At 41.8% G+C, this 50401-nt stretch carries 50 protein-coding genes, 4 tRNA genes, 1 rRNA gene and 1 pseudogene (1 of these 56 running past the window's edge); 20 read left to right on the top strand and 36 right to left on the bottom strand.

Annotation, left to right across the window (positions count from 1 at the left end; translation table 11 throughout):
- From ACU0NF_RS02390 to ACU0NF_RS02375, 4 genes are all read right to left on the bottom strand, one after another.
- Positions 1-102 (bottom strand): 16S ribosomal RNA (locus ACU0NF_RS02390); the annotation flags it as partial.
- Positions 103-540: 438 nt separating this feature from the next.
- Positions 541-1614: a DUF6670 family protein gene (locus tag ACU0NF_RS02385; RefSeq protein WP_131386458.1), complete on the bottom strand. Its 1074-nt coding sequence runs from the start codon at positions 1612-1614 to the stop codon at positions 541-543.
- A gap of 39 nt (positions 1615-1653) precedes the next feature.
- On the bottom strand, positions 1654-2481 hold the full coding sequence (gene pssA / locus ACU0NF_RS02380; RefSeq protein WP_131268990.1) for a CDP-diacylglycerol--serine O-phosphatidyltransferase: 828 nt from the start codon (positions 2479-2481) through the stop codon (positions 1654-1656).
- A 45-nt stretch (positions 2482-2526) separates the two neighbouring features.
- Positions 2527-3384: a 23S rRNA (adenine(2030)-N(6))-methyltransferase RlmJ gene (locus ACU0NF_RS02375; protein ID WP_131386460.1), complete on the bottom strand. Its 858-nt coding sequence runs from the start codon at positions 3382-3384 to the stop codon at positions 2527-2529.
- A 116-nt stretch (positions 3385-3500) separates the two neighbouring features.
- Here ACU0NF_RS02375 and ACU0NF_RS02370 point away from each other — a divergent pair, with 116 nt between their 5' ends.
- Positions 3501-4103: a 2OG-Fe(II) oxygenase gene (locus ACU0NF_RS02370; RefSeq protein ID WP_131320189.1), complete on the top strand. Its 603-nt coding sequence runs from the start codon at positions 3501-3503 to the stop codon at positions 4101-4103.
- Between the two features lie 91 nt (positions 4104-4194).
- Positions 4195-4722: a hypothetical protein gene (locus ACU0NF_RS02365; protein ID WP_131386462.1), complete on the top strand. Its 528-nt coding sequence runs from the start codon at positions 4195-4197 to the stop codon at positions 4720-4722.
- 70 nt (positions 4723-4792) lie between these two features.
- Here ACU0NF_RS02365 and ACU0NF_RS02360 read toward each other — a convergent pair whose 3' ends face one another.
- The 7 genes from ACU0NF_RS02360 to ACU0NF_RS02330 all read right to left on the bottom strand — a co-directional run bounded on the left by ACU0NF_RS02360 (position 4793) and on the right by ACU0NF_RS02330 (position 10121).
- The gene (locus tag ACU0NF_RS02360) at positions 4793-5074 is read right to left on the bottom strand and encodes a DUF2789 family protein (RefSeq protein WP_445660003.1); all 282 of its coding nucleotides are present in this window, start codon (positions 5072-5074) and stop codon (positions 4793-4795) included.
- A 108-nt stretch (positions 5075-5182) separates the two neighbouring features.
- Positions 5183-5443 (bottom strand): DUF2789 family protein, encoded by a 261-nt coding sequence (locus tag ACU0NF_RS02355; RefSeq protein ID WP_445660002.1) that lies wholly within the window; start codon positions 5441-5443, stop codon positions 5183-5185.
- Positions 5444-5587: 144 nt separating this feature from the next.
- Entirely contained in the window at positions 5588-5845 is a 258-nt protein-coding gene (locus tag ACU0NF_RS02350; RefSeq protein WP_445660001.1) for a DUF2789 family protein, read from the bottom strand.
- A 52-nt stretch (positions 5846-5897) separates the two neighbouring features.
- Positions 5898-6176: a DUF2789 family protein gene (locus tag ACU0NF_RS02345; protein ID WP_445660000.1), complete on the bottom strand. Its 279-nt coding sequence runs from the start codon at positions 6174-6176 to the stop codon at positions 5898-5900.
- A 178-nt stretch (positions 6177-6354) separates the two neighbouring features.
- Positions 6355-7341: a malate dehydrogenase gene (locus ACU0NF_RS02340; protein ID WP_131214309.1), complete on the bottom strand. Its 987-nt coding sequence runs from the start codon at positions 7339-7341 to the stop codon at positions 6355-6357.
- A 169-nt stretch (positions 7342-7510) separates the two neighbouring features.
- Positions 7511-8167: a ribonuclease T2 family protein gene (locus ACU0NF_RS02335; protein ID WP_445659999.1), complete on the bottom strand. Its 657-nt coding sequence runs from the start codon at positions 8165-8167 to the stop codon at positions 7511-7513.
- Between the two features lie 34 nt (positions 8168-8201).
- Complete coding sequence (locus ACU0NF_RS02330; protein ID WP_445660010.1) at positions 8202-10121, bottom strand: transglycosylase SLT domain-containing protein; 1920 nt, start codon at positions 10119-10121, stop codon at positions 8202-8204.
- A gap of 408 nt (positions 10122-10529) precedes the next feature.
- On the opposite strand from ACU0NF_RS02330, the gene miaB reads away from it, so the two are divergent.
- From miaB to ACU0NF_RS02310, 4 genes are all read left to right on the top strand, one after another.
- Entirely contained in the window at positions 10530-11987 is a 1458-nt protein-coding gene (gene miaB / locus ACU0NF_RS02325) for a tRNA (N6-isopentenyl adenosine(37)-C2)-methylthiotransferase MiaB (RefSeq protein WP_445659998.1), read from the top strand.
- A gap of 39 nt (positions 11988-12026) precedes the next feature.
- The gene (locus tag ACU0NF_RS02320; protein ID WP_445659997.1) at positions 12027-13100 is read left to right on the top strand and encodes a PhoH family protein; all 1074 of its coding nucleotides are present in this window, start codon (positions 12027-12029) and stop codon (positions 13098-13100) included.
- Between the two features lie 19 nt (positions 13101-13119).
- Positions 13120-13602 carry an rRNA maturation RNase YbeY gene (gene ybeY / locus ACU0NF_RS02315; RefSeq protein ID WP_131386477.1) on the top strand — a complete coding sequence of 161 codons (483 nt, stop codon included), beginning with the start codon at positions 13120-13122 and terminating at the stop codon, positions 13600-13602.
- Between the two features lie 271 nt (positions 13603-13873).
- Positions 13874-14173, top strand: a complete 300-nt coding sequence (locus ACU0NF_RS02310) for an antibiotic biosynthesis monooxygenase family protein (RefSeq protein WP_445659996.1) — start codon at positions 13874-13876, stop codon at positions 14171-14173.
- A gap of 288 nt (positions 14174-14461) precedes the next feature.
- Here the strand turns inward: ACU0NF_RS02310 and ACU0NF_RS02305 are convergent, their stop codons facing one another.
- Positions 14462-15340 carry a TonB family protein gene (locus ACU0NF_RS02305; RefSeq protein WP_445659995.1) on the bottom strand — a complete coding sequence of 293 codons (879 nt, stop codon included), beginning with the start codon at positions 15338-15340 and terminating at the stop codon, positions 14462-14464.
- 245 nt (positions 15341-15585) lie between these two features.
- On the opposite strand from ACU0NF_RS02305, the gene ACU0NF_RS02300 reads away from it, so the two are divergent.
- The 3 genes from ACU0NF_RS02300 (at position 15586) to ACU0NF_RS02290 (ending at position 17809) form a co-directional block, all read left to right on the top strand.
- The gene (locus ACU0NF_RS02300) at positions 15586-16263 is read left to right on the top strand and encodes a hypothetical protein (protein ID WP_131269563.1); all 678 of its coding nucleotides are present in this window, start codon (positions 15586-15588) and stop codon (positions 16261-16263) included.
- A gap of 165 nt (positions 16264-16428) precedes the next feature.
- Positions 16429-17142 (top strand): DUF3108 domain-containing protein, encoded by a 714-nt coding sequence (locus tag ACU0NF_RS02295; protein WP_445659994.1) that lies wholly within the window; start codon positions 16429-16431, stop codon positions 17140-17142.
- 91 nt (positions 17143-17233) lie between these two features.
- A complete protein-coding gene (locus ACU0NF_RS02290) occupies positions 17234-17809 on the top strand; it encodes a xanthine phosphoribosyltransferase (protein WP_131269565.1) in 576 nt (191 codons plus the stop codon).
- Positions 17810-18237: 428 nt separating this feature from the next.
- Here ACU0NF_RS02290 and ACU0NF_RS02285 read toward each other — a convergent pair whose 3' ends face one another.
- The 3 genes from ACU0NF_RS02285 to ACU0NF_RS02275 all read right to left on the bottom strand — a co-directional run bounded on the left by ACU0NF_RS02285 (position 18238) and on the right by ACU0NF_RS02275 (position 20567).
- Positions 18238-18900 (bottom strand): hypothetical protein, encoded by a 663-nt coding sequence (locus ACU0NF_RS02285; protein ID WP_445659993.1) that lies wholly within the window; start codon positions 18898-18900, stop codon positions 18238-18240.
- An 84-nt stretch (positions 18901-18984) separates the two neighbouring features.
- A complete protein-coding gene (locus ACU0NF_RS02280) occupies positions 18985-20190 on the bottom strand; it encodes a CsgG/HfaB family protein (RefSeq protein ID WP_445659992.1) in 1206 nt (401 codons plus the stop codon).
- Positions 20184-20567 (bottom strand): hypothetical protein, encoded by a 384-nt coding sequence (locus tag ACU0NF_RS02275; protein WP_131386486.1) that lies wholly within the window; start codon positions 20565-20567, stop codon positions 20184-20186. The genes ACU0NF_RS02280 and ACU0NF_RS02275 overlap by 7 nt, the downstream gene beginning before the upstream one ends.
- Positions 20568-21678: 1111 nt before the next feature.
- Between ACU0NF_RS02275 and ACU0NF_RS02270 the strand changes: the two genes are divergently transcribed.
- Positions 21679-22791 (top strand): KGG domain-containing protein, encoded by a 1113-nt coding sequence (locus tag ACU0NF_RS02270; RefSeq protein ID WP_445659991.1) that lies wholly within the window; start codon positions 21679-21681, stop codon positions 22789-22791.
- A gap of 498 nt (positions 22792-23289) precedes the next feature.
- Positions 23290-23649 (top strand): hypothetical protein, encoded by a 360-nt coding sequence (locus ACU0NF_RS02265; RefSeq protein WP_171538067.1) that lies wholly within the window; start codon positions 23290-23292, stop codon positions 23647-23649.
- Positions 23650-23778: 129 nt separating this feature from the next.
- On the opposite strand, the gene wrbA is transcribed toward ACU0NF_RS02265, so the two are convergent.
- Entirely contained in the window at positions 23779-24387 is a 609-nt protein-coding gene (wrbA, locus tag ACU0NF_RS02260; RefSeq protein WP_445660009.1) for an NAD(P)H:quinone oxidoreductase, read from the bottom strand.
- 106 nt (positions 24388-24493) lie between these two features.
- Between wrbA and ACU0NF_RS02255 the strand changes: the two genes are divergently transcribed.
- Positions 24494-25741 carry a YhjD/YihY/BrkB family envelope integrity protein gene (locus ACU0NF_RS02255; protein ID WP_131269151.1) on the top strand — a complete coding sequence of 416 codons (1248 nt, stop codon included), beginning with the start codon at positions 24494-24496 and terminating at the stop codon, positions 25739-25741.
- 97 nt (positions 25742-25838) lie between these two features.
- Here ACU0NF_RS02255 and yddG read toward each other — a convergent pair whose 3' ends face one another.
- Both yddG and ACU0NF_RS02245 read right to left on the bottom strand, forming a co-directional pair.
- The gene (gene yddG / locus ACU0NF_RS02250) at positions 25839-26723 is read right to left on the bottom strand and encodes an aromatic amino acid DMT transporter YddG (RefSeq protein WP_445659990.1); all 885 of its coding nucleotides are present in this window, start codon (positions 26721-26723) and stop codon (positions 25839-25841) included.
- Positions 26716-27636 carry a DMT family transporter gene (locus tag ACU0NF_RS02245; RefSeq protein WP_445659989.1) on the bottom strand — a complete coding sequence of 307 codons (921 nt, stop codon included), beginning with the start codon at positions 27634-27636 and terminating at the stop codon, positions 26716-26718. The genes yddG and ACU0NF_RS02245 overlap by 8 nt, the downstream gene beginning before the upstream one ends.
- A 106-nt stretch (positions 27637-27742) precedes the next feature.
- On the opposite strand from ACU0NF_RS02245, the gene ACU0NF_RS02240 reads away from it, so the two are divergent.
- On the top strand, positions 27743-28549 hold the full coding sequence (locus tag ACU0NF_RS02240; protein WP_445659988.1) for an AraC family transcriptional regulator: 807 nt from the start codon (positions 27743-27745) through the stop codon (positions 28547-28549).
- A 118-nt stretch (positions 28550-28667) separates the two neighbouring features.
- Here ACU0NF_RS02240 and ACU0NF_RS02235 read toward each other — a convergent pair whose 3' ends face one another.
- Together ACU0NF_RS02235 and ACU0NF_RS02230 are read right to left on the bottom strand one after the other, a co-directional pair.
- Positions 28668-29309 carry a fumarylacetoacetate hydrolase family protein gene (locus tag ACU0NF_RS02235; protein ID WP_445659987.1) on the bottom strand — a complete coding sequence of 214 codons (642 nt, stop codon included), beginning with the start codon at positions 29307-29309 and terminating at the stop codon, positions 28668-28670.
- 54 nt (positions 29310-29363) lie between these two features.
- Positions 29364-29861, bottom strand: a complete 498-nt coding sequence (locus tag ACU0NF_RS02230; protein ID WP_445659986.1) for a YcxB family protein — start codon at positions 29859-29861, stop codon at positions 29364-29366.
- A 165-nt stretch (positions 29862-30026) separates the two neighbouring features.
- Here ACU0NF_RS02230 and ACU0NF_RS02225 point away from each other — a divergent pair, with 165 nt between their 5' ends.
- Positions 30027-31331, top strand: coding sequence for an SRPBCC family protein (locus ACU0NF_RS02225; protein ID WP_445659985.1), 1305 nt, complete (start codon positions 30027-30029; stop codon positions 31329-31331).
- Between the two features lie 102 nt (positions 31332-31433).
- On the opposite strand, the gene ACU0NF_RS02220 is transcribed toward ACU0NF_RS02225, so the two are convergent.
- The 5 genes and pseudogenes from ACU0NF_RS02220 to ACU0NF_RS02200 form a co-directional block, all read right to left on the bottom strand.
- Positions 31434-31510 (bottom strand) — tRNA-Arg (locus ACU0NF_RS02220).
- A gap of 190 nt (positions 31511-31700) precedes the next feature.
- Positions 31701-32306, bottom strand: a pseudogene (locus tag ACU0NF_RS02215) (dihydrofolate reductase family protein).
- 183 nt (positions 32307-32489) lie between these two features.
- Positions 32490-32566: transfer RNA gene (locus ACU0NF_RS02210), tRNA-Arg, on the bottom strand.
- Between the two features lie 48 nt (positions 32567-32614).
- Positions 32615-32691: transfer RNA gene (locus tag ACU0NF_RS02205), tRNA-Arg, on the bottom strand.
- Between the two features lie 15 nt (positions 32692-32706).
- Positions 32707-32798 (bottom strand) — tRNA-Ser (locus ACU0NF_RS02200).
- Positions 32799-33066: 268 nt separating this feature from the next.
- On the opposite strand from ACU0NF_RS02200, the gene rnr reads away from it, so the two are divergent.
- From rnr to ACU0NF_RS02175, 5 genes are all read left to right on the top strand, one after another.
- On the top strand, positions 33067-35493 hold the full coding sequence (gene rnr / locus ACU0NF_RS02195) for a ribonuclease R (protein ID WP_445659984.1): 2427 nt from the start codon (positions 33067-33069) through the stop codon (positions 35491-35493).
- Positions 35494-35631: 138 nt separating this feature from the next.
- The gene (locus tag ACU0NF_RS02190; protein ID WP_445660008.1) at positions 35632-37686 is read left to right on the top strand and encodes a M3 family metallopeptidase; all 2055 of its coding nucleotides are present in this window, start codon (positions 35632-35634) and stop codon (positions 37684-37686) included.
- A gap of 41 nt (positions 37687-37727) precedes the next feature.
- Positions 37728-37937 (top strand): YheV family putative zinc ribbon protein, encoded by a 210-nt coding sequence (locus ACU0NF_RS02185; RefSeq protein ID WP_171458602.1) that lies wholly within the window; start codon positions 37728-37730, stop codon positions 37935-37937.
- Between the two features lie 15 nt (positions 37938-37952).
- Positions 37953-38384 carry a hypothetical protein gene (locus tag ACU0NF_RS02180; RefSeq protein WP_445659983.1) on the top strand — a complete coding sequence of 144 codons (432 nt, stop codon included), beginning with the start codon at positions 37953-37955 and terminating at the stop codon, positions 38382-38384.
- Between the two features lie 56 nt (positions 38385-38440).
- Complete coding sequence (locus ACU0NF_RS02175; protein ID WP_445659982.1) at positions 38441-39316, top strand: DMT family transporter; 876 nt, start codon at positions 38441-38443, stop codon at positions 39314-39316.
- A 60-nt stretch (positions 39317-39376) separates the two neighbouring features.
- Here ACU0NF_RS02175 and ACU0NF_RS02170 read toward each other — a convergent pair whose 3' ends face one another.
- The 5 genes from ACU0NF_RS02170 to ACU0NF_RS02150 form a co-directional block, all read right to left on the bottom strand.
- Positions 39377-41659 carry a TRAP transporter large permease subunit gene (locus tag ACU0NF_RS02170; protein WP_445659981.1) on the bottom strand — a complete coding sequence of 761 codons (2283 nt, stop codon included), beginning with the start codon at positions 41657-41659 and terminating at the stop codon, positions 39377-39379.
- 179 nt (positions 41660-41838) lie between these two features.
- A complete protein-coding gene (rrtA, locus tag ACU0NF_RS02165) occupies positions 41839-42414 on the bottom strand; it encodes a rhombosortase (protein ID WP_445659980.1) in 576 nt (191 codons plus the stop codon).
- Positions 42415-42502: 88 nt separating this feature from the next.
- The gene (locus tag ACU0NF_RS02160) at positions 42503-43555 is read right to left on the bottom strand and encodes a hypothetical protein (RefSeq protein ID WP_445659979.1); all 1053 of its coding nucleotides are present in this window, start codon (positions 43553-43555) and stop codon (positions 42503-42505) included.
- 516 nt (positions 43556-44071) lie between these two features.
- On the bottom strand, positions 44072-44458 hold the full coding sequence (locus tag ACU0NF_RS02155; protein ID WP_445659978.1) for a hypothetical protein: 387 nt from the start codon (positions 44456-44458) through the stop codon (positions 44072-44074).
- Complete coding sequence (locus ACU0NF_RS02150) at positions 44451-44708, bottom strand: FAD assembly factor SdhE (RefSeq protein ID WP_445659977.1); 258 nt, start codon at positions 44706-44708, stop codon at positions 44451-44453. Before ACU0NF_RS02150 ends, ACU0NF_RS02155 begins: the two co-directional genes overlap by 8 nt.
- A 186-nt stretch (positions 44709-44894) precedes the next feature.
- On the opposite strand from ACU0NF_RS02150, the gene ACU0NF_RS02145 reads away from it, so the two are divergent.
- Positions 44895-46067: an acyl-CoA dehydrogenase family protein gene (locus ACU0NF_RS02145; protein ID WP_445659976.1), complete on the top strand. Its 1173-nt coding sequence runs from the start codon at positions 44895-44897 to the stop codon at positions 46065-46067.
- A 61-nt stretch (positions 46068-46128) separates the two neighbouring features.
- Here ACU0NF_RS02145 and ACU0NF_RS02140 read toward each other — a convergent pair whose 3' ends face one another.
- From ACU0NF_RS02140 to rpsM, 6 genes are all read right to left on the bottom strand, one after another.
- Positions 46129-47619 (bottom strand): flavin-containing monooxygenase, encoded by a 1491-nt coding sequence (locus ACU0NF_RS02140; protein ID WP_445659975.1) that lies wholly within the window; start codon positions 47617-47619, stop codon positions 46129-46131.
- Between the two features lie 203 nt (positions 47620-47822).
- A complete protein-coding gene (rplQ, locus tag ACU0NF_RS02135; protein ID WP_067726622.1) occupies positions 47823-48188 on the bottom strand; it encodes a 50S ribosomal protein L17 in 366 nt (121 codons plus the stop codon).
- Between the two features lie 18 nt (positions 48189-48206).
- On the bottom strand, positions 48207-49214 hold the full coding sequence (locus tag ACU0NF_RS02130) for a DNA-directed RNA polymerase subunit alpha (protein WP_004650465.1): 1008 nt from the start codon (positions 49212-49214) through the stop codon (positions 48207-48209).
- Positions 49215-49232: 18 nt separating this feature from the next.
- Positions 49233-49859: a 30S ribosomal protein S4 gene (gene rpsD, locus ACU0NF_RS02125; RefSeq protein WP_131269171.1), complete on the bottom strand. Its 627-nt coding sequence runs from the start codon at positions 49857-49859 to the stop codon at positions 49233-49235.
- A 12-nt stretch (positions 49860-49871) separates the two neighbouring features.
- A complete protein-coding gene (gene rpsK / locus ACU0NF_RS02120) occupies positions 49872-50258 on the bottom strand; it encodes a 30S ribosomal protein S11 (RefSeq protein WP_001040166.1) in 387 nt (128 codons plus the stop codon).
- Between the two features lie 19 nt (positions 50259-50277).
- A protein-coding gene (gene rpsM, locus ACU0NF_RS02115; RefSeq protein ID WP_053579520.1) for a 30S ribosomal protein S13 crosses the window boundary here: on the bottom strand, positions 50278-50401 show its 3' end. The gene runs 233 nt beyond the window's last position; only the last 124 of its 357 coding nucleotides appear in the window; the start codon falls outside the window, past its right edge; it ends in the stop codon at positions 50278-50280.

The raw sequence follows: 50401 nt of genomic DNA, 5'->3' as shown, positions 1-50401 counted from the left end.
CCGCCGCTAGGTCATGTAGCAAGCTACAATTCCCCGCTCGACTTGCATGTGTTAAGCCTGCCGCCAGCGTTCAATCTGAGCCATGATCAAACTCTTCAGTTAAAAATCATTAGTAGCTTATGGCTACAAATCTTGGCTCATCAATTTTCTGACAAATATTTCTCAAATAAACTTCGAGTAATTCTTACCATCAATCAATGAAAATAATTTCGATCGATCAACCAGTAAAAATCCACACAAGTTGTTCTTCATAATCTCTTAATGATCTTCTTGCTGATTCGTCACCAGCAAGCTAGGTCGGCTATACTACTCTCTTTCCAAGAATAGTCAACAGGTTTTGTTCATTAATTTTTAACTTCTTCAAGACTTCCAGATTTTACCCTTTAGGCTAAATCCTTGTTTCTCAACAAGTTTTAATCAACATCACCGCCGATGGATGTGCATTCTACAGCATTCCAGATCAGGCGCAACCCCTTTTCCGCATTATTTTACCAATAATCTTTCGACTGTTTATTTATTCTGCAAAATCGAGAGATTTCCTTATTTTTTGCACGCAAAAGGTACTGTATTGACTAATTTATCACGCATTTTTTCTTCTTTATCTTTTTCCTGCCAGTTCAAGGAACGACAATCGATATATTCACAGTAGCCACTTTCGCCCATTTCTTCATGATGATTGATTTTGATTTGATATTTAAAGCTACCTACATAACCTGCAGCCAAACCAAATTTAAAATCACCCCGACTCTGTGCTTGAACCGAAATACAGGTGCCATCTTTTCCTTCATAGCCCCATTCAAATTCGCGCGGTAAATACATGTATTGTCCATTTGGGGTTTTCACCTTCGGGTAAACCCGATGAACTTTAAAACGGACATTAGCGTCAAACATTTGTGCCACGCCCGTCTTGGCATCCCGTAAATACAAACGCGACTGTACAATGCTATTAAAAGGGTCACGAATTTGTGCTAACAGAAGCTGACGATTATTTTCTAGATTAATAATTTGATAAGTAAAAAATGCTAAGGGTAAATAGGAAAAATTAACGGCGCGCGCATATTCGAAACAGCCCATTTGCTGAATTTCAAATTGCTGATCTTTATAAATAATCTGCCCTTCACATTGACACAATATAGACCAATGATCTGCCAAGCCCATACGCAACTTGGTAAAATAGGAAATGATATTGCTGGTGGTCACCGATAAATCGAAACTCAGTTCTTTATCTTCGCGTTGAATCCGAAAATGCGGAAAATGTCCAGAAATCAGTTCCCGATCGGCAAATTTGAAATATTCTTTTTTAAACTGACATTCTTTTTCCACAGAATAGGAATTTAATTGCCCCCGCATATGAGGACTGACACTGGCAATAATGGTTGCTGTATCTAAAGCAGTGGAATGAATCGCACTTTCATTGCGAAGCATGGGCGCATTGGGCTGGCCAATCACGCTCAGAAAATTTAAATAATGTAAGGGTGCAGGTAGATTCGGAATCATCAAGCCTTGATGAATAATTTTATAGCGTCCTTTTTGGGCATGATAAGCCAACTGCACCTGAGAGGGAGCCTGATTGAGTTGTTTAGACTGGTCAAATAAATCTTGAAACAACTGCATATCCTGCTCCTTTTTATTTTCGCTATAGAGGTCTCATTTTTATATAGGGGTATTTTTTCGGGCCATGAATGTGGTTACGAAACCAGAAAGTGCGTAGATAATAGAAATCACTAAAATTCCTACTGGAATATTATAAGTAATCGCTGCAAAGATGAATACGGCAATGGGTAACACCGCAAAAGGCACACGTTTACGATCAAATGTTTTAAATGAATAATATTTAATGTTAGAGATCATCAACAGCCCCACTGCCACAATGAGCACGGCATTGATGATTTGAATACCCACTTCACGCAAATCAAAAATTGTAGGAAAATCACGTCCGACCCAAACCAAGGTGATGATCAAAATGGCAGCCAACGGACTTGCCACGCCAATAAAGTAGCGTTTATCGACCACACCAATTTGTACATTGAAACGGGCTAAGCGGAATGCTGCACAGGCAGTATAAACAAAACAACATGCCAGACCAATACGACCTAAATCATGCAAGCTCCAGCTATACATTAGAATTGCCGGTGCTACACCAAACGCTAACAAGTCAGATAAAGAGTCATATTGTTCGCCAAAAGCACTTTGTGCGCCAATCGCACGAGCAACTCGACCATCTAAACCATCTAACAACGCTGCAAGAAAAATAGCGTAAATCGCTTGGGTAAAATCACCATTCATACTGGCAATAATAGAGTAAAACCCCGACAGCAAGGCTGCTGTCGTGATCAGATTCGGCCACAGATAGATGCCACGACGTTTCACCTTTTGTCCCTCATGGGTCTGCTCTTCTTCTTCCACTTCAAAAGTGATGCCATCGAAACCATGCTCATCACGGGTAGAAGATTCACTTTCAGGTTTATTTATACTTGTCATTCTTGTCGTTCCTAACTGTAGCCGTATCTCTCTTAAAGGTATAACTTATTCACCAACCAACCAGCGCACAGCGGCATGTCCGCCATTTTCACTCATACGTAAATGCGGGAATAACCACTGTAGTGCTTCATCTGCATCCTGTGAGAATTTCCAAGGCGGATTAATTACTAACAAACCGCAACCATTTAAACCCACCGGAGTGTCATCTGGCCATACACAAATTTCACACACCAATTGACGGCGAATACCGGTTTTCATCATTTTCTTTTCAAAACGATCAATCATGGCGCGGTCTTTAATTGGATACCAAACGGCAAAACAACCTGTAGGCCATTTTTTATGCGCAGTCGCCAACAATTCTACCAATTGAGGGAAATCTTTACGTTCTAATTCGTAAGGAGGATCGATCATCACCAAACCGCGTTTTTCTTTCGGCGGAATAACCCCCAACAAACCTTCATAGGCATCACGTTCATGCAGACCTGCACGGCGGTCACGAATATTGAAATACAATTCTTGAAAAACTTCTTTTTGCATTTCAAAGATGGTGGCTTTATCAATATCGCGCATCCCTTCTAATGCAAACCAAGGTGAACCTGGATAAGCACCTTTGCCTGAAGCGGCACGCATCTCTTCAACCACTTTAAGATATTGCTTCACACCTTCCGGGGCATTGCGAATAATTGAATCATCAAGCTTTACCAAACGGTGAATGCCGTTTAAAAATTCACCTGATTTTTGTGCAGCAGAGGTAGATAAATCGTATTTACCTGCACCACCATGCGTATCGATATAGCGATATGGTTTATCTTTGGCATTTAAACGTGCTAAAAGTTGAAGCAATAACACATGCTTCATAACATCGGCAAAGTTGCCTGCATGGAAATGGTGACGGTAATTCATGTTTCTTTAATTCCTATAATCAACGGACATTTTAGCATGAAAAAATGTTTCATTCCGAAGGATATCTTGCTCTAGAATACGCCACCTTTCTCCAGATTGTATTTGAGTATATGTGTATGGATGCAATTCACCTCCCAAAGTCATGGAATGTTGATCAAATTGTTGAAGATTTAGATCAACATGGTTTTACTCTTATTGACAATGCCTACCCTCAAGACTATGTACATGCTTTAGTTGAAGAATGTACTTCTAATTCAAACCGTTTTCGCGATGCAGCCATTCAAAGCGGCGTGGTCAATAACATTCGCAGTGACCATATTTTATGGATTAGTGACGAATTTGAAATTGCAAAACATCACATTGAAACCCTTAAAGAAATTTCTGAATTATTAAACCGTAATTTTTATTTAGGCATAAAAGAAGTCGAAGCACATTTTGCCTGCTATAACGCGGGAGAATATTACGCTTTGCATCGTGACAATCCACAGGGGAAAAATGGCCGTATTATTTCTACGGTTTATTATTTACATGAAGATTGGCAAGATGACTGGGGTGGAGAACTGCATTTACAGGACAAAAACGGGCAATGGCATACCATTCAGCCTAAACCAAATCGTATCGCAATGTTCCAAAGCGATTTATTACATGAAGTGATTAAAGCCAAGCATCAACGTTTATCAATTACAGCATGGTTACGTAGTGCTAATGTCTTGTTCTAATTGTTTATTATAAGATCAGCAAGCTGCATTTAACTTTAAATCTCGGGTTTTGCCCCTATATACTGATTATTCATCAATGAGGTATTGGCTAATGTTGGAAAATACAAAAAAAATTATCGAGCGTATCGGTGAGACGGATCAATTGTATTTGGAAAACAATACGCCTGATCTCGCTTTAGAACGTGCTGATTTACGCTTACAACTGGTGGTGATTAGCCATTCACGTCAAGAACAGATTCATTTTCTGCAAGAAGCCGTGGTCCTGTTAGAGCAGGCCCGGATTGAATATGAAGAAATGCCAATGCGTTTGTATTTGAATCTGTCTTTACATCTGGCTAAGGCCTATATGCTGTATTTCGAAATTACCAAAGAACAGCGTTTTGCTTTAATTACCCAACAGATTTTAAAACCGCTGTCTCAACATGAACACAGTGACATCTATTTTTTCCTTGCCTATGCCTCTGTGTCTAAAAATCAAGTCGCCCTAACTCGACACTGGTTAACTAAATACAGTAAATCCGCTGACTTCGATTTAGAACTGTTACAAAAACATCCTTCGTTTAGACCTGTACGTGAAGAACTCTGGTTTTTAAAACTGCTGCAAAGCAAAATGCACTAATCGCAGAAAATAAAAAACTCTCCAAAATGGAGAGTTTTTTGTATCCCCATATTTTTCAAGAATATTTATTCTAACTGTAAGCCATTTTTGATTTATTGGCATTCATATTTGATTTATTGGCGTTCATATGCAATTGCTGATTAAGCTCATCAATCCAGATCACCCATTCATCGGCATCTTCAACCAAGTAACGGATCAGAAACTCACGCTGCGACTTATTCCAAAAAGGCGCATCATGCAAATTTTGATTTGCGGGTAATTGATGGGTACGTATAAAGAGCTCAATGGCTGCAGGGCTATTGGCCAATCCCAATTGCGAAAACAATAATTCTAAGGATCGTTTATTACTCATCATTGCAAACTCCTTATTCGTAAAATTGTCATTTATTATTCAATTAACTTATAAGATATTGATAAAAAAACCTAGCAATAAAACTAGGTTTGTTGTTTCAATTTGTGTTTACGAATCAAGCGATGCTGAAACTCGATGTTGAGTATGCAATTGCTCATTTAAGATATCCACCACCATTGCCCAGTCATCGTCTTTTTTCCAGTGACTGATCAGGAAATCATGTTGTGCATGTGTCCAGAATGGCGCGTGATGCAAAGGAATATCCATGGTCAATTGATGGGTTTCTATAAACTGATCGATTGCTTCCTGGCTTGCGTCAAGACCCAATTGTTCAAACAAGAGTTCCAATGTGGGTTGCTGATCAAACATGCTGTTCTCCTCGATAACTTTTATCATTATTAAGCTATCAAGTTATAAGAATAGCTGCACAAATCACAGCTTTCACCTCGTGCTTGTTGTATTTTTTTGTAGCAAAAAATTAGACCCTATTGGAGGGCCTAATCCATTTAAAACTTATTGTGCAGCAAGTTTGTCGCTCTCCACATGCAACAGCTGATTGAGCTTGTCAATAATGACAATCCATTCATCATCTTGATGCCAGTGCTCACGTAAAAAGGCACTTTGACCCTCACTCCAAAAACCGGCATCTGGCAAAATCACTTCAGCTGGTAACTGGTGGGCTTTAACAAACTGATCAATCGCAGCTTCATCTGCAGGCAAACCCAATTGTTCAAATAATAGTTCTAAAGTTAACTGTTGTTCCATAAGCATAAGTGGGCTCCATCGTAGCGTTAAATTATGAGTGCGTTGAAATCAAAATTTTTTAAGTTGATTGATGACCAGGCATGTCGCAAGAACCCGAGCCCTCTGCTTCAATGTGCAATTGTTCATTTAGCACATCGACAAAAATGGCCCAGTCATCATCTTCCTTCCAATGACCGATCAGAAAGTCATGTTGTGATTTGCTCCAGAACGGTGCTTTATGTAGAGGCACATCCATACCAATTTGATGGGTGCGAATAAACTCATCAATGGCTTCCGGGCTTGAATCCAGACCCAATTGTTCAAAGAAAAGTTCGAAAGTGGGGCGTTGCTCTAACATCGGACTGACCTCCATCTCTTTATCTATAATTTAATCTTGTTTCTACCTTAGATGGCTCATAATCAAAACTCAGTTGTCTCTCCTTCACAGCATGTTATTTTTTGTTCAATTAAAGTGATAGATATAAAAAAAGCACCCCAAATGGAGTGCTTTTTCAACTTAATCTTTTCAGATCAAATTATTTAAGCATGTCAGCAATTGCTGCGCGCTCTTCTTCAAGTTCATTCAACGTAACGTTGATACGTTCACGGCTGAATTCGTCGATTTCAAGACCTTGAACGATTTTGTATTCACCGTTTTCAGTGGTTACAGGGAAACCGAACATTACGCCTTCAGGAATACCATAAGAACCGTCAGAAGGAATACCCATCGTTACCCATTCGCCATTTGTGCCAAGAGCCCAATCGCGCATATGGTCGATTGCAGCATTTGCAGCAGAAGCAGCAGAAGACAAACCACGTGCTTCGATGATCGCAGCACCGCGTTTACCAACGGTAGGAAGGAATGTGTTTGCATTCCATTCTTGGTCGTTGATCATGTCTTTAACGCTTTCACCGTTGATTGTTGCAAAACGGTAGTCAGCATACATTGTTGGAGAGTGGTTACCCCAAACTGTAAGATTTTTGATGTCTTTAACCGCTTTACCAGTTTTAGCAGCAATTTGAGATGCTGCACGGTTGTGGTCAAGACGTAACATTGCAGTGAAGTTTTTCGCTGGAAGATCTGGAGCAGAGTTCATTGCGATGTAAGCATTCGTGTTTGCAGGGTTACCTACAACAAGTACTTTAACGTCACGGCTAGCAACTTCGTTTAGTGCTTGACCTTGACCGATGAAGATCTCACCGTTCACTTTCAACAAGTCAGCACGTTCCATACCAGGACCACGTGGACGTGAACCAACCAATAACGCGTAATCAGCATCTTTGAATGCTACTTTTGGATCATCAGTACCAATCATGTCTTCTAAAAGAGGAAATGCGCAGTCTTGAAGTTCCATCATCACGCCTTTAAGCGCTTGTTGAGCTTTCTCAAAAGGAACTTCTAACAATTGTAAAATAACCGGTTGATCTTTACCTAGCATCTCGCCGCTTGCGATACGGAATAGTAAGCTATAACCAATTTGACCTGCAGCACCAGTAACGGCAACACGAACGGCTTGCTTCATCTAATTATCTCCAATTGAGGATAGTCAATGCGATTAAATAGTTAGTCCATTTAATCTAATAATCATAAACGCCAAAGATTGTACTCCAATCATTGGCCCGATGCATGCAAAAGAGATAGAACTTCAACAAAAGTCTGATAGGAAATATAAATAAAATATGCCAAAAAGCTTAGTAAGAACCTTTTATGGTAAATGAATTTGGACAATTGGTTTCAACGGCTGTTGAACACTGTTTGTACTGCCCATTCGGTTTATAGCAAAGTTTGACCTCTGTCAGAATGGGTGTTCCCTTCACAGCCGCACAATTAAACTTAATCGCACCCGCAGGTATAGCCGGATTTAAACGCAAGAACTGCAAGCGAAGATTGGTCAGGTGCATGGCCCGGTTTTCAGGACTGGTCAATTCAGTCGGTACTTTTAGACGTTCTGCATAATTAATGACAGTACGAAAATATTGACTTGCATTCATAGGTACACAACCGCCAATTGCATTCCAGAGCTGAATTCGCGCATTTTCATCCGGCATGACGCGTGCCACCACTTTCGCTTGTAAAGGTGATAAGACTGCCGAAGCTGTGGTTTTGCACTCTGGTTCGGCCGTTTCAGGCAATAAACCTGAAATATTAAGCGCATAGCCTTCTAAACATTTCCGTTTTTTTGATTTTTGATTATCCAGCATACACACCGCAGGCGTCATTTGTACCACCATCACATAACCTTGCACTGGTGCTGCAAAAACATGAGATGAACACAGCCCTAGCCCTGCACCACTCACGACGAACAATGCCAACCTGGTTAAAACTGGTGTGTAGTCAAAAACAATCATTAATAACTCAAACCCCATCAACAAAAATTAAAATTTAAGGATTTATTCTCAATGGAATGATATTCATTCTTTTTTCAATAGACTGCGCACCTTGTCCAAGCAACACCCCATAATGCGTTGCGTTGGTCATCACATGTTTCACATAATCACGGGTTTCAGTCAATGGAATGCTTTCGGTATATTGATCCGCAGCAATAGATTGAGAGTCCGGTTGCCAGCGACGTGCCCGGTTTGGACCTGCGTTATAACCTGCTGTGGCCAGAACGGGACTACTGCTTAGCTGACTTTGAATCATGGATAAATAGAACGTGCCATAACGAATATTGGTATTCATGTCTGTTAATGCCGCCGGGTTATAGGTTTCACCCATCTGACGTGCCACCAGTTTTGCGGTATCCGGCATAATTTGCATCAGACCGCCTGCGCCCACATGTGAACGTGCACCTGTATTAAAACGGCTTTCCTGACGCATCAGTCCATAGGCCCAAGCAGGATCGATTCCTGCATTACGACTATGGCTCACCACATAGTTTTGATGCGGCATGGCATAACGATATGAATAATTATGTTTATTTTCAGTGCGATCGGCCGCATAGATTGCTCGGTCATACCAGCCCATATCTGTGGCACGTTTTGCTGCAGCAAGCAGCAAGCCATCATCATGCTTTAAATAGGCCTGACGCACCGCCCAGTTCCATTCGCGATTAATATAATTATCCGGTGCATTGACACGGCGTAAGGCAAAAGCACGGCTAAAATGAATATCCTGGCTTAAGCGCTGCACATCGCTATTGGAGGGTTGAACATTATTTGGAATATTGTTGTAGCTCTGCCCCAGTTTATCTTTGGCCAATAAATTATGGTAATCATCCCCTTGCGCCAATTTTTTAAAGATTTCCTGTGCAGTACGTTTCGAGCTGGCATCTCCACGCTTTTCTGATGCGCGTGCCAGCCAATATTGCCAGCGGTCTTCCTGTTTTTGCGTCACGCTCATGGCATCAATGGCACGAATCAAACTTTCCCAGCTACTAAAACGAATAGCCTGGCGCGCATAAATTTCCGCTTCTTCCGAGCTGAATGGCAGTCCATAACTGGCATCTAAATAATTCAGCACTTCACGGTTAAAGTTGTTTTTCATCACCGTGGTACCACCAATATAGCCCACAGCCCGATATAACGCTTTCTGTACTTGCAGCGGTGTGCCTTCAGCGGCGCGTTTTACTGCAGACATGGCGGAATTTAAGTCACTATCCGCTAGACGTCCCATTGCAAAAACTAAATAGGCATGATCAGCAGTCGATGCCTTAGGCGCAGACCATAAGTAATTTAGAGGATTAGCTTGAATTTGATTGAGCTGCGCGAGTGATAAACTCATACCCAAGGTCTGTGCTGTAGCCAAAGCCTGACCGGACTGACCTGCGCGCAGCTGTCCCCATAGACGTTGCTGCCTATCCTGCTCGGTCATGAGTGGGCTGGAAAGCATCATATGTCCCAAACCGGTACAGGATTCAGGCTGTGAATTGGTAGTCAGCCAAACATCCTTATATTCAGCAAAGACCAGCGGATCGCCTGACTTTGCTCGAACCTGTGCCACTGCACAGCTTTCGGCCTGATCGGCATTAGTGACATACTGCAAAACCGGTTGTGCAGTTGTAAAATCGGCTTGTTTTACTTTTTCTTCAACATAGTCCGCCGCCAATTTTTCAGCCATGGCAGATTGTGGATAGCGCTGTGCGAAATTAACAATATTACTGGAAGGTTGTGCAGATAAATTTGCGTTCAATGACCAATATTCAGGGTAATAGCCGAGCACATCATTTTGCATTGAGGCTTGGTATTGCTGTAATAATCCAATATTTCCAGCATTCGCCGCTTGTAAGGCGGCATTAAATTGCTCATCTGCCGCATGCGTAATAGAAACGAAACCCGTTGATGCCAAACCTAAAGCAAGCATTTTATAATATTTTTTATTGATTACCCGATTAAACATATGCTTACCTTCCGTCATTTAGTATTGCCCTGGTCGCACCTAATCATTTTTAAGTAGTTTAATTATTATTAAACTACTCTACTGTTGTGTTATGTAACCTTCTGATTAGACAATATTAATTTTCAATCATTTTTATTCCATAAATCAATCTTCTTGTCAGTTTATTTATATCTACAAGTTTCTCCCCAATTCCTGCTAAAATATGCGCCTTTCTTCTATTCAAATCTCAATTTTTAAAAGATTAAGTCAGCATGATCTTCTTGAATAAGTTTCAATTAACGATTGAAATGGAAAAAGAAAAACTGCTGGCCCGCCCCACAGCACGGAAAATCTTATATTGTGATTTCTTCGATTTATCCTTTAGGAGCCTACATGACGGTTCAAACCTTCATTCCAAATAGTGCCCAAGCTGCTTCAGAAAACACTGTTACCCAGCCACAGCACACCCCAGCCGACGATGCTTCAGTTAAAAAACTGTATATCGAAACGCAAGGGTGTCAGATGAATGAGTATGACAGTCATCGTATGGCAGACCTTTTAGGCGACTCACACGGTTATGTGTTAACGACTGATCCAAAACAAGCCGATATTCTGCTGATGAATACCTGTTCGATTCGTGAAAAGGCTCAAGAAAAAGTATTCTCTGAACTGGGTCGCTGGCGCAAGCTGAAAGAAAAAAATCCGGATCTGGTGATTGGCGTGGGTGGTTGTGTGGCTTCGCAAGAAGGTGACAACATTCAAAAACGTGCACCGTATGTCGACATGGTTTTTGGTCCGCAAACCTTGCACCGTTTGCCGCAAATGCTGGATCAGCATAGCGACCAAATTGAGAAACCCAAAAAAGATAAAATCAAGCTGGTGGATATTTCTTTCCCTGACATCGAAAAATTCGACTTTTTGCCTGAACCGCGTGTTGAAGGTCACAAAGCTTTTGTTTCGATTATGGAAGGCTGTTCAAAATACTGTTCTTTCTGCGTGGTGCCTTATACCCGTGGTGAGGAAGTTTCGCGTCCTTTAGATGACGTGCTGGCTGAAATTGCAGGGTTGGCTGAAAAAGGTGTACGTGAAATTTCACTACTGGGTCAAAACGTGAATGGCTACCGTGGTGAAACTTTCGAAGGCAATATCTGTACCTTTGCGAATTTACTGCGTTTAGTCGCTGAAATCCCGGGCATTGGTCGTTTGCGTTATACCACTTCACATCCGCTTGAATTTAATGATGACCTGATTCAATGCTACCGTGACTTGCCGCAAATGGTTTCACATCTGCATTTGCCAGTGCAAAGTGGTTCCAACGATGTATTGAAAGCCATGAAGCGCAACCACACCATCGACGTCTATATCGAGAAGATTAAAAAGTTACGTGCAGTCCGCCCTGATATGCATTTATCAAGTGACTTTATTATTGGTTTCCCGGGTGAAACGGATGAACACTTCGAAGAGACGTATCAATTCATTCAAGATCTGGATTTTGACCATTCATATAGTTTTATCTATTCCAAACGTCCAGGTACGCCAGCATCTGAATTACCAGACAGCACGCCGGAAGGTGTGAAAAAAGAACGTCTTGGCAAAGTCCAAAAATGGATCAAGCGCTCAAGCATTGATAAAACAGATGCCATGTTGGGAACCATTCAACGCGTCTTGATTGAAAACATTTCTGACAAGGATCCAAACCTGCTGGTGGGTACTGCCGATAACACCCGTTATGTGTCTTTTATTGGCGATCCCGCTTGGGTTGGGCGTTTTGCAGAAATTGAGATTACTGAAATTAAAACTTTAAATTTTGTTTACGGTGAACTCTTGAATCTTGAGCCTGACGTGGCGTAATGTAAGGTGATCAGTTAGACCATTTTATAAGGAATTCTCTTGACTGCAGCGATTCGACGTACAGTAAATTTTCCTGGTGTTTCAATGGAGCGTTTAAAAGGCATGCTGGGTGCTTATAACGGTCACTTGAAACAAATCGAACAACGTTTAGATGTCAAAATTTCCCATCGAGGTGATGCCTTTTACATCGATGGGGATATCGATGCAGTAGAGAGAGCCGAAAGCCTCTTGATGCGTCTGCATGAAGAAACTGAAATTTCCCAGCAAATTAGTGCTGACACTTTACATCTGATGATTCAAGGTAGTCAGACGGATCGTGAATTACAGATTGATCCAGATCAGGAACATACAGGTTTGGATGATGTCTGGCTACAAACCCGTAAAGGTCGGATTAACCCGCGTGGCGCGAACCAAAAACGCTATGTACAACGTATTTTGCAAAGCGATATTTCATTTGGTATTGGTCCTGCAGGTACAGGTAAAACGTACCTTGCTGTGGCAGCCGCAGTCGATATGCTGGAACGCAATGAAATCCAGCGTATTCTGCTGGTTCGTCCTGCGGTTGAAGCCGGTGAAAAACTGGGTTTCCTGCCGGGTGATTTAAGCCAGAAAATTGATCCGTATTTGCGTCCGCTTTACGATGCCTTGTATGAAATGCTCGGCTTTGAAAAAGTCGCCAAACTGATTGAACGTCAGGTGATTGAAGTTGCGCCCCTCGCCTATATGCGTGGCCGTACCCTCAATCATTCTTTCGTGATTTTAGATGAAGCGCAAAACACCACGCCTGAACAGATGAAAATGTTCCTGACCCGTTTAGGTTTTGGTTCACGTGCGGTGATTACCGGTGACATTACCCAGGTCGATCTGCCGCGTGGCCACCAATCTGGCCTGGCGCATTGTTTACGTGTGCTTGAACCAATTGCTGAAATTCATATCACCCGTTTCCATTCCCGTGACGTGGTTCGTCATCAGTTGGTACAAAAAATTGTCGAAGCCTATGAGGGATGGGACAGTGAACAACACCGTCTTAGTGCTGAAGCACGTGCAGAACGCAAAGCGCGTCAGGAAGCCATGATTGCTGAAAATGATGCAGCTGCCGATGCCCAGGACTAAGATTATTTAAGGATTCATTTTGAAACTTAGTCTCTCGCTCCAACAAGACTTTCAAGCTCCCGAGCTTGTGCTGAAACGTGCTTATATCAAGAAAGTGATTGAAACAGCACTTCGTTATATCGATGTCAATCAAGACTGCGAAATCGGGATTGCCTGTGTCGATAATGATGAAAGTCATAAATTGAATCTGGAATATCGCCAAAAAGACAAACCGACCAATGTATTGTCTTTCCCAAGTGATATTCCAGAAGAAGTTTTACCTATGCTTGATGCATGGCCGATGGGTGATTTGGTGATTTGTATTCCTGTGGTTTTGCAAGAAGCGATTGATCAAAGCAAAACCCCGATTGAGCATTTCACCCATATGCTGGTTCATGGTGTATTGCACTTAATGGGCTATGACCATGAAACTTCCGAAGCCGACGCTGAAGAAATGGAAGCTTTGGAAATTAAAATTTTGGCGAAGTTGGGATTTGAAAACCCTTATACCGAGCAAGACTGAAATTCATGCAATAAAAAAGCGGGCTTAGGCTCGCTTTTTTTATTTCCTTAAAATGTTTTCTCCCTTTGGGATGAGGAATATATTCCACAAGAGGATGAGGGTGAATCTCATAAATTTTTCATCCTTCTTACCCCAATACCCTTCTAAAAACATAGAAAAATTTTCTTTTTTATTCATACCTTTTTAAACCATATTCACTGTTCTTTGCTTGCAAAAGAAACATCCTATCCCTTATAAAAGAACAGACTCAATAAAATAAAAACTATTCAAAATGAAATACATTGTTATTTTTAAAGCAAAAATAAATATCCTTGATGATGAATACTCCAAAACAGCCCAAATATTACGTGAAAAAGCACTGACACAATTCAATTGCCAAAAATTTGAAGCGATCACTGAAAATGACTTTGAGATTGCAATGTCATATTGGAATACTTTAGAAGATATTCAAACCTGGCATAAAGATGCAGAACATCAAGCTGCTCAGCGTTTAGGCAAACAGAAATGGTATAAAAACTTTAGTGTTGAAATTTGTGAAATTCATAGAAGTTATATGGATATTAATAGTTAGTTCTTTCTCGAGAGATAAAAGGATTTTCTATATAGCTTTCCTCGCTGAGAAGGAGAAATATTGTTCCACAAAAGCGAATTTTATTCTCTTTCCCTCTTGCGTAGCCGTGCTACTCATCTCCCATAGGGAAAGGGTGTATTCTTTGTGAAATTAAAACCATTACTCTCTTCCCTATAGGATGAGGGCAAATCCAATAAAATTGAATGAGGGGGCTAGTTGACGAAACTCGAATTTATTTATATTGAATCATAATTTTCCTCTCTTTAAAAAAGGGAGGTGAGAAGGAATTTAACGCACCTCAAACTCTGCTTCAGCCGGGTCAAAACGCCAGGTACGTACAATACGAAGCTCAGAAATATCTTTCATGCTTTGGTCAAAGCCGCCAAATGGAGCAGCTTTACGCACTGAAGTTTTCGCGGCTTCATCCAATAAGGCATGACCCGAACTTTCAATCAGGCGAATGGCGCGAATCCCGCCATTTTTATTCAGAATCACCATTAAACGGACTTCCCCAGCCAAGTGTTGAACTTTTGCAGCATCGGGATAATAACGGTTGCCGTAAAATTCAACTTTTTGACGGAATTTTTCCAAATAGGCTGCTGAAATATCCTGCTTGGCTTGGATGCCATCTACCGTTTTAATTTTCTGCTGACGGCTAAAGTTTTGCTGACGTTGTAAATATTGTGCTTCTAGACTTGCCACCATCGCGGCTTTGGCTTGGAACTGGCTATTCAGCGCTTCCATGGCTTTTTTACGCTGATTCTGTTCGGCTTCCTTTTTCCAGCTTAAGGTCGTCATTAAGACTTTTTCTTCAAAGCTCAGTTCACGCTTTTGCTGTAACCGCTCTAAACTTTCTTGCTGTTGCTCTCCTGCACTCTGCTCAAGCATCGGTGCGGGCATGTCACTTGACATGCGATGTGCTTCACGAAAGGTTCCTGAACCTTGCTGATCTGCCTGTGCAAGGAAATCGGTATTTTCAACTTTGTCTTTGCTCGGGCGTAAAGTCACCGCAATTTCTTTCACTGCAGCATCACTTTCCGCCGGCATTGCAAATTGCAGGGTCAAAATCATTAAATGTAGAACGGCAGCTAAAATAACTGCACTTGTGAAAATAGGATCTTTCCACCATGCATGCATAAAAGGTGCAAAACTGATTTTCTTAAGCATCACATTAAACCGACAAAATGCCTGGTCCCCAAACTGCATAAAACAGTATAAAATAAACACAGTCTTCACTTTTGAATAAAAAACGAGAATTCAATCAACAAGCGAACTGTAGACAATTAAAATCATGAAAATGGTGCAATTAATTTTGCTAAACTGCAAGATTGAATAGTTGTATTTTTAATACTTTTCGACAAAATCGATCATCTCTCGAAGCCTAAGAAGATTCACTTGCTAGGATGCCCCATATGCAAACGCTAATATCCAATATCTCGAAACGTATACGTCAAGTGTACCAAAAAGCCGAGGGATTTATTGAAGATGAGCGTGAATTTCCATTATCTCAAGTTTTTCTGAATGCAACCTTTCAGCGTTTTGTTACTGACAATGTCTCCATGTTGAAAGATTTGCATGCCGACCTGCATGATGACTGGCTACGATTATATGCCACGCTGGATGTGAAGGGTCTGTACATTACCCTGTCAGTCGACTTGAAACTGGTACAGATGGAACTGAATAAAGACATCCAGCTGATTGTGTTTGAACAGATTAGCGATACCCAAGTCATTGAAGCAAAATTCAAGAATATCTTCCAAAAACTTGCGGTAAAATTTGCTTTATTTTTCTACCAAAAAGTTTTAAATCAAGATCCTTTGGGCATGATTCTGGAAAAGCTCAATGTTATTAAGGTCAAAGATGATTTATTGCATTTAGACCTCAACCGCTGGCTGGGTAAAAAGCGTTCCATCATCGACACTTTAGCTAAAGTCCATGTTAATCATGCAGTTTTACGTGAAGCTGAATTGGTGGTGATCGGCAATGTGAACTTGACCGCGCTGTTTAGAAAAATGGCAGAAGAACCGGTGGATGACTGGGATATAGCAGATATTTCTGAAACACAAGTCAGCCCGCTTAAGCAAAAATAAGTTGAATTGTTTTTCATGATTAATATCTGTATTTTTAGCTAAAAAAACTACACAAAGATACAGATTGGATAAAATTTCGAATTTTATCTTCATAATCAAAGCGCATAATAGCAACCAAGCAAAAAATAATGCACTTTATTCAAACTTCATAGGAACACTTTACTTATGGCTCACAATGTATTGAAAACAATCGCGTTAGCATCGGGTGTAAGCACTACACTGTTGTTTGCTGGTTTCTCAAGCCAAGCATTTGCCATGAGTCCATTCCAGGCAAGTTATCAATTTAGCTATAACGGCAAGAATATGGGCTCGGCAACACGTACTTTAAGCAAGTCGGGGAATAACTGGACCTATGTTTTTGCTGCCAAAGCCGGCGCTATGGCATCTGCCACCGAAACCAGCCGTTTCAGTTTAAATGGCAGCCAAATCATGTCGAACAGCTTTAGCCGTAACAGCAAAATTTTGGTGCACAACAACACCATGAGCATCAACTTTAATCCGGGTGCCAAAACCATTCATACCAAGAAAGATGACAAAGCACGTTCTTTTGCCTGGAAATCGGGTGTTCTGGATGAGCTCAATGCTGAACTGCAACTTCGTGAAGACTTAAAAGCTTCGGGCTTAAAATCAAGTTATGCCATTGCCGATGCCAAAGAAGTTGAATCACGTCGCTTTGTCAAACAGGGTTCAGAGAAAGTTAAAACCTCTTATGGCACCTTTGACACCATTAAAGTGGTGATGAAACATGACAAACCAAACCGTGACACGATTTTCTGGTTAGCGCCTAAACTCGACTATGCTCCGGTGAAAGTTTCTCACCAAGACGGCAAAACATCGTACGGTTTGCTGTTAACAGGCTATAAAGGTTCAACGAATTAATCGATTTGATCAATTTCGCTTGCATTTTTTGAGAGCCTTTTTAAAATACGCTTTTGCTTGAAAAAGCATCTGCCCTTAGAGGAATTCTCCCGTGCACGCACTAGAACAGAAAATCTTAAGTGAAGGTATCGTTCTATCTGATCAAGTTCTGAAAGTTGATGCTTTCTTGAATCATCAAATTGACCCTGTATTGATGCAGCAAATTGGTAAAGAATTTGCTGCCCGTTTTAAAGATGCAGGGATCACCAAGATTATCACCATCGAAGCTTCTGGTATTGCTCCAGCAGTAATGGCAGGTTTAGAACTTGGCGTGCCTGTAATCTTTGCACGTAAATATCAATCTTTAACTTTAAAAGATGATTTATATCGCTCTAAAGTTTTCTCTTTCACTAAACAGATTGAAAGTACCATTGCCATTTCAAACAAGCACATTAGCTCTAGCGATAAAGCCCTAGTAATTGATGACTTCTTGGCAAATGGTCAAGCTGCTTTAGGTCTTGCTGATTTAATTCATCAGGCAAACGCTGAAGTTGTGGGTATTGGTATTGTGATTGAAAAATCTTTCCAGCCCGGCCGCCAATTGTTACTTGATAAAGGTTACCGTGTTGAATCTTTAGCACGAGTAAAATCTTTGGAAAATGGCACTGTTGAATTTGTTCGTGACTGAGTGTCAAATTGATTTTTAAGAAGAGCGCTTAGGCGCTCTTTTTTTATTTAATTATCGCTTATCCCTTTGTTCACCGCTTTCTATCATGTACCAACAGATAACTCTATAGCGTATAAATTTAAGCAAAAACTATTTTTTGAGGTGTTAAAGTTAAATCATCTTTGAGTGATGAAGTGCATTCTTGCGGACGTATTGATAAGTCAAATCTAAAATTGCTGTACTCTTTTTTGTACCATCATCCACATAAAATTTACTTAATAGCGTAGTTTCATATCTGGGATACATCGAACAGTTTAAACCACATTATAAATTTAGTTGATTCGTCTGTTTAGTCATACTCAGCCAATAGTTTTATGCTATTTTATTTTAAAATAAAGGGGTCTAACTATCTGCCAATAGTTAGACCTGAGTTCACCTCGAACACAACTTTATTTAACAGTCACAGTGATGCTACCGCTATTCACAGCACCGATAGCGGTAGTTGTGATGCTGTTGTTAATAGTAGCTTCTGTTCCTTCTGCAATAGCACTGACAGATGCATCAATAGCACCAGCATTATAGGCAATATTCGCTACACTATAATTGCTTAAAGTTTCATTGATTTCCTCACTGAAACTGGTATCAAGTGCTGTACTCAGAGTATCTGAGATATCTGCACTCTCCTCGTACTCTGATACATCTTCTCCACTGGTCACATTATCAGTCAGACTAGTAAGTTCAGTATATTCAGAATCAAGCGTGTCATTTAAGGTGTCCAATGTTACCGTACTCAAGCTACCTTGCTCTATACTAATGCTGCCTGTGTTTGCAGCACCAATAGCTGTAGTTTCAATGGTACCTTCAAGTGAGCTGATTGCCTCAGTTGCGTCTGTTGTTACATCTGCAAGTGCTTCTAAATCGACGCTTGCATCAACATCAGCGGTATTGACTGCAAGATTCAGGGCAGAACCATTTGCAACCTGTTGAGAGATCGAATCCAGGGTAGCTTGTAAACCGGTGTCTACCTCCACATCCGTTTCTTGAGCATATGCCACACCTGTCCCAGACAAGAAGGCGACAGATAAAGCGATTGTTTTGATAGTATTTTTCATAGTTCTTCTTCCTACTCTTGTTTTGAAGTACCTCTCGCTAAGTACTTCTTCTGATCATGGGAGCGAGCCCACTTTCAAATATTTTTAATCACGTTGAGTACTTGACCAGTAATTTTCCACAACCTCTGGATTGACATCCCACAACATTGAACTCTCTTCATCTTCTTTTTCTTTACTGTCTTTTTCTTGAGTATCTTTTTCTTGATTCATCTTTTTTGAAGAAGATGGACGCTGTTTCTTGCTGATATATTTAATCAGCTCCTGTTTGCTCATTTCCGGCTCTGCTTCAGGATTTTGAATCACCTCAGATTCTTTATTCTTAGGTGGCTTGGTATCTTTACTGGGAGAGTTGGTCGACTTATTTTTCTGGTTGGATGAATCTGTTTCATTGGAAACTGATGCCTGAACAGCACGACCTGAATCTGTGCCATTCTGCTTCTGGCTTTTTTTGTATTTATACAGGGCAACAGAACTCCGGGTTAAATTTAAACGGCCAAATTCAGGTGGTATTTCCGTACGGCAACTTTCAAATACTGCGGGTGGAACGACCTGGCTGAGCAATTCAAAGGTGGCCAGATTCAACATTTGGCGCAAGGCAAAATTGGTCGCCTCCCGCTCTCCTTTACCAATCTGAATGTTTAACAGCGTACGGCCGGCAAATCTGCCGGCACTAAGTCCATAATCCTGTGCAGCAATCTGCTTCTGTAGTGATACGTTGCCAACAACTTTACTGCTGCGTGTATCGGTGAGAGATAAATCTAGGCCGACCATAATTCGGGTTTGACTGTAATTCGGGCCGACACCGGCAATCTGCATGTCAAAACCGCCACCCGGAATAAAATCCAGACTATTAATGCTGCCTGTCACATAATAATCAGATGCTTGGATCTGTCTGGGGTCACGGATCCCCCACTTGGCTTCGCTTTCGATAATACGCGGATCACGCCGGTTCATTAGGCTAACCCCTGCCTGAAACAGGGCAGACTGCACCATGTCTCCCGCACCTTGGGTTACCATTTTCCCGCTACCGCCATTGGTGACTACGTCTTTGCCCGTTTGATCCAGAATCGCACCAACAGAAAAACTGACATCACTACGCAATTGCCCTTTTAAGCAGGACAAAGCCATATCAAAAGGAGTAAAAATATCGGTAATCGGTGGTCCCTGCACCAAATTGACCGGCTTCTTGTTTGAAGGTGCTAAGCCTGTACATCCCGTCAGAAAATAGCTAAACAGGACGCCCATACTCACACAAGACAGGCTTCTTCTGGTTAAGGAGAAATTCAGCATAGCGACTCTCCAGACTGAGTGCTGAGATTAGGACATCGCGGAGTATTTTGATTGGTATTGGAATTTACAGGTGCTTCATTCAGTAATTCACTGGAAATGTCTACACCATTATTTGAACCGTCAATATTGATATTATTGGTCGGGGTATTCACCGTACCGATAGAACTGGTCGAGGTGCTATAATAAGTGGTTTTATTTTTTCCCAACCCGGAATAGTAATCAGACTCCCTGAGTTCGATCAGATTTGCTTGGACTAAATTTTCATTAGAACGGTTACTTGATGCTTTCCAGCGCTGACTCCACTCATCAGATGTCGCATAAGCCTGGCTCAGAAAACATAAACAAAATAAACCAACATGAATCGCTGATATTTTCATAATCTTCAATATCCTTTGATCTAGGATGTTTATTGTTTAACTTATCTAATAAATATTAAATCACATAAAAAAAATAAAATGCGAAACATATCACTATTTTCTAATTTTTCATTTACGGTAAGAAAAACATGTCATTGTTTTAAAGATTAATTTTTTATTTATTTTTTATTTTTTAATTGTAAGAAATCATTATATAAAAAAATTTAAATTTTAAAATTCACATTAATTATTTAATTAAATTAATATATTTTTTATATCAAAAATAATGAAAATTTGGGTAAAGAAAAATTAGACTTATCTGAGCGCTACAGTTTTATAAAGCTGTTAACTCTGACTTTATTCAAACTGTTTTTTAAATACGACTCACGTCCCACTTTATTAAAAATACAATTAACCAATCATAATCGAGATTAATTCTCAAGAAATTTCACCCCAAATGTAGTTTTTTGGAGCCTTACAACGATTTCTAATCAACATATCAACTCTAGGGATATAGCTTTAGTGCTTGATGGCTTGATTGGCAAAGGGTTAAGCAGCCACTTTAGTGGTTACTGATTTAATGCATCGTATAAAAGCTAAAGTCGCAGGTATGCGGATTAGAACTGAAAATCTTTCCAGTCAGATCGCCGCTTGTGACTTGATCAAGATTAGGAGATGTAATCTTTAGCGCAAGCAACCTCTTTAAAAAAAACTGTACGGTTGCCTTTTTGTTCATGACTGAATTTGAACAAGAACCCTTAGATATTTTTTTATTTAAATATTTGATAATTTTTTTATTTTTATTTAAACATCTTAGTTATTTTAAATAATTTATTAGAGATATTTTAATCACCAATAAATCAAGAGGATTAAAAAGTTAATTTGAATTTTTAACTCATTAACTACCACAAAGTTTCTTCTAGTAAAATTAAGTAGCACAATGTTAATAGAGTTAAACCAGAATAAAATTTTAATTATTAGATTACATACTTCTATAAATAAGCTTTAATATTATTTTTACATTAATAAAAGTAGAAACACATAATTCATTCCTTTTTAAATTTACTCCTTCTATCTTGATCAGGTGGTTTATTCAACACGCTTAGCTAAATAAAAATAGGAAGATATCACTATGGCTACTCAAGATAATGAAAATGATACTTCAAATCGTGGATTTGCAAGTATGGATCCAGATAAGCAACGTGAAATAGCGAGTAGAGGGGGACATGCCGCGCATGAAAGTGGTCATGCCCATGAGTTTTCATCAGAAGAAGCACGTGCAGCGGGTCAAGCTGCTCATAGAAGTGGAAACGCACATGAATTTACTTCAGAAGAAGCGCGTAGAGCTGGTGCACGTAGCCATATAAATGATAATTCAGGTGGTCGCAGCCGTTATGATGACGATGATGACCGCGGCCGTTCAAGTAGTCGGGGCCGTAGCAGTCGTGATGACGACGATGATCGTGGCCGTTCAGGTGGTCGAGGCCGTGGCCGTGATGATGACGATGACCGGGGCCACAGTCGCAGCCGTTATGATGACAATGATGACCGCGGCCGTTCAAGTAGTCGGGGCCGTAGCAGTCGTGATGATGATGACGATGATCGTGGCCGTTCAGGTGGTCGAGGCCGGGGCCGTGATGATGACGATGACCGGGGCCGTTCAGGTGGTCGAGGCCGTAGCCGTGATGACGATGATGACCGTGGCCGTAGTCGCAGCCGTTATGATGATGACGATGATCATGGCCGTTCAGGCGGTCGAGGCCGTAGCCGTGATGATGACGATCGTGGCCGTAGTCGCAGCCGTTATGATGACGATGATGACCGTGGCCGCAGTCGCAGCCGTTATGATGACGATGATGACCGGGGCCGTTCAGGTGGCCGAGGCCGTAGCCGTGATGACGACGATGATCGTGGCCGCAGTCGCAGCCGTTATGATGACGATGATGACCGGGGCCGTTCAGGTGGCCGAGGCCGTAGCCGTGATGACGACGACGATCGTGGCCGCAGTCGCAGCCGTTATGATGACGATGATGACCGGGGCCGTTCAGGTGGTCGAGGCCGTAGCCGTGATGACGACGATGATCGTGGCCGTAGTCGCAGCCGTTATGATGACGATGATGACCGTGGCCGTTCAGGTGGTCGAGGCCGGAGCCGTGATGACGACGACGATCGTGGCCGTTCAGGTGGTCGAGGTAATAACAATGACAGAAAAAGAGATGAATATGGCCGCTTTGTTTCAGGATAAGTATTCTTTAGCTTATTAATAACCCCTTACTTTTATTTGAATTAAAATTTCCTTCACCGATTATTTTGATTTGAATGAGAGTAAGGATTTATTTTTAAGTTATTTATATTTAAAAGCACCTTAACCAAGCAAGATAAATATTATTCTTATAAATAAATTTTATTGATAAATACATCAGGTCATTTTATTTATTTTAAGAATATTAATATAAGCGCACTTTAAAACCTGCACTTTTTATTGACTTTTTTATTTTAAAAATATATTAACCATATTAATGGTGGAATTTTATTTTTTATTCCCTTACTCAAACATTGAAATGGTTTGTTTACAACTCAGATAAACTTCTATGACTTTCATTCAGATAGAATCAAGTTGGTACGAAATGTTCCTGACATGGTGTGTTAGAACATACATACTATTATTGTAAATTATAACGACCCATTATCTTTTTAAAGTCATAATCGACTTTTTTCAAGATAACTAAAAGATAAATAGTTGATGGAAAAATCTATGCAATGTCCTAAATGCGGATCTTCGGAAGTTGAAAAACGAGATCACGAGAAAAACATCAAGACAATAAGCGGAATTCTTCTTACTTCCGCGGGTGCAACAGCAGGAACAGTGGGAGGGGCCGCAACTGGCGCATCAACTGGGGCGGCCATTGGTGCAGTTGCCGGACCATTAGGCGTGATTTTCGGTGGAACTGTAGGAACTTTTGTGGGAGCCATTGCCGTTGGCGTCACGGGCGGTATTTTGGGTAATATCTTTGGCAAAAAAGCGGGTGTAATTATCGATAAAAATGTATTCTTGGATTACAAATGTCTAAAGTGCAATCATCGATTTAAAGAAAAAGTATAACCCTTCAACTGTTAAATTTTTGCTGTAATTAAAAGACCACTCTAAAATGAATGGTCTTTTTTTGTATGTATAGAGATTCACAAATCTGCTCTGGATGAGTGAACTGTTTTCACTTACATCGCTTAAAAATTATGAATTCGTCTGTAATTTTTTAACCACATCACCCAGGCGTTTGCCCTGCTCTTCACACAAAACTTTTTCATCTTGGCTTAAGCCCAAATCATGCCGTGGACCACTAACATGGCTTGCACCATACGGCGTACCACCCGATTTGGTATTGGATAATGCTGGATTGGCATTCGGTAAACCCATAATCATCATGCCATGATGGAACAAGGGCGGCAGCATGGTCAGCAAGGTACTTTCCTGCCCGCCATGCATGGAACCCGATGAAGTAAAGACACAGGCCGGTTTGTGGTGCAAAGCACCATTTAACCAAAGACTGGTGGTCTGATCCCAAAAATACTTCATCTCAGATGCCATATTGCCAAAACGGGTTGGAGAACCTAAAGCCAAGCCTGCACAATTCGCCAAATCATCCAGAGTACAATAAATATCCCCTTCGGCAGGAATACTCGGTTCTGCTTGCTTAACCACTGTTGATAAATTTGGAACAGTGCGAATTTTTACCGCCATACCCGTAGATTCAATCCCGTTGGCAATTAGATAGGCCATTTCTTTGGTTGAACCATATTTGCTGTAATATAAAACAAGGACATAAGGCTGCATAATTTTTATTAACAAAGCTAAAAAAGAAAACTATACGGTATTTTTCCCATTTTTTGGTTAAGCTTGGTGATGAAAATTCATAAAGATGATTAAAAAAAATTGAGACTTTATAGCTATGTTAGAAAAGTATTTAAAAAAGCTGCCTTTTTATAATGAGACTTGGTTTCAATTTGTTTTATTTGTCATAAGACGTTTTGAAGCCGATCGTTGCCGGGAACAGGCAGGCTCATTGACCTATACCACGCTCTTTGCAGTGGTTCCCATGCTGACCGTTTTCCTGGTCATCATTTCTTCCATTAAAGCGCTTGAGCCGGCAAGGCAACAATTACAGCAACTGATTTATAGTAATTTCTTACCCCGCACCACGATTGCTTTTGATAAAGCCCTGAATGCCTTTACCGATAAATCCAGCAACCTGACCATCATCGGGATTATATTTTTATTCATCACCACAGTAATGATGCTGACCAGTATCGAAACTGTATTTAACCGGATTTGGCGAGTCCGGGAAACGCGTGGTGGCATTATTGGATTCATGCGTTATTGGACCATTATTTCCCTCGGTCCAATTGTATTGGGTAGTGCCTTTGTTATTTCATCCGCTGTGGCCTCTTTAAATGTGCTAAGCAATAATTTCGCTGGCTATGAATTGGATGGCGAATTTATTTTTTGGTGTATTTCCTTTGCCCTGACCATTCTGGGTTTTTTCATTTTAAATTGGACCATTCCCAACCGTAGTGTTCCTATCAAGGCGGCGTTGATCGCTGGTACATTTAGTGCGGTGGTCTTTGAATTATTAAAGAATCTGTTTGGCGTCATCATGTCCAATTTCACCAGTTATGAAATTGTCTATGGTGCTTTTGCCGCCGTGCCAATTTTCCTGTTATGGATTTTCTTGTCCTGGAACATTGTCTTATTAGGGGTTGAAATCAGTTATGCGCTGACGGCTTTTTATTCAGGCAAAGACCACAAGCGTCATCCTGTGATTATGCTGCTGGATTTATTGGAACTGTTTTATAGAAAACAGCAGAAAGGCGAAACTGTCTCTGATGAAGAAGCTTTGGGCGTGTTGGGACGTGAAGAAATTGGGCGCTGGCCTTCTTATGTACTGATGCTCGAAAAACAGAACTTGGTTAAACGTACCGACAATGACGAGTTCGTTCTCGCACGTAATTTGGCTCAAGTCGATTTCTGGAGTTTCTATACCCAGTTACCCTACCCACTTCCACGGCGTCAGGATATGGGCAATGTTCACCCTGACGATGAATGGATGCAAAAACTGGGGCCTGCATTGATTGACGCAGATGACTATCTTTCAGCGAAATTGGCGATTCCCTTATCCAAAATTCTGGAAGAGAAATAAAACTTTATTTCTTTTATTCCGCCAATTCTTGAAAAAGTACACCAAGATAAACATATCGTTCCTTCCTCCCCACAAGAGGAAGGAACATGAATCAGACTTAAATTTCCGCAGTACTTTTCCAGCAAATCATCGCCCCAAAAGTGACCAAGCATGTTCCAATCCAAAAGCTGAGACTGGGGGTGGCATCCAAAATCAGCATGGACATAAAGGAAGATAAAACAGGCATAAAATAGGTAGCGAGAATCAGCAGCTTGATATTGCCAAACTGCAAACTCTGATTCCAGTTGCTGTAGGCAATCCCTACCAGACCACCTGTCACGGCAATCAATAACCACATATTCAGCTGCGGAAAAATAAAGGCCTCATCCATCATAAAATGAATGCACCATAAGCCGACCGCCGTCACCACGAAAAATAACGGCACCGCATTTTGCCCTTGAGCATATTTCTTGGTCAGTACGCTGTAACACGGCCAAAGCAAAGCTCCTAAAAATGCAAAAAAATAGGCACTCGGATTTTGTTGCAGTATGTGCAGAAATTGACGCAGATTCAAAATGTCCGGATTCACCACCAGCAATAATCCCAAGACGGAAACAATAAATCCTAAGACAATCGGCCAACGGTAATTCAGCTGCCTGGCCAGTATTGAAAATACGATGGTTAAGGGCGGCCACAAATAATTGATCATCGCAATAATTAGTACCTGATCATGATTTTGTGACAAGGCTATTGAAACCAGAAATAGAATTTCATATGCCACAAATAAAGCGCCACAACCCCACACATAAGCTTTGGACATGTGCTGAAAACGTGGCAGCCCATTCAACACCAAAATACTCATCGCACTAAAACTATAAATCAGGGCAATGGCTGAAATAGGCGTTAAGGATTCAGTAATCAGTTTAACCACGGCAACCAGACTTGCCCAAATCAAGATGGAGGATAAACCGATACATGTAGCTGAATTGACGGAATTAAACATGCTGTAATTTTCTTTTAATCCAGTCCTGCATACTGACCACTGCTACTCCAAGCATCACAAGCATTGTTCCAACAATAAAATTGAGTTCAATGGTTTCATTTAAAAATAAAATTCCAAACAGCATGCCAAACAACGGCGTTAAAAATGAAAATACCCCTAAGTGACTGGCTAAATAATTGCGTAACAACCAGAACCAGAGCATTAAGCTCATAAATGACATGATCAGGGTATGAAAAACCAGACTGCCAATTGCAATATAAGTCCAATGAATTTGCGCTTGCCCGAGTATAAAAGCCAAAGGAAATAAAAAGATAAACCCACCCACTAACTGGTAAAACAGGGTTTGGGTGGGATGGGCTTCATTCAATTTACTTAAGCGCAATGAAATGGTGGTCATTGCCCACATGAGGCCAGCCAATAATGCCAGAAAGTCACCCCACAAAACTTGACTCAAACCTTGATCAAGCTGCTTTTCTCGCCCCATAAAAGTCATCACAATTCCAGCAAAAGCAATTATTATTCCAGACCATTGAAGTCGCGACAATCTTTCAGAAGGCAATTTCCAGTGCAGGCCCAATGCCACAAAAATAGGCGCCGTATACAGTAAAACCACGGTATGTGAAGCTGAAGTAAACTCTAGCGCCTGTGCAATGAATACAAATTCAGCCGAAAATAAAAAAGCCAGCCAAATCCCCGGCACTAAATAAGCTTTTGAATAAAGATGAGTATTGGGTTGCAGCTGCAGCAGAGGAAGTACCAATAATGCTGACAGTCCGCAACGAATTGCAATTTGCATAATCGGAGCAATATCAGCCGCAGCCAGTTTAAGTACGACCTGTTGCAATCCCCAAACAATGCACAAAATCACCATCAAACCCGATGCACGTGCATCTAATCCTTTCCTCTCGCCCACAATCCTGACTCGTCTGAAAAACTCGGCTCACTATAGACCTGTCGTATTTAAAATATATACTTCAAAACAGACAAAAGATCTTCTTATTCAGGCATTCCAAGCGCGTATGAAAAAAAGGCCACTGCATGAACAGTCCTTAGCAACACTCATCAGCAATGACGAGATTACGGCGCCATTATGGATTCAGTTTCGCCATGCGCCAGCACAATCCATTTATCCTGCACACGGGCATGCTTGGGGTGAATTTATTTATGCCTTTAATGGGGTCATGGAAATTAATATTGATCAGATTGATTATATTACTCCTCCCCCTTATGGCATCTGGTTGCCGCCACACTTAAAACATAGTGGTTTGAATCGCACTGATGTTTCACACGGTACGCTTTATATTCATGAAAGTTTATGTGAGCAATTGCCCAAACAGGCCGGGATTCTCCTGAACTCTCCTTTGGTCTGTGCCTTAATGCAGCATCTCAAGCAATACCCACAAGATAAGGACCACCCTGAGCACTTGCGTTTGCTGCATGTTTTGCTGGATCAGTTGCATCATGCCCCGCTGGTCGGCAGTTATCTACCGCATTCCGAGCATCCAGCCTTAAAGCAAATTCTGGATTATTTACATCAGCACCCTTCGGATCACAGTACTTTGCAACAACTCGCGCAAGGCATGAACATGACCGAGCGAACTTTAGCGCGTTATAGCCAAAAAGAATTAGGAATGTCGTTAAACGAATGGCGACAACGCTTAAAAGTGATGAAAGCCATGTCCATGTTAGAACAAGGAAAAACGGTTGAAAGTATTGCCCTGGATTTAGGTTATGCCAATGCCTCAGCATTTATTAATATGTTTAAGCGCTGGATGCACTCTACCCCGGATCAATTCCGCAAACTTTACAACTCGGTATCTGAATAAATAAAAAACCTAAACCATTGAAAATATTATTTTATTTAACACATCAGAAGCTATCACAAGAACTAGGTGCCAAGAGTGAAAAAAGACCGCCTAAGCAGTCTTTTTCTTGATTCGAGGCTTAAGCCTGAACAAAGGTTTTCCAGACAAAGTCCTGGCTTTGACCTTGTAATGTCATGGTCAGTTGATCCCCTGCTTTTAATGCAGCTACCCCTGCAGGTGTACCGGTCATCACCACATCACCCGGTTCTAAAGTAAACACTTGGCTGATGTCAGCAAGTAAAGTCGCAATATCAAAAATCAGTAAAGCGGTATCGCCTTTTTGACGCAGCTCATCATTAATATGCAAAGTGTAATGCACATCTTTCCAGTCTTTAACTTCTGAAAGCTCGACCCAGTCTGCCAACACACACGAACCATCATAGGCTTTGGCACGTTCCCAAGGCTGACCTTTCTTTTTCAAGTCATCTTGTAAATCTCGCAGGGTCAAGTCCAGACCTAAAGTCACCGCGCCCACCGCTTTTAAAGCCTTGGCTGGGTCAGTTTCTGCCTTTAAAGTATGGTCTATACGCAAGCTGAGTTCACATTCATAGTGGCAATTGCCCCACGCCGGATTCCATGAAATGCCTTGTTCCAAACTCGCCAGACTGCTTGGCGGCTTAATGAATAAAACTGGACGATCAGGAATGGCATTTCCCAATTCTTTGGCATGGTCTGCATAGCTACGACCGACACAGACAATTTTAGATGGACGTGTACTCATGATCTTCCCTTTTTATTTCACTTTACGGTATTTCACTTTTACTGTATTCAAGGCTTACTTTCTGAATGTATTTTCAAATACGGTTTGATCCGCAGACTGCTCAAAAGCGCGTTTCGGTACAATAATGACGGTACGATTTTTCAATTCAATCATATAAGTCAGCTTGCCTACAGCAAAGTTTTGCACTTCGTTATAGTTAAAAATCTGCTTACGGCCATTGGCATAAATTTCTGCATAATCTTGAAATAATTCGATGCCCTGTTCACTTTTGCCAAACTGGTATTTCACAAATTGACGTTTAAACATCATCGGTAAAAACCAGTAACGCATAACCAATTGCAAGATTAAAAAGAAAGCTCCAAGCGCAACATAATAGCGGCCTACGCCATTAAAGCCGAGGTAAAAACCCCAGACAATAATCCCGATACTCACCAGTGGGGTAATAAAGCGGGTTAATTGTTTTTTACCAAAAGTCGCAAGGGCAAAACCATCTTGTGATTCTTCCAGGTTTAAGGAATAACGTAGCGCTAGCGCCGGCTTGGTCTCTGACATGATTGATCATCAAATTATTACAACAATTGCGCTAGATATTACACCAGATTCGCGCTTTTCCTTATTGTTTTTGCCGGCCTAAATTACATAAGTTCGCTTCACAATTGCTGAAAAATTGATTAAAACTTCAATACACCCTCATAAAAAGCATAAACAGGATGTGATATGCAAAACAATAACCACAGATACAGCCTCTTGATTCTGTGCTGCCTGATTGGCACGCAAGTTTCGGCGAAAATCATTCCATGGAAAGAACAGATTCCCAGCAGCTTAAGTGTATTTCAAGGCAAAGCTCAACCATTGGCAGATTTGACCGCAAACCGTATTTTAATTTATGCCCATCCTGTGCAATCCATTACTTTACCAACCTTTAAAAATCCGCAAAGTATGACAGGCAAGTTTTATACCGGTGCCGTAGTTGTACCGAGCAACAGCCAAAATGTGGCGCGGCTTTTAAGTAACTATAGCGGCTACAATGGACTATTTCCTGTGTTGAAATCTGCAAAGGTCTTGGAGCAACAAGGCGCGATTACCCAGATGAAATATCAGGTCCATATTCCCACGCCTATTCCCATCTTAAACTTTAAAGAAAATGTGGTGATGCAGCATCATTTAACGGCCAATAGCATTTCCACCATTGTGCTGGATGCACCCATTCCTTACGGCGCGGGCAAAATTGAGTGGTTTGATTTAGGCAGCAATAAAACCTTAATTACCCTTACCCAATGGGGCGATTTGAACCACCCCAAAGGCTTTTTATTTAGTACCATTTTAAATGCCATTCCAGAGGCCAAACTCGGCATTCCTTCTGGTACCAACGCTTTTTTATTAGAAGCCTTGCAACAACACTTTAAAACAGCGACCTATCAAACCTTAAAAGCCGGAGCGTTACCTGAAACCCACTTAAGCTTAAGCCAGGTTCAAAAAATTGCAGCGCTGAGCCAACAATCCCAAGAACCGGTTTCTTTTATTTTGCCATCCAATAAAGTACCGTATCGGCATGGTTTGGAAAGCTTGCGTTTTAGTAGTAGCTATCAGTATTTTGCCAAAAGCCCGCAACAGTTACAGCATTGGCTCAGTGCTCCTGCTTATCAGGAACTTTTTCCACGCCAGATTAAAGGCATCGAAATTAAAAAAATTGATCCCAATACTTTCGATGCCGACTATAAAGTTTCAGTTGGATTGGGCGTGATCAATATTCCATTTGATTTTAAGCTGCGTTTTGACTATCCCAACAGTCTGGAAAATCAGTTTGATGCTGTCGGTGGTGACTTGCAATTTGTGAAAGGCGGAATGCAGCTGATTCCTCAAGGCACCGGCACGCTCTTAAATGTCACCAGTGCCATGAAAATTCACGACAAAGCGCCATTTCTGCTGCGGGCAATGCGCAGCATGCCTTATCACGACATGTTGCCGGCCTTGGGTGGCAATACCGTATTGGCATTAAAGATTAAGCAGAAGATGAAATAATGTTTTAATATTTTTAATTATTTCAATTCTATAAAGTTCAGGCACAAAAAAACCGCAATTAAGCGGTTTCTTCCATTTTTACATCTGTCGATGTGATCAAGTTGGTGCGCTCAGAGAGATTCGAACTCCCGACCCCTTAGTTCGTAGCCAAGTGCTCTATCCAGCTGAGCTATGAGCGCGACGTCTTGATGTGGTGCATTATACGCGTTTTTAACTGTCTGTTAAGTGCTTTTTAACAAATCCACAATCAAGTGGACAGTTATTGGGCGATATTTGATTTTTCATCTATTTTTTAAGCGAAAAGGTTAATTTAATCCTGCGGTACTGCGTCTACATACTTTAATGCTCATACTGACAGAAAGAATTGAATCATTTATATTCGCCCACCCTACCGGCTTCCATTTCTCCTACCCGCTGGTAATGAGTGAATACCACACCACTTGATGTAACCAAGTGATCCATCAATTCAAAAGCAATGGCCGTTGAACCCTCCGCGAATAAACGCTTACCTGCACCCAGAATAATAGGAAAAGTCATCAGGCAAAGTTCGTCAACCAGATCATGCTGAAAAAATATTTATGCCAAATGGGCGCTGCCATGAACCTTGATCTCACCCCCTTCTGACGGCTTGAGCTTCCTCACCTCATCCACATGGTTCAAAAAGACGGAGTTTTGCCAGTCCGAGTGATTCAAGCTCATGGACAGAACATACTTGGGGACATCATTAATCCCCGTCCACATCTCAACATGCTTTGGCCAGTAACTTCCCAAATCTGAAATGTGTTTTTTCCCAGAAGAATATCGCTGGACTGCATCCATTTTTGCATGATGGTAGCGAGCACCTTATCTGCACCAGCCAAATAAGGGATAACCCAACCACTATTTAAAGTCACCTGATCGATCTTTCTTGGGTGCGCCCGGTGCTTGAATAACCCCATCCAAAGCCATAAATGCCTGAACAATGATTCTTCTTATCTTGTTTTTCTCATCTTATTCTTCTCATCTTACTTTTCTCGGATCTGCCCTTCATTTTGTTTGTTTTATAGCCCAGTATTTATTCTTATTCCTCAGCTTATTTAAATTTTATAAAGTCCAGGCACAAAAAAACCGCAACATGTGCGGTTTCTTCCATTTTTACATCTGTCGATGTGTTCAAGTTGGTGCGCTCAGAGAGATTCGAACTCCCGACCCCTTAGTTCGTAGCCAAGTGCTCTATCCAGCTGAGCTATGAGCGCGTACTTGAGTTGCTTTTCAGCATTCGTTACATTTACGTTTAACTTGATTGGTGCGCTCAGAGAGATTCGAACTCCCGACCCCTTAGTTCGTAGCCAAGTGCTCTATCCAGCTGAGCTATGAGCGCATTTCAAGTTATTCGTGGCGGTGAGAGAGGGATTCGAACCCTCGGTGGGCTTTAAGACCCACGCTCCCTTAGCAGGGGAGTACCTTCAGCCACTCGGCCACCTCACCGTAACGAGCCGCCATAATACAAACTAAACTCTACTTCTTCAAGTCACATTTCAAAAAATTCCGATATTTTTAATCAATCATCTATTTTTTAAACGATTTCCGGCTTTATTGCGCCCCTTTGCCCGCTTTTTTCGACAGTTGCTCGTGTGAAATGTGCGGCTTCCCTGTAAAATTGGAATTGAAAACACAATATTGCAATCATTTTCGTGCAGTATCCTGCTGCATGACTTATGCTAATCCTATCTTCTGACATGAAGCCAAAGACATTATGAAAAATTGGGTCGATCCTGAAGCCAAGGCTGAAGCCGAACGTTATGACAATCCTATTCCAAGCCGTATTCTCATTTCAGAAACGATTGAAAAATTACAAGCACCACAATCTCATGCAGATTTAGTGGAATACTTTAATATTGCAGATGAAAGAAGTATAGAAGCACTCAGCCATCGTTTAAGTGCCATGGTACGTGATGGCCAGCTGATGAAAGATGGATTCAAGTTCCTGCTTGCCACCAGCCAGCCGACTCATGAAGCAACGGTATACATCAACTCGAAAGGTTTAGGCACTGCCAACATTTCCGGTCATGATGATATTTTATTGCCTGAACGTGAACTGCGTCTGGTCTTTAATGGTGACCGCGTTAAAGTGCGTCAGACTTCGGTTGACCGTAAAGGTAAACCTTGGGGTTTTATTACTGAAGTTGTACAGCATCGTGTAAAACAGATTATTGGTAAAGTTGCGGTTTATGACAACGAATACTTTATTCAACCTGCCAATCCAAATGCACATCAGCCAATTACCCTAGAAAAAGAACTGATTGAGCATGCCCAAGTCAAAGTTGGTGATTCGGTTCGTGTTGCCATTGATGACTACCCGACCCGTGAAGAGTTGCCTACAGGACACATCGTGCAGTCGATGGCGGACAAGGCCGACACTGAAATCATTATTCCGCAAACCATTTTAGAATTTGGCTTGCCATATGAGTTTCCTGAAGAAGTGGTTCGTGAAGCAGAAAGCTTTAAGGAACCGAACGAACAGGATATTCAGGGCCGTGTCGATTTACGTGATTTAGCCTTGGTGACCATTGATGGTGAAGATGCGCGCGACTTTGACGATGCTGTGTATGCAGAAAAACGTCCAGGTGGCGGTTACCGTGTGGTGGTAGCCATTGCCGACGTCAGTCATTACGTGCGTAATGACCATCCTCTGGATGAGGAAGCACAAGAACGTGGCACTTCGGTGTATTTCCCGCACTTTGTTTTGCCGATGTTGCCTGAAGCACTTTCCAATGGTCTGTGCTCGCTCAATCCACACGTAGACCGTCTATGTATGGTGTGTGATTTGACCTTGTCCCGTGCGGGTAAGGTCACCGGCTTCCAGTTCTATCCATCGGTAATGCATTCAAAAGCACGCTTAACCTATACTCAGGTTGCGCAATATTTTGATGGCGAAAGCGATGCGATTCCTGACGACCGCAGTGTGCATAAGTCATTGAATACCCTGTTCCAGCTTTATCAGATTCTCAAAGGTTTACGCTCGCAGCGTCATGCGATGGAATTCGAAACCGTCGAAACCTATATGACTTTTGATGAATTAGGCGGGATTAATGAAATTCTGCCGCGTTCACGCAATGAAGCGCATAAACTGATTGAAGAATGTATGTTGCTGGCCAATGTGGCAGCAGCAGAATATGCCTTAGAAAATGACATTCCAATGTTGTACCGTGTGCATGAGCCACCTGAATTTTCACGTATCCAGAAAGTTCGTGAATATGTGAAATTGCTGGGCTTGCCATTCCCGGAACAGCCGACCCAAAAAGATTACCAGGCGGTGATTGATGCGACCAAAGACCGTATTGATGCGCCAAGTATTCATGCGGTGTTGTTACGTTCAATGATGCAGGCCTATTACGGCGCAAACAACGCCGGGCATTTTGGTTTGGCTTATGATGCCTATACGCACTTCACTTCACCAATTCGTCGTTACCCTGACTTGTTGTTGCACCGTGCCATCAAAGCGCATTTAAAACAAAAGCCTTTTGCGCTTTCAGGTGCCGCTTTAGATGATGCCGGTGAGCATTTCTCTCAAACTGAACGACGTGCGGATGAAGCATCTCGCTCTGTGACCACTTGGTTGAAATGTCACTATATGCAGCAGCATTTAGGTGAAGAATTCGTGGGCATCATCAGTGCAGTTGCTGAATTTGGTTTATTCGTCACCCTCAAAGACCTCTATGTCGATGGCATGATTCACGTCAGCCAATTGGGCGATGACTTCTTTGTTTATGATCAAGCCAGCCAAAGCCTGGTCGGCCAAAGTCGTGGTCAAACCTTTAGTCTGGGCGATGAAGTCAAAATTAAAGTGGCAGCCGTGAATCTGGAAGATCGCAAGATTGACTTTGAACTGTTGCAACAAATGACCCATGCCGGTCGTGTGATTCGTAGCCGAGCACCGCGTGTTGCCAAAACGACAGCGCAAGAAGAGGTGTATAAGCCTCGCGCTAAAGCTGTGGTCAGTGACGATGGTGAACAGCCGATTCGCAAGAAGAAGCCAAAAACCAAGTCAGATTCTTTTGCTAAAAAGTCAGACAAAAAGCCTGCGGCTAAATCTGACCTAAAAGCCAAAGAGAAAGATAAATTGAAGAAAAAGTCTAAGCCGAAAAAGAAAAAGGCCAATGCGAAACCTAAAATAGAGTAGCTTTTAAAAATTAAGCCCTACTTCGGTAGGGCTTTTTTATTGATTAGTGACATTCATAGCTATTTGCTGACTTAAAATAAAGCTAGACCTTGATTTCCTTATGCCTAAGCCCTACATCTACTATTAAGTTTATAAATGATATGGCGTATAGAAATGACTTTAGAAAAGGCGACTTTGCCTGTTCCCCAATTTGATCAAATTCAACTTGCAGATTTAAAACAACAGATTGAACAAGCCATTCAACAAGGACAAAACTTTCTAACAAATTTAACTGAAGTTCCTGACAATATTCAGGCACAACAGGCCGTATTGGATCAAGTCGATACCCTTGAAAATAATATGAGTGAATCTTGGGGGGTGCTGTCACATCTCAATGCGGTGATGAACAATGCAGAAACCCGCGAACTCTATCAATCCCTGCTGCCTGCTTTAAGCGAATACTATACCCAACTGGGTCAACACACGGTGCTGTATCAAACCTATCAACATGTACATGATGCGCCCCAGTTTAATAGCTTGCCTGCAGCACACCAAAGTGCGATTAAACTCGCACTACGTGACTTTAAACTTTCAGGGGTGGCTTTAGAAGGCGAAGCCAAAACACGTTATGCGGAAATTTCTGCACGTTTATCTCAGCTTTCATCCGACTTCTCCAATCATGTGCTTGATGCAACCCAAGCCTACTTCAAACCACTGAGTGAGGAACAACTCAAAGGCTTACCACAAAGCAGCGTCGAGCTATTAAAGCAGTATGGTCAGCAACGTGAACTTGAACAGGCGGTTGCCACTTTAGATATTCCTTCTTATCTTGCGATCATGACCTATGCAGATGACCGTGCCTTACGCGAGGAGTTGTATAAGGCCTACACCACACGTGCCTCAGATCAGTCTGAGCATACAGAATTTGATAACACCAAAGTTATCGAAGAAATTTTAAGCCTGCGTCATGAAATGGCACAATTACTTGGCTTTAAAAACTATGCGGAGCTTTCACTGGCCAGCAAAATGGCGCCTGATGTCGAAACTGTCGATAAATTCCTGGTCGACTTGGCCGAACATGCCCGTGCACCTGCAACGCAAGAAATTGCCGAACTTAAAGCCATTGCATCTCAAGACGGTGTTCAGGAGTTACAACCTTGGGATACAGGCTACTATTCTGAAAAGCTCAAAGTTCAGCAATTCAATTTATCGCAAGAATCATTAAAACCCTACTTCCCTGCACCAAAAATTCTGCAAGGCCTGTTCAGTATTGTGAACCGTCTTTACGGCATCAACATTGTGGAACGTGATGCTCCAGTTTGGCATCCCGATGCACGCTATTTTGAACTGGAAGATCAAGGCAAGGTGGTGGGCGGTTTTTACTTTGACCTGTACGCCCGCAGCGGCAAACGTGGTGGCGCCTGGATGAGCGGCTTCCGTTCACGCATGCAAACCAAAGATGGCTTGCAAAAACCGATTTGCTACATGGTGTGTAACTTCACTCCTGCAGTCGGTGATCAACCTGCCCTGCTGACTCATGATGAAGTAAATACCTTATTCCATGAATTTGGCCATGGCTTGCATCATATGTTGACCGAAGTCGACCATATTGCAGTAGCAGGAACGCACGGCGTCGATTGGGATGCGGTCGAGCTGCCAAGTCAGTTTATGGAATTCTGGACTTGGGATACTGACAGTCTGGATCTGCTCAGTGAACACATCGAAAGTAAACAACATCTTCCTCAAGACTTGCTCAAATCTTTACTTGATGCCCGTTTCTTCCAGTCGGGTATGCAGACCTTGCGTCAAATTGAATTTGCCTTGTTTGACCTGTCGATTCACAAGCACAGCTCCGCTTTAAATGCAGAACAGGTCCAAGCCACCCTGAATGATATCCGTCAAAAATATGCGGTCGCACCAACGGCAAGTTATAACCGTTTTCAGCATAGTTTTAGCCATATTTTTGCCGGTGGCTATGCTGCGGGTTATTACTCGTATAAATGGGCGGAAGTTTTGGCCAGTGATGCCTTTGATCGTTTCGAACAGGAAGGAATTTTTAATGTTCAGACCGGAAAAGAATTTCGTCAATTTATTCTAGCAGTTGGCGGAAAAGATACAGCACTTGATGCGTTTATCAATTTCCGCGGACGCGAGCCAAAAATAGATGCTTTATTACGTCATCAAGGTTGGACGAACCCCTCTAAAAACGCTTAAACTAGGCATCTTAGATTGATCAGAAGGTAAGTAGGATGGCTATTAAACGTCGTTTCATTGCAGGTGCAAAATGTCCTAAATGTGAAGCGCTAGATAGAGTTGTCATGCTTAGCTCTGGCGAAGATGAATGGATTGAATGTGTCGAGTGCGGTTATACAGAAAACCGCCCGACGCATATTGATGAACCACAAATGCCGGAAGTACCGGATGAAGTTGGCGTCATTCAATTCAAACCTCGTCAGCCAAAATAAAAACAGGTTCAACACATGACGTTAGATCAAAGAAATAGCCCAAAACTTTTATTGGGCATTACTGGGGGCTTGGTTGTAATCATTATGCTTTTTTTGGCATATCAATGGTTTTTTGCGACCTCAAATGAAGTACTTCCTGAACATGAAGCAACAAGCTTAAATATGCCGGCAAAACCTTCGGCTTCTGCTGAAGTCAAACCGGCTGAACCCGAAGTTACGACAGATGAAAAAACCCTTCAATTGGTCGATGAAAAAATTCTAAAGGCAGCTGTTCCAGAGAATGAATCATTAGCCAAAGAAGAAGTGGCTAAACTTGCAGATATTCAAACGCAATTGAAGGATCAGGAAACCCTGCTAAAAGCACAACATGCAGATGCCGACGACTTAGTTGCACTAAAAGAAGAGCAAATTAAATTACTCGAAGCTCAACTGGCCCAAAAACACTAATTTTATTATTGAGGATTCAGCTAAAATATCAGCAAATATTCTAGCTGACTTTTTTCATGCCTCTAGTTACAAGCAATCGCAACTTATTTAAAGCGCTTGCTTTACTTACCTGCTCTGCTTTTCTGTTTTCCTTGATGGGTGTCTGTATTCGTTATGCATCGCATACGGTCGACAATCCCACTATTGTCTTTTTCCGCAATTTTGTCGGTTTATTCATTTTCCTTCCGCTCATTTTTAAGCAAGGGACAAGATTTTTTAAAACTGAAAAAATCTGGATGCATACTTGGCGTGCAGTCATTGGACTAATTGCGATGTATGGCTTCTTCTATGCCATTGCACATTTAAAGCTGTCTAATGCTATGGTATTTACTTATTCCTCCCCGATTTTTATTCCGTTGATTGCCTGGCTATTCCTCAAAGAAAAAATCACCAAATCCATGTTTCTTGCTGCAGCGATTGGTTTAATCGGTGTGATATTTTTCGCCAAGCCGGATGCAGGCATGTTTAATCAAATGTCGGTGATTGGGCTGGGTGCAAGCTTTTTGGCCGCCATGGCATTTGTCACTGTTCGAGCATTGACCAGTACCGAGTCGCCTGAAAAAATCGTGTTCTATTTCTGCTTGATCGGCACACTTATTTCCATGGTGCCGATGTTTTGGCTATGGCGACCTTACTCATGGACTGAACTCGGTTTCCTGATTTGTGCCGGCTTACTGGCGAATATCAGCCAAATCTTCATGTCGAATGCCTATAAACTTGCACCAGCAGCACAGATTGGACCGGTGAATTATATTGCGATTATCTTTGCCGGTATCTGGGGTTTCATGTTCTGGCGAGAAATGCCGGATCAATACAGTTTGATGGGTTTTGCACTGATTCTTACAGCGATTGTGCTGTGTAGCCCTTTAGTACAAAAACGCTCAGCACAATAAGTAAAAATAACCTGCCATCAAAAAAGCACCCGAAGGTGCTTTTTTGTTATCGCTTAAAAATTATTGATACCAGCCGAACAGCTTAAACACATAGGGAAGATAAGCGATGATCAACATGGCAGGTAGCATCACGATCATGGGTAAAATCCAGCGTTCATAGCGATAGTAGAAGGATAGATGACGAACTTCTGCATCCGCTTCGGCTACCTCGGCATCGCCAATAGACTGCCGGGCCAGAAGATGGTTGAGCGCTACAGGCGGTGTAACATAGCCAAGCTCAAAACCAATCAGGGTAATCATCCAGAAATGTACAGGATGAATACCGTATTGATAGGCCACCGGAGCCACCGTAGCAGAAATCAGAATGACTGCGCCAAATGGGTCCATAATCATGCCCACGAAGACCATCAGCCCGACAATCAAAGTAATCACCAGAATAGTGCTGCTGATATCCGTCGGGAAAGCCTCCATGACTTGCATACGCTCAAGTAAACCACCTACGCTAACGGAAAGCGCCATTAAGATTACCAAAGCACCAATATGCCCCACTGTTTCACTGGTAGAAATATGCAGCGATTTCCAGAATCCGACCTCCCGCAAACTTTCTCCGTAAGTAGAACGTTTTACCCCATGGTCTACTGCCAGTTCTTTGCTCTGCTGCGTATTATGCTCTGCTTCACGGTATTCAGCATTTGCTGCCGCACCCGAAGTCGCCAATGCAGGCGTTGATCCCGAATTTAGTTGGGCAGTCAGGGTTTCATCCCAATGTCCCACGGGTGGTAAAGGTGCAGGTTCGTGGCGTAACTTGTCAAAAAGCACAACCAGTAACAGAATGACTGGCATCATGACAGGTGCAGTAAATTCATTCAGATCGGTTGATAATGCGTATTTGTAGAACAACCAGATCAGGATAAAAATCACCACATAAGGAATAATGGCAACAAAAGCACGGGCAGATTGAGGTGCCGCCACACCAGGTGCTGCAATACGGAATTTAGTCTCGGCCAGGAACAGCGAAATGACCAGAAATAACGTTGAAGTGATTAGAAATACATATACACCATACTGATACAGCAAGTCGGTCGTGACTTCCTTGTTCAGAGAAGCAACCACTACAATCAATAGACATGGACGTAACACCACCCCCAGAGAACCGGACATCGCTGTTGCTGCCAGTGCAAACTGACGGCGCCCACCCGCATTCCAGACTTCCTTATAGATAATCGCACCTGCTGCGATCACAAAAATTCCCGACGCTCCGGTATAGGCTGTTGGCAATGCAGCTGCCACCAGGATCAACCAAGTCAAGGTTTCAGGTGCCAGATTCCATGGACGCAAGATATTCAGGAACATATCCACGACACGGGTCTGTTTCAGCAACATACCGGCCCAGATAAACAATGCCAGATTCAGGAAAATGCTCGAAAATTCTACCAACTGACCGAGGTAAATCCCTTGACCCATAGGGTAATCCATCAAGAAGGTAAAATTAATCCCGGTAATGATGGCCATATAACCATAGAGCGGCACACTCAAAAAGGCCATCCCAAAGCTACCGCCCTGTTGTGTCGGTTTGGGCTGCTTGAATATTTGATACAGGCTGATCAAGGTCAACGTACTGAACAGAATCATCCACAACCAGTAAATATACTTCATGTCTCCGATCGGGACGCCAGAATTCAGCATCGACATATATTGGCTATAAGATGAAAATGCCAAGAAAGCATTAGCGACCAGCATTACTATGGAATAAACTTTAAAGTCGATACGCGTTGAAGGACTACGCAAACCGATATGGTGGGTTTTCAACGTCGTACTGATCGCTGCGAATACCACCATGATGACCAGTAACAAGGCACGGTTTTCAGTACCGAACTTGAATACGCCAAAGAAAGATGTTTCAAAAGTACGATATGCGCGAATACTCGGATGAGCCTGAGTATGGGCAACCGCTTTATCATAAAACTGGTAAGACTCTTCACAAACCTGTTGAGCCTGTAATATCGCAGCACGAACATCAGCCTCTGAACGTACACCGAAAAAATCAGCATATTCATCGGCTGCATCGGCTTTCATCTGCTGCTGGACCTTGTTATCCACATTGACATTACGTTCACAGGTTGGAGAGCTCGGCTCAGCACGTAGAAATGAATATTGCATGCCAGTGGCCGGATCACCATACAGACGTTCACCCATGCGTAACAACTGACCATGAATCATCTCACCAGTACCGATGATGAGTGTTAGCAAAAGCAATAATAGAATGACAAAAGTCGAAATCCACTCTGTCCATATATAACGTAACAGACCTAATCCTGATCTATTATTTTCATCATTTTGCATGTGCATTCCTATTTTTTATTTTGGTCATTGCAACAGGTTCAGCAATACCCATTTTCCTTTTTTGAATAGAAAATATCCTTTCTCTATTCAATCTCTTTATTGTTATGAACAAATTTGCATCAATTCTGTATTAATGAAAATGACAATATGCATTTTCTTTTATGTTTTAAATGTCAATTTCATTCCCATTCAAAGAAATAATCCCATAATATATAGAACATTGCGATAACGACTCCGCCAATTACCCCTAATAAATGTGCTTCCACCAACACCGGACTGCCAATGAGTTCAGCTGTCCCTACACTGCCAATGGTATTTTCCCAAATCAATTTGGCCAGAATAAGTAACAGGACAAATGCCGCGAAATTACGCTCTTTCTTATATAACAAATGTACGCATGCAACTGTGACATAAGCACCATGCAAGACCCCAGACAAGCCTGCATAGGCTTCAATATCAGGAAAGAAATAGTAAAAACAGAGACTAATAAACAATGGAAGCAAAACAAGCAAAGCAGCAAAGTGCCAGACTTTAACCCGGGGAAAAATAAAAGGTAAACAGGCAAAAGCCAGCATGTTCAGCGCATAATGGATCCATCCTACATGTACCCAATGTCCGCTCCAGAGACGCCAAAATTCTTGAAATAAGCCTGCTTGCCAATAAATAAATGAATCTACAAAAACTTGAAGGCATGCCGAAAAAGACACCACAATTGCAATAAAAACAATTTTCCGCATGAGAAATTGGTCTTTCATTGGCATGCCCTCTATTTTAAAAATGACTGATCAAAGATTAAAATCATCCATTCAGGCCAATTAAAATGCTCTTTTAACTGGACTCAACTTAAGATTGAGCAGTGACATCTTCATTAAATAAATCATCGAGTTCTGCGGTATTCTCTTGATCATCCCAGAAGCGCTGCATACCATCATCGCTGGTACGGATACCGGTATGTTCTGTCCAATAACGGTCTGAAATACCCTGCACCATATTCTGCGACATACTATCGACCAGCTTAAACTGTGGATTTACAGGTTTTTCTTCTGAACGTGAAGCCGCAAATGTTTTTAGTGCATCACGAATTTTGGCATCATCACCACTGGCTTGCGCAGCAACGGCATACAGGGCATGTGACAGACGCACCCCTTTTTGCTCACCTAATTGCACCGATTCTTTTAAGGTCTGATAAGGATCAGGTTTTCCATCTCCCGCACCCGGCAATAGCGTCCAAATCACAGCACGGGCTGCATTTGGTGCACCCCAGAATTTGGCATTGTCTAAACAGGTCATGCCACGTTCAACCACTGCCGCAATGTCTTTTGGCACATTGATTGCGCCGCCAGAATTGATGTCATTGGTCATGGCTTGCAAGCCGCTAATCATCCCCATCAAATAGACGGTTTGATCCAGATCACTTTTCATTTTCGGGCAACCTTCGCCCAGTTTCTTGTTATATTTTGCTGCCCAACGATTTTCAAGCAGCTGGTAACCTGCATATTGACGCTGTGCAGCAATCGCCGCCCAGCGTTTTTGTTCTATACGGGCATCTTGGGCTTCTGAAACTTGACCCGCTTTAGAGGCACGTAGATAACGCAACTCTGATTCGAGCGCCTGATTTTCAGCACAAATTCCAGATGAAGCATATAAAAGAACGGCAATACGTGTTGGATCTGCACCCATATCCTTGGTTGACATAATGGCCGGGGTTAATGCATTCCCCGAATTACACGCCATATCAGCATCATCCATCGCTAAAATAGGCGGTACAATATGTTTCTCACTAAAACCCAGTGCGACATTGGCGCCTGTTTTAACCACTTGAGAACAACCTGATAATAAAGAACTTGCAACTGCAATAACTGCCATACCCTGGCATATTTTTTGGACTCTCGACATTTTCCTGTCCTCTATAATTGTGTTTATGTCCATAGCAACTAAACATATCAGATGCGAAATCTGAATAAAAGAGTATTTACTCTAATCAGATCAGCTACTTTGCCATGAAATAAAGTCTGGAAAATTGACTGGATTGAATGAAATTATAATTTTTGGGCAAAAAAAAGTAGCACTGCGACGGTTCGGCACATGCTACTTATCAAGAGGTTAAAGCCTAACGGCTTTCATGTTGTGCAAATTGATCCTTCAGCACCGTTCCTAGTCGTCCAATAACAATTGCCAAAACAATCGCTACTACCAGAAACATCCAAGTTGGAATCATCATCATGTTTCCTCATTTGCTGTTGGTAGATTTAATGTACATTTAGCGTAAATAATTAACGGGATAAATTGTCTGACAATTGCAATATTTCATCATTTTGTATTCACCCTGTCTTACAAAGATCAATTTTAAATATTTAAATTATTGATTAATAATACTTTAATTAACTATTCAAATATAGGATTGTCTAACAATCATATCAGTTTTGCCAGTTTCTTTAAGGCTTTCCACTGCTGTAGTGGCAGTTGATCGATCCAGATCAGTAGTGGTTTTTCCTGAAAATGCTGGAAATAAACCACAATATAAAGTTGATGATCAATAATATGACTGATAGAAACACGTTTGATGGACGAGGATTTTGTACTTGAAAGTGACCATTCTCGGGCATCAAGATGCTCAAAACACATCGGTTGAGGTACTTTCAAACCATAAACATAGGCAATCACGCCCAACAGAACTACAATCAACCACAACCACGGCTGTAAAAGTTGCTGCAAAAGCACAATCATCAGGGTAAAAATAATCAACTGAAACACAAAGGCCAAACGGCTGCGTTTCAGCTGAAAAGACCGGTTAGCCATGGACGTAATGTTTCAGCTTAACAATTAGATCTTTCATTTCAGGACGTGGCGGTTCAGATACTTCCATAAACCAATCGAGTAAATCTGGATCTTCTTGTGCCACCAACTCTGCAAACACTTGTTTTTCCGCCGCATCAGCATTCAAATAATAATTTTTTACGTAGGGATCAAAGTACACATCTATTTCTTTTAGACCGCGACGGGCACGATAAATTACTTTGCGTTCTTCCAAGCTCATTTCTTCACTCATAGCATTCCCCAATAGTCTCAAATTTTTGCTAGTTTACCCTATCATTGCCGCATGTTTCGAGCCATTTCCTGCAATTGACCAAATTCATCATTTGCTCCAAATATTTGAGCATTCAGCACATTGTCGCGTGCTGATGGATCTTTTACTTTCTATACAACAATAACTCTGAAAATGGACAGAATAAAAATGCAATCAGCTGCAATTCGCCCCATAGCCAATATGCTAGCGCGTAATCTATTTACAGCAGAGCATGAGGCATTTCGTGAAACCGTGCGCAAGTTTTATGAAAAAGAAGTGGTCCCCAATATAGAAAAATATGAGCAGCAACAGCATGTTGACCGTGAGTTATGGAACAAAGCCGGTGCAGTGGGACTGCTCTGCGCAACCATGCCAGAACAGTATGGTGGTTCGGGTGTAAACCGGCTATACAGCATGATTTTGATTGAGGAACAGGCCTATGCAATGGATTCATCCACCGGCTTTTCTCTGCACTCGGATATTGTTGCTAACTACCTCAATAATTTTGGTAATGAACAACAAAAACAGCAATGGTTACCGAAAATGGCAACCGGGGAAGTCGTTACCGCAATTGCCATGACTGAACCCGGCACAGGATCAGACCTGCAAGCAGTACGAACGACTGCCGTTTTGGATGGTGACGACTATGTGATTAATGGCTCGAAAATCTTTATTACCAATGGTTATTTATGCGATATGGTCATTGTGGTCTGCAAAACTGGCAGTGGCGATAAGGGTTCTGCCAATTTATCCTTACTCATGGTTGAAGCAGATCGGGCAGGTTTTAACAAAGGCAAACCACTGGATAAGATTGGCATGAAAGGACAAGATACCTGTGAATTATTTTTTGACAATGTTCGGGTACCTAAAGAAAATTTGCTTGGTATCCAAGGCATGGGTTTTATGATGCTGATGAAAGAATTGGCTTGGGAACGCATGCTGGTTGCCATCATCTGTCAGGCCGGTGCAGAAGCCGCTTTCGCTCATACCGTGCAATATACCAAAAAGCGCCGAGCCTTTGGCAAACCGATCAGCGCTTTTCAAAATACCCGTTTTAAACTTGCCGAATTACGTACCGAAATAGATTTCTGTCGTGCTTATTTAGACCGCTGTATGGAATTACAGCTTGAAGAAAAACTTGGCATTGATGCTGCTGCTGCTGCGAAATACAAAATTTCCGAAATGTTCTCTAAAGTTGTCGATGAATGCCTGCAATTGCATGGTGGTTATGGTTATATGATGGAATACCCGATTGCGCGCGCCTATATCGATAACCGTGCCAACCGGATCTATGCAGGCACCAATGAAATCATGAAAGAGTTAATTTCGCGATCTCTCTAAATAAATTAAAATAAGTAAATTAAAAAAGGAGCCTAAAGCTCCTTTTTATCTAGAATTGGAATTAAGAAACTAATTTAGGCTTGGACGAAACTTGAGTATTGCGCTTTTGAAATTTCAGTACACTATCTTCAAATCTGGCATTTTTTAATGTTTTACGATCAGCCAGATAATTATTGGTTACATTCCAAGGCGCATGTTTACCTTGTTTCGGCATGACATCCGCTGCACGTGCAATATAACCTGAAGATAGACTCCCCATTACGGTATCTTCCATCAATTCAGTCTGATCACCTTGCGCAATCACCTGGTCATAGCCGTTCTTGTCCATATAATTAATCAGACGACAAATATAATCAGCCGCAATATCGACTTTAAGTGTCCAGGACGCGTTGATATAACCAATGATCATTGCCATATTCGGCACATCGCTGACCATAATCCCCTGATACAACATATGTTTAGAGGTATCCATAGGTTTTCCGTCAATGGTCGCTTTAATACCGCCTAAAATTTGAATCTGCAAACCTGTCGCCGAAACAATAATGTCTGCATCCAAATGCTGGCCTGATTTCAGCTGAATACCGGTTTCAGTAAACTTCTCAATTTGATCCGTTTCTACACTCGCCTTGCCTGAGCGTAAAATCTTGAATAAGTCCCCATCAGGTACGACACACAGGCGTTGATCCCATGGATTATAAGAAGGTGTAAAGTGCTTCATATCCACTTTACCCTTGAGCTGCATCTCAATGGATTTGAGTAACAGTTTACGTAGCAATTTCGGCTGTTTTTGGGCAAGCGCATAAATCCCACGTTGCATCCCGATATTACGTGCACGCGTCAGCTTGTAAGCAAGCGCTTCAGGCAAGACCTTACGCATTTTGTCATACACAAAATCAATCGATGGAACAGAAGCGATATAAGTTGGGGAACGTTGCAGCATGGTGACATGTGCTGCTCCGCCTTTTGCCATTGCAGGCACCAGGGTAATGGCGGTTGCACCACTGCCAATAATCACCACTTTTTTATCTTTATAGTCGAAGTTTTCTGGCCAATGTTGCGGGTGAATGAGCTGACCTTTAAATGCGGTTTGGTTTGGAAAATCTGGTTGGAAACCTTGGTCATAATTGTAATAACCGGTACAGCCTAGTACAAAATTAGCAATCCAGGTCTGTTGTTTTTGATTTGCATCTTCAATCTGCACCATCCACTTACTGATAGAAGAATCATAATTAGCAGACACTACCCGATGCTTGAAATGAATTTTATTTTTTAAGTTATATTCATCAACAACTTCTGATAAATAACCTTTAATGGATGCCCCATCTGCAAGAACATTGGCTTTTTGCCACGGTTTAAAATTAAAACCAAAAGTCGACATATCAGAGTCTGAACGAATTCCGGGATATTTAAATAAATCCCAAGTTCCACCAAAACTTTCACGACGTTCAATAATATCAAATTGACGTTGCGGACAATTCTTTGAAAGGTGTGCAGCCAGACCAATACCTGAAATACCTGCGCCCACAATCAAAATATCAATGTGCTTTTCCATGTTCTTTTTATAACCTTGTTGAACTTTATTTTATTAAACCATAAATCTGACAATACACAATGTCAAGTTTAAATAAATCTGACAAAAAATATATCAGTTCAGGACAAAATCCAAAATTGTCCATCAATAAAAATCATCAGGCATAAAAAAAGACCGGTGAAACACCGGTCTTTTTCCGAACAACTGAAGTTCTTTTTGCGAAATTATTTAACTTCGCGATCTACTAGCTCAACGTAAGCCATCGGTGCAGCATCACCTGCACGGAAGCCCGCTTTAAGAACACGTAGATAGCCGCCGTTACGTTCTTTATAACGAGGGCCAAGAACTGTAAATAATTTACCTACAGTTGCAGCTGAACGAGTACGAGCAAACGCCAAACGACGGTTTGCTACAGAATCGACTTTAGCTAAAGTGATTAAAGGCTCAGCAACACGACGTAATTCTTTTGCTTTAGGAACAGTAGTTTTAATTAACTCATGTTCGAACAAAGAATTAGCCATGTTTTGGAACATCGCTTTACGATGACTGCTTGTACGGCCTAATTTCACACCACTATTACGATGACGCATGGTGATAGTCCTACTTAATTAACGGCTACGATAAGCAAAGCGATCGTCCATGCGGAGGCTAGCCGGTGGCCAGTTCTCTAAACGCATGCCCAATTGCAAGCCTTTCGATGCCAGAACATCTTTGATTTCAGTTAACGATTTTTTACCTAAGTTAGGAGTTTTTAACAACTCAACTTCAGTACGTTGAACCAAATCACCGATGTAGTAAATATTTTCTGCTTTCAAACAGTTAGCAGAACGAACAGTAAGCTCTAGATCATCTACTGGACGAAGCAAGATTGGATCCACTTCTTCGCGAGGCTCTTGAGCAACAGGAGCTTGATCTTTCTGAAGATCAACAAAAATTGCAATTTGTTGTTGCAAGATTGTTGCCGCTTTGCGGATCGCTTCTTCTGGATCAACTGTACCATTGGTTTCAAGGTCAATGATCAATTTATCAAGGTCAGTACGTTGTTCTACACGAGCATTTTCAACTGTGTAAGACACGCGCTTGATTGGGCTATAAGAAGCATCTAACTGTAAACGACCCACTGGGCGAGTTTCGCCTTCTGGGAAACGTGAGTCAGAAGTCTCATAACCACGGCCTTGAGAAACTTTCAGGCGCATTTTTAATGAGCCTGAAGCACTTAACGTGCCGATCAAATGCTCAGGGTTTACCACTTCAACATTATGAGGTAAACGAAGATCAGCGGCTGTTACGTCGCCAGGACCTTGTTTTTCTAATGTCAAATATGCTTCGTTTTGATCGAACAGCTTAATCGACAATCCTTTTAGGTTCAGCAAGAGCTCGACGATGTCCTGCTGCAAGCCTTCCAAGGTACTGTACTCGTGCTCAACCCCTTCTATTTCAACTTCAACCACAGCAGCGCCAGGTAAAGAAGAAAGAAGGATACGACGTAAAGCATTACCCAAAGTATGACCAAAGCCACGCTCTAAGGGTTCTAGAATCACTTTTGCCGAGGTCCCGCTAGCCGCTTCGACCTTGATCGCTTGCGGAGTTAGAAACTCATTTGCAGTACGCGTCATTATTGCTACCTCAAGGGATTATTTAGAATACAATTCTACAATCAAGCTTTCATTGATTTCAGCAGGTAAATCAGAACGATCCGGTGCAGCTTTAAACGTACCTTCCAATTTAGAATGGTCAACTTCCATCCAAGAAGGAATACCACGTTGAGTAGCTAACTCGATTGCGCCTTTAATACGCAATTGTTGTTTAGCACCTTCGTGAACTGCAACCACGTCACCCGCTTTAACTTGGATTGAAGCGATGTTAACGCGACGACCATTTAAAGTGATTGAACGGTGAGATACAAGCTGACGAGCTTCTGCACGTGTAGAACCAAAACCCATGCGATAAACGACGTTATCAAGACGGCTTTCGAGCAATTTCAACAAGTTTTCACCTGTTGCGCCTTTAACACGAGCAGCTTCTTTATAGTAATTACTAAATTGACGTTCTAACACACCATACGTACGACGTACTTTTTGTTTTTCACGTAATTGTAGTGAGTACTCAGATTGTTTACTACCACGAGCCCCGCCATGTTGGCCAGGAGCTTTAGCATGTTTTTTAGTTTTTACATCAAACGGTTTAACGCCTGATTTAAGTTGCAGGTCTGTCCCTTCGCGGCGAGAGAGTTTGCATTTTGGACCAATATAACGAGCCATGAATGTTTCTCCTTACACGCGACGTTTTTTAGGTGGACGACAACCGTTGTGCGGGATTGGCGTCACATCGGTAATGCTGTTAATTTTATAACCCACTGCACCTAAAGCACGAACCGCAGATTCACGACCAGGACCAGGACCTTTTACAAGGACGTCCAAGTTTTTCAAACCGTAATCTAAAGCAGCTTTACCAGCAACTTCAGCAGCTACCTGAGCAGCGAACGGTGTTGATTTACGTGATCCACGGAAGCCTTGTCCACCTGAAGTGGCCCAAGCCAATGCATTACCTTGACGATCGGTAATAGTAACAATGGTGTTATTAAAAGAAGCGTGAATGTGTGCAACACCTTCAGAGACGGTACGAGTGACCTTCTTGCGTGTGCGAGTATCTTTAGCCATCTTTTAGCTTCCAGAAATCTTATTTCTTAATAGGTTTGCGCGGACCTTTACGGGTACGTGCGTTAGTTTTGGTGCGTTGTCCACGGACAGGCAAGCTGCGACGATGACGAAGACCACGGTAGCAGCCTAAATCCATTAAACGT

This window comes from Acinetobacter sp. F16 (assembly GCF_052712855.1).
Note: the sequence above shows the minus strand (reverse complement) of the source record. Positions and strands in the feature narration are given on the sequence as shown.

Bases quoted from the DNA above. Each gene is read 5' to 3' on its own strand.
- ACU0NF_RS02385 (WP_131386458.1), bottom strand. From the start codon at position 1,614: ATGCAGTTGTTTCAAGATTTATTTGACCAGTCTAAACAACTCAATCAG.
- pssA (WP_131268990.1), bottom strand. From the start codon at position 2,481: ATGACAAGTATAAATAAACCTGAAAGTGAATCTTCTACCCGTGATGAG.
- ACU0NF_RS02375 (WP_131386460.1), bottom strand. From the start codon at position 3,384: ATGAATTACCGTCACCATTTCCATGCAGGCAACTTTGCCGATGTTATG.
- ACU0NF_RS02370 (WP_131320189.1), top strand. From the start codon at position 3,501: ATGGATGCAATTCACCTCCCAAAGTCATGGAATGTTGATCAAATTGTT.
- ACU0NF_RS02365 (WP_131386462.1), top strand. From the start codon at position 4,195: ATGTTGGAAAATACAAAAAAAATTATCGAGCGTATCGGTGAGACGGAT.
- ACU0NF_RS02360 (WP_445660003.1), bottom strand. From the start codon at position 5,074: ATGAGTAATAAACGATCCTTAGAATTATTGTTTTCGCAATTGGGATTG.
- ACU0NF_RS02355 (WP_445660002.1), bottom strand. From the start codon at position 5,443: ATGTTTGATCAGCAACCCACATTGGAACTCTTGTTTGAACAATTGGGT.
- ACU0NF_RS02350 (WP_445660001.1), bottom strand. From the start codon at position 5,845: ATGCTTATGGAACAACAGTTAACTTTAGAACTATTATTTGAACAATTG.
- ACU0NF_RS02345 (WP_445660000.1), bottom strand. From the start codon at position 6,176: ATGTTAGAGCAACGCCCCACTTTCGAACTTTTCTTTGAACAATTGGGT.
- ACU0NF_RS02340 (WP_131214309.1), bottom strand. From the start codon at position 7,341: ATGAAGCAAGCCGTTCGTGTTGCCGTTACTGGTGCTGCAGGTCAAATT.
- ACU0NF_RS02335 (WP_445659999.1), bottom strand. From the start codon at position 8,167: ATGATTGTTTTTGACTACACACCAGTTTTAACCAGGTTGGCATTGTTC.
- ACU0NF_RS02330 (WP_445660010.1), bottom strand. From the start codon at position 10,121: ATGCTTGCTTTAGGTTTGGCATCAACGGGTTTCGTTTCTATTACGCAT.
- miaB (WP_445659998.1), top strand. From the start codon at position 10,530: ATGACGGTTCAAACCTTCATTCCAAATAGTGCCCAAGCTGCTTCAGAA.
- ACU0NF_RS02310 (WP_445659996.1), top strand. From the start codon at position 13,874: ATGAAATACATTGTTATTTTTAAAGCAAAAATAAATATCCTTGATGAT.
- ACU0NF_RS02305 (WP_445659995.1), bottom strand. From the start codon at position 15,340: ATGCTTAAGAAAATCAGTTTTGCACCTTTTATGCATGCATGGTGGAAA.
- ACU0NF_RS02300 (WP_131269563.1), top strand. From the start codon at position 15,586: ATGCAAACGCTAATATCCAATATCTCGAAACGTATACGTCAAGTGTAC.
- ACU0NF_RS02295 (WP_445659994.1), top strand. From the start codon at position 16,429: ATGGCTCACAATGTATTGAAAACAATCGCGTTAGCATCGGGTGTAAGC.
- ACU0NF_RS02285 (WP_445659993.1), bottom strand. From the start codon at position 18,900: ATGAAAAATACTATCAAAACAATCGCTTTATCTGTCGCCTTCTTGTCT.
- ACU0NF_RS02280 (WP_445659992.1), bottom strand. From the start codon at position 20,190: ATGCTGAATTTCTCCTTAACCAGAAGAAGCCTGTCTTGTGTGAGTATG.
- ACU0NF_RS02275 (WP_131386486.1), bottom strand. From the start codon at position 20,567: ATGAAAATATCAGCGATTCATGTTGGTTTATTTTGTTTATGTTTTCTG.
- ACU0NF_RS02270 (WP_445659991.1), top strand. From the start codon at position 21,679: ATGGCTACTCAAGATAATGAAAATGATACTTCAAATCGTGGATTTGCA.
- ACU0NF_RS02265 (WP_171538067.1), top strand. From the start codon at position 23,290: ATGGAAAAATCTATGCAATGTCCTAAATGCGGATCTTCGGAAGTTGAA.
- ACU0NF_RS02255 (WP_131269151.1), top strand. From the start codon at position 24,494: ATGTTAGAAAAGTATTTAAAAAAGCTGCCTTTTTATAATGAGACTTGG.
- yddG (WP_445659990.1), bottom strand. From the start codon at position 26,723: ATGTTTAATTCCGTCAATTCAGCTACATGTATCGGTTTATCCTCCATC.
- ACU0NF_RS02240 (WP_445659988.1), top strand. From the start codon at position 27,743: ATGAAAAAAAGGCCACTGCATGAACAGTCCTTAGCAACACTCATCAGC.
- ACU0NF_RS02235 (WP_445659987.1), bottom strand. From the start codon at position 29,309: ATGAGTACACGTCCATCTAAAATTGTCTGTGTCGGTCGTAGCTATGCA.
- ACU0NF_RS02230 (WP_445659986.1), bottom strand. From the start codon at position 29,861: ATGTCAGAGACCAAGCCGGCGCTAGCGCTACGTTATTCCTTAAACCTG.
- ACU0NF_RS02225 (WP_445659985.1), top strand. From the start codon at position 30,027: ATGCAAAACAATAACCACAGATACAGCCTCTTGATTCTGTGCTGCCTG.
- rnr (WP_445659984.1), top strand. From the start codon at position 33,067: ATGAAAAATTGGGTCGATCCTGAAGCCAAGGCTGAAGCCGAACGTTAT.
- ACU0NF_RS02180 (WP_445659983.1), top strand. From the start codon at position 37,953: ATGACGTTAGATCAAAGAAATAGCCCAAAACTTTTATTGGGCATTACT.
- ACU0NF_RS02175 (WP_445659982.1), top strand. From the start codon at position 38,441: ATGCCTCTAGTTACAAGCAATCGCAACTTATTTAAAGCGCTTGCTTTA.
- ACU0NF_RS02170 (WP_445659981.1), bottom strand. From the start codon at position 41,659: ATGCAAAATGATGAAAATAATAGATCAGGATTAGGTCTGTTACGTTAT.
- rrtA (WP_445659980.1), bottom strand. From the start codon at position 42,414: ATGAAAGACCAATTTCTCATGCGGAAAATTGTTTTTATTGCAATTGTG.
- ACU0NF_RS02160 (WP_445659979.1), bottom strand. From the start codon at position 43,555: ATGTCGAGAGTCCAAAAAATATGCCAGGGTATGGCAGTTATTGCAGTT.
- ACU0NF_RS02155 (WP_445659978.1), bottom strand. From the start codon at position 44,458: ATGGCTAACCGGTCTTTTCAGCTGAAACGCAGCCGTTTGGCCTTTGTG.
- ACU0NF_RS02150 (WP_445659977.1), bottom strand. From the start codon at position 44,708: ATGAGTGAAGAAATGAGCTTGGAAGAACGCAAAGTAATTTATCGTGCC.
- ACU0NF_RS02145 (WP_445659976.1), top strand. From the start codon at position 44,895: ATGCAATCAGCTGCAATTCGCCCCATAGCCAATATGCTAGCGCGTAAT.
- ACU0NF_RS02140 (WP_445659975.1), bottom strand. From the start codon at position 47,619: ATGGAAAAGCACATTGATATTTTGATTGTGGGCGCAGGTATTTCAGGT.
- rplQ (WP_067726622.1), bottom strand. From the start codon at position 48,188: ATGCGTCATCGTAATAGTGGTGTGAAATTAGGCCGTACAAGCAGTCAT.
- ACU0NF_RS02130 (WP_004650465.1), bottom strand. From the start codon at position 49,214: ATGACGCGTACTGCAAATGAGTTTCTAACTCCGCAAGCGATCAAGGTC.
- rpsD (WP_131269171.1), bottom strand. From the start codon at position 49,859: ATGGCTCGTTATATTGGTCCAAAATGCAAACTCTCTCGCCGCGAAGGG.
- rpsK (WP_001040166.1), bottom strand. From the start codon at position 50,258: ATGGCTAAAGATACTCGCACACGCAAGAAGGTCACTCGTACCGTCTCT.